Annotated in this window: 56 protein-coding genes, 1 tRNA gene and 6 pseudogenes (1 of these 63 cut by a window edge); 33 read left to right on the top strand and 30 right to left on the bottom strand. The window is 63.8% G+C overall.

The annotated features are described in order from the left end of the window. Positions 1-201, bottom strand: the 5' portion of a protein-coding gene (locus ACQ86E_RS30370) for an HU family DNA-binding protein (RefSeq protein WP_007591377.1). Its footprint begins 96 nt before the window's first position; 201 of the gene's 297 nt are visible here — the first part of the coding sequence; its start codon is at positions 199-201; its stop codon lies beyond the left edge, outside the window. Between the two features lie 315 nt (positions 202-516). Between ACQ86E_RS30370 and ACQ86E_RS30365 the strand changes: the two genes are divergently transcribed. Next, the gene (locus ACQ86E_RS30365) at positions 517-702 is read left to right on the top strand and encodes a hypothetical protein (protein ID WP_015686278.1); all 186 of its coding nucleotides are present in this window, start codon (positions 517-519) and stop codon (positions 700-702) included. 295 nt (positions 703-997) lie between these two features. Here the strand turns inward: ACQ86E_RS30365 and ACQ86E_RS30360 are convergent, their stop codons facing one another. Further along, on the bottom strand, positions 998-1192 hold the full coding sequence (locus tag ACQ86E_RS30360; RefSeq protein WP_431203095.1) for a hypothetical protein: 195 nt from the start codon (positions 1190-1192) through the stop codon (positions 998-1000). A 272-nt stretch (positions 1193-1464) separates the two neighbouring features. On the opposite strand from ACQ86E_RS30360, the gene ACQ86E_RS30355 reads away from it, so the two are divergent. The 3 genes from ACQ86E_RS30355 (at position 1465) to ACQ86E_RS30345 (ending at position 2618) form a co-directional block, all read left to right on the top strand. Continuing rightward, positions 1465-1767, top strand: coding sequence for a hypothetical protein (locus tag ACQ86E_RS30355; RefSeq protein ID WP_431203094.1), 303 nt, complete (start codon positions 1465-1467; stop codon positions 1765-1767). Between the two features lie 65 nt (positions 1768-1832). Then, positions 1833-2009 carry a hypothetical protein gene (locus ACQ86E_RS30350; protein WP_431203093.1) on the top strand — a complete coding sequence of 59 codons (177 nt, stop codon included), beginning with the start codon at positions 1833-1835 and terminating at the stop codon, positions 2007-2009. Positions 2010-2123: 114 nt separating this feature from the next. Beyond that, positions 2124-2618: a hypothetical protein gene (locus ACQ86E_RS30345; protein ID WP_431206603.1), complete on the top strand. Its 495-nt coding sequence runs from the start codon at positions 2124-2126 to the stop codon at positions 2616-2618. 46 nt (positions 2619-2664) lie between these two features. Here ACQ86E_RS30345 and ACQ86E_RS30340 read toward each other — a convergent pair whose 3' ends face one another. Continuing rightward, a complete protein-coding gene (locus tag ACQ86E_RS30340) occupies positions 2665-2943 on the bottom strand; it encodes a hypothetical protein (protein ID WP_431206654.1) in 279 nt (92 codons plus the stop codon). A 46-nt stretch (positions 2944-2989) separates the two neighbouring features. On the opposite strand from ACQ86E_RS30340, the gene ACQ86E_RS30335 reads away from it, so the two are divergent. Beyond that, positions 2990-3151: a hypothetical protein gene (locus tag ACQ86E_RS30335; RefSeq protein WP_431203092.1), complete on the top strand. Its 162-nt coding sequence runs from the start codon at positions 2990-2992 to the stop codon at positions 3149-3151. A gap of 385 nt (positions 3152-3536) precedes the next feature. Here the strand turns inward: ACQ86E_RS30335 and ACQ86E_RS30330 are convergent, their stop codons facing one another. The 7 genes from ACQ86E_RS30330 to ACQ86E_RS30300 all read right to left on the bottom strand — a co-directional run bounded on the left by ACQ86E_RS30330 (position 3537) and on the right by ACQ86E_RS30300 (position 8734). Continuing rightward, positions 3537-3815 (bottom strand): hypothetical protein, encoded by a 279-nt coding sequence (locus ACQ86E_RS30330; protein WP_431203091.1) that lies wholly within the window; start codon positions 3813-3815, stop codon positions 3537-3539. Continuing rightward, complete coding sequence (locus tag ACQ86E_RS30325; protein WP_431203090.1) at positions 3815-4015, bottom strand: hypothetical protein; 201 nt, start codon at positions 4013-4015, stop codon at positions 3815-3817. The genes ACQ86E_RS30330 and ACQ86E_RS30325 overlap by 1 nt, the downstream gene beginning before the upstream one ends. 54 nt (positions 4016-4069) lie before the next feature. Next, positions 4070-5272, bottom strand: a complete 1203-nt coding sequence (locus ACQ86E_RS30320; protein WP_431203089.1) for a multidrug effflux MFS transporter — start codon at positions 5270-5272, stop codon at positions 4070-4072. Between the two features lie 252 nt (positions 5273-5524). Then, the gene (locus ACQ86E_RS30315) at positions 5525-5800 is read right to left on the bottom strand and encodes a hypothetical protein (RefSeq protein ID WP_431203088.1); all 276 of its coding nucleotides are present in this window, start codon (positions 5798-5800) and stop codon (positions 5525-5527) included. A 156-nt stretch (positions 5801-5956) separates the two neighbouring features. Then, positions 5957-6166 carry a hypothetical protein gene (locus ACQ86E_RS30310; protein ID WP_431203087.1) on the bottom strand — a complete coding sequence of 70 codons (210 nt, stop codon included), beginning with the start codon at positions 6164-6166 and terminating at the stop codon, positions 5957-5959. 1226 nt (positions 6167-7392) lie between these two features. After that, positions 7393-7788 carry a hypothetical protein gene (locus ACQ86E_RS30305; protein ID WP_431203086.1) on the bottom strand — a complete coding sequence of 132 codons (396 nt, stop codon included), beginning with the start codon at positions 7786-7788 and terminating at the stop codon, positions 7393-7395. 232 nt (positions 7789-8020) lie between these two features. After that, on the bottom strand, positions 8021-8734 hold the full coding sequence (locus ACQ86E_RS30300) for a hypothetical protein (protein ID WP_431203085.1): 714 nt from the start codon (positions 8732-8734) through the stop codon (positions 8021-8023). Between the two features lie 404 nt (positions 8735-9138). Between ACQ86E_RS30300 and ACQ86E_RS30295 the strand changes: the two genes are divergently transcribed. Then, on the top strand, positions 9139-9840 hold the full coding sequence (locus ACQ86E_RS30295) for a hypothetical protein (protein ID WP_431203084.1): 702 nt from the start codon (positions 9139-9141) through the stop codon (positions 9838-9840). A gap of 71 nt (positions 9841-9911) precedes the next feature. On the opposite strand, the gene ACQ86E_RS30290 is transcribed toward ACQ86E_RS30295, so the two are convergent. After that, a complete protein-coding gene (locus ACQ86E_RS30290; protein WP_431203083.1) occupies positions 9912-10292 on the bottom strand; it encodes a hypothetical protein in 381 nt (126 codons plus the stop codon). Positions 10293-10412: 120 nt separating this feature from the next. Between ACQ86E_RS30290 and ACQ86E_RS30285 the strand changes: the two genes are divergently transcribed. The 3 genes from ACQ86E_RS30285 to ACQ86E_RS30275 all read left to right on the top strand — a co-directional run bounded on the left by ACQ86E_RS30285 (position 10413) and on the right by ACQ86E_RS30275 (position 12692). Further along, on the top strand, positions 10413-11072 hold the full coding sequence (locus ACQ86E_RS30285) for an oxidoreductase (RefSeq protein ID WP_431203082.1): 660 nt from the start codon (positions 10413-10415) through the stop codon (positions 11070-11072). A gap of 132 nt (positions 11073-11204) precedes the next feature. Then, a complete protein-coding gene (locus ACQ86E_RS30280; RefSeq protein WP_431203081.1) occupies positions 11205-11657 on the top strand; it encodes a VOC family protein in 453 nt (150 codons plus the stop codon). 396 nt (positions 11658-12053) lie between these two features. Beyond that, entirely contained in the window at positions 12054-12692 is a 639-nt protein-coding gene (locus tag ACQ86E_RS30275) for a glutathione S-transferase family protein (protein WP_431203080.1), read from the top strand. 120 nt (positions 12693-12812) lie between these two features. On the opposite strand, the gene ACQ86E_RS30270 is transcribed toward ACQ86E_RS30275, so the two are convergent. The 3 genes and pseudogenes from ACQ86E_RS30270 to ACQ86E_RS30260 all read right to left on the bottom strand — a co-directional run bounded on the left by ACQ86E_RS30270 (position 12813) and on the right by ACQ86E_RS30260 (position 13543). Further along, positions 12813-12980, bottom strand: a complete 168-nt coding sequence (locus tag ACQ86E_RS30270; protein WP_431203079.1) for a hypothetical protein — start codon at positions 12978-12980, stop codon at positions 12813-12815. Positions 12981-12984: 4 nt separating this feature from the next. Then, positions 12985-13234: pseudogene (locus ACQ86E_RS30265) on the bottom strand (hypothetical protein). A 54-nt stretch (positions 13235-13288) separates the two neighbouring features. Beyond that, positions 13289-13543, bottom strand: coding sequence for a PilZ domain-containing protein (locus ACQ86E_RS30260; RefSeq protein ID WP_431203078.1), 255 nt, complete (start codon positions 13541-13543; stop codon positions 13289-13291). A gap of 224 nt (positions 13544-13767) precedes the next feature. Between ACQ86E_RS30260 and ACQ86E_RS30255 the strand changes: the two genes are divergently transcribed. Next, a tRNA-Glu gene (locus ACQ86E_RS30255) sits at positions 13768-13842 on the top strand. Between the two features lie 133 nt (positions 13843-13975). Here the strand turns inward: ACQ86E_RS30255 and ACQ86E_RS30250 are convergent. Then, entirely contained in the window at positions 13976-14554 is a 579-nt protein-coding gene (locus ACQ86E_RS30250) for a hypothetical protein (RefSeq protein WP_431203077.1), read from the bottom strand. Positions 14555-14759: 205 nt separating this feature from the next. Between ACQ86E_RS30250 and ACQ86E_RS30245 the strand changes: the two genes are divergently transcribed. From ACQ86E_RS30245 to ACQ86E_RS30220, 6 genes and pseudogenes are all read left to right on the top strand, one after another. Then, positions 14760-15386 (top strand): PilZ domain-containing protein, encoded by a 627-nt coding sequence (locus tag ACQ86E_RS30245; RefSeq protein WP_431203076.1) that lies wholly within the window; start codon positions 14760-14762, stop codon positions 15384-15386. A gap of 122 nt (positions 15387-15508) precedes the next feature. Further along, a complete protein-coding gene (locus ACQ86E_RS30240; protein WP_431203075.1) occupies positions 15509-16516 on the top strand; it encodes an acyl-CoA desaturase in 1008 nt (335 codons plus the stop codon). 136 nt (positions 16517-16652) lie between these two features. Further along, positions 16653-16910 (top strand): hypothetical protein, encoded by a 258-nt coding sequence (locus ACQ86E_RS30235; RefSeq protein ID WP_431203074.1) that lies wholly within the window; start codon positions 16653-16655, stop codon positions 16908-16910. Positions 16911-17533: 623 nt separating this feature from the next. Continuing rightward, positions 17534-18574, top strand: a complete 1041-nt coding sequence (locus ACQ86E_RS30230) for a PrsW family glutamic-type intramembrane protease (RefSeq protein ID WP_431203073.1) — start codon at positions 17534-17536, stop codon at positions 18572-18574. A 77-nt stretch (positions 18575-18651) separates the two neighbouring features. Beyond that, positions 18652-19229, top strand: a pseudogene (locus tag ACQ86E_RS30225) (HdeD family acid-resistance protein). Between the two features lie 233 nt (positions 19230-19462). Continuing rightward, positions 19463-20548, top strand: coding sequence for a 3-deoxy-7-phosphoheptulonate synthase (locus tag ACQ86E_RS30220; RefSeq protein ID WP_431203072.1), 1086 nt, complete (start codon positions 19463-19465; stop codon positions 20546-20548). Between the two features lie 58 nt (positions 20549-20606). On the opposite strand, the gene ACQ86E_RS30215 is transcribed toward ACQ86E_RS30220, so the two are convergent. The 3 genes and pseudogenes from ACQ86E_RS30215 to epmA form a co-directional block, all read right to left on the bottom strand. After that, positions 20607-20870 (bottom strand): hypothetical protein, encoded by a 264-nt coding sequence (locus ACQ86E_RS30215; protein WP_431203071.1) that lies wholly within the window; start codon positions 20868-20870, stop codon positions 20607-20609. A gap of 43 nt (positions 20871-20913) precedes the next feature. Next, the gene (locus ACQ86E_RS30210; RefSeq protein WP_431203070.1) at positions 20914-22008 is read right to left on the bottom strand and encodes a lysine-2,3-aminomutase-like protein; all 1095 of its coding nucleotides are present in this window, start codon (positions 22006-22008) and stop codon (positions 20914-20916) included. Continuing rightward, a pseudogene (gene epmA, locus ACQ86E_RS30205) lies at positions 22005-23068 on the bottom strand (EF-P lysine aminoacylase EpmA). The gene ACQ86E_RS30210 and the pseudogene epmA overlap by 4 nt, the downstream one beginning before the upstream one ends. A 162-nt stretch (positions 23069-23230) precedes the next feature. Here epmA and efp point away from each other — a divergent pair. From efp to ACQ86E_RS30190, 3 genes are all read left to right on the top strand, one after another. Next, positions 23231-23797, top strand: a complete 567-nt coding sequence (efp, locus tag ACQ86E_RS30200; protein ID WP_431203069.1) for an elongation factor P — start codon at positions 23231-23233, stop codon at positions 23795-23797. A gap of 29 nt (positions 23798-23826) precedes the next feature. Continuing rightward, positions 23827-25449 carry a M23 family peptidase gene (locus ACQ86E_RS30195; protein ID WP_431206602.1) on the top strand — a complete coding sequence of 541 codons (1623 nt, stop codon included), beginning with the start codon at positions 23827-23829 and terminating at the stop codon, positions 25447-25449. Between the two features lie 82 nt (positions 25450-25531). Further along, positions 25532-26527, top strand: coding sequence for a DUF808 domain-containing protein (locus ACQ86E_RS30190; RefSeq protein WP_431206601.1), 996 nt, complete (start codon positions 25532-25534; stop codon positions 26525-26527). Positions 26528-26560: 33 nt separating this feature from the next. Here the strand turns inward: ACQ86E_RS30190 and ACQ86E_RS30185 are convergent. Together ACQ86E_RS30185 and ACQ86E_RS30180 are read right to left on the bottom strand one after the other, a co-directional pair. Further along, positions 26561-27065, bottom strand: a pseudogene (locus tag ACQ86E_RS30185) (cupin domain-containing protein). A 14-nt stretch (positions 27066-27079) separates the two neighbouring features. Beyond that, entirely contained in the window at positions 27080-27559 is a 480-nt protein-coding gene (locus ACQ86E_RS30180) for a carboxymuconolactone decarboxylase family protein (RefSeq protein WP_431203068.1), read from the bottom strand. Positions 27560-27613: 54 nt separating this feature from the next. Between ACQ86E_RS30180 and ACQ86E_RS30175 the strand changes: the two genes are divergently transcribed. Then, entirely contained in the window at positions 27614-28135 is a 522-nt protein-coding gene (locus tag ACQ86E_RS30175; RefSeq protein WP_431206600.1) for a MarR family winged helix-turn-helix transcriptional regulator, read from the top strand. A 6-nt stretch (positions 28136-28141) separates the two neighbouring features. Here the strand turns inward: ACQ86E_RS30175 and ACQ86E_RS30170 are convergent, their stop codons facing one another. From ACQ86E_RS30170 to ACQ86E_RS30160, 3 genes are all read right to left on the bottom strand, one after another. Next, positions 28142-28324 carry a hypothetical protein gene (locus ACQ86E_RS30170; protein WP_431203067.1) on the bottom strand — a complete coding sequence of 61 codons (183 nt, stop codon included), beginning with the start codon at positions 28322-28324 and terminating at the stop codon, positions 28142-28144. Between the two features lie 84 nt (positions 28325-28408). After that, positions 28409-28660 carry a hypothetical protein gene (locus tag ACQ86E_RS30165; protein ID WP_431203066.1) on the bottom strand — a complete coding sequence of 84 codons (252 nt, stop codon included), beginning with the start codon at positions 28658-28660 and terminating at the stop codon, positions 28409-28411. 57 nt (positions 28661-28717) lie between these two features. Then, a complete protein-coding gene (locus ACQ86E_RS30160) occupies positions 28718-28978 on the bottom strand; it encodes a hypothetical protein (protein ID WP_431203065.1) in 261 nt (86 codons plus the stop codon). Positions 28979-29104: 126 nt separating this feature from the next. Here ACQ86E_RS30160 and ACQ86E_RS30155 point away from each other — a divergent pair, with 126 nt between their 5' ends. Next, positions 29105-30334: a lytic murein transglycosylase gene (locus tag ACQ86E_RS30155; RefSeq protein ID WP_431203064.1), complete on the top strand. Its 1230-nt coding sequence runs from the start codon at positions 29105-29107 to the stop codon at positions 30332-30334. 17 nt (positions 30335-30351) lie between these two features. Here the strand turns inward: ACQ86E_RS30155 and ACQ86E_RS30150 are convergent, their stop codons facing one another. The 3 genes from ACQ86E_RS30150 to recJ form a co-directional block, all read right to left on the bottom strand. Beyond that, positions 30352-31149: an aldolase gene (locus ACQ86E_RS30150; protein WP_431203063.1), complete on the bottom strand. Its 798-nt coding sequence runs from the start codon at positions 31147-31149 to the stop codon at positions 30352-30354. A 107-nt stretch (positions 31150-31256) separates the two neighbouring features. Continuing rightward, the gene (locus ACQ86E_RS30145; protein WP_431203062.1) at positions 31257-32066 is read right to left on the bottom strand and encodes an SDR family NAD(P)-dependent oxidoreductase; all 810 of its coding nucleotides are present in this window, start codon (positions 32064-32066) and stop codon (positions 31257-31259) included. Positions 32067-32103: 37 nt separating this feature from the next. After that, positions 32104-33945 carry a single-stranded-DNA-specific exonuclease RecJ gene (gene recJ, locus ACQ86E_RS30140; RefSeq protein ID WP_431203061.1) on the bottom strand — a complete coding sequence of 614 codons (1842 nt, stop codon included), beginning with the start codon at positions 33943-33945 and terminating at the stop codon, positions 32104-32106. A 284-nt stretch (positions 33946-34229) separates the two neighbouring features. On the opposite strand from recJ, the gene ACQ86E_RS30135 reads away from it, so the two are divergent. Together ACQ86E_RS30135 and ACQ86E_RS30130 are read left to right on the top strand one after the other, a co-directional pair. Next, complete coding sequence (locus ACQ86E_RS30135) at positions 34230-35306, top strand: methyl-accepting chemotaxis protein (protein ID WP_431203060.1); 1077 nt, start codon at positions 34230-34232, stop codon at positions 35304-35306. Positions 35307-35653: 347 nt separating this feature from the next. Continuing rightward, entirely contained in the window at positions 35654-36397 is a 744-nt protein-coding gene (locus ACQ86E_RS30130; RefSeq protein WP_431203059.1) for an SDR family oxidoreductase, read from the top strand. Between the two features lie 89 nt (positions 36398-36486). Here the strand turns inward: ACQ86E_RS30130 and ACQ86E_RS30125 are convergent. Beyond that, positions 36487-37473 (bottom strand): annotated as a pseudogene (locus tag ACQ86E_RS30125) (helix-turn-helix domain-containing protein). Between the two features lie 504 nt (positions 37474-37977). Between ACQ86E_RS30125 and ACQ86E_RS30120 the strand changes: the two are divergent. From ACQ86E_RS30120 to ACQ86E_RS30080, 9 genes and pseudogenes are all read left to right on the top strand, one after another. Beyond that, positions 37978-38991, top strand: coding sequence for a formylglycine-generating enzyme family protein (locus ACQ86E_RS30120; RefSeq protein ID WP_431203058.1), 1014 nt, complete (start codon positions 37978-37980; stop codon positions 38989-38991). Positions 38992-39001: 10 nt separating this feature from the next. Next, entirely contained in the window at positions 39002-40684 is a 1683-nt protein-coding gene (locus ACQ86E_RS30115; RefSeq protein WP_431203057.1) for an arylsulfatase, read from the top strand. A 164-nt stretch (positions 40685-40848) separates the two neighbouring features. Next, positions 40849-41818, top strand: a pseudogene (locus ACQ86E_RS30110) (HAD family hydrolase). A 57-nt stretch (positions 41819-41875) separates the two neighbouring features. After that, a complete protein-coding gene (locus ACQ86E_RS30105) occupies positions 41876-42385 on the top strand; it encodes a hypothetical protein (protein WP_431203056.1) in 510 nt (169 codons plus the stop codon). A 26-nt stretch (positions 42386-42411) separates the two neighbouring features. Further along, a complete protein-coding gene (locus ACQ86E_RS30100) occupies positions 42412-43428 on the top strand; it encodes a SphA family protein (RefSeq protein WP_431203055.1) in 1017 nt (338 codons plus the stop codon). Positions 43429-43448: 20 nt separating this feature from the next. After that, positions 43449-44804: a cache domain-containing protein gene (locus ACQ86E_RS30095; protein WP_431203054.1), complete on the top strand. Its 1356-nt coding sequence runs from the start codon at positions 43449-43451 to the stop codon at positions 44802-44804. Further along, positions 44701-45555 (top strand): adenylate/guanylate cyclase domain-containing protein, encoded by an 855-nt coding sequence (locus ACQ86E_RS30090; RefSeq protein ID WP_431203053.1) that lies wholly within the window; start codon positions 44701-44703, stop codon positions 45553-45555. The genes ACQ86E_RS30095 and ACQ86E_RS30090 overlap by 104 nt, the downstream gene beginning before the upstream one ends. Then, positions 45552-46553 carry an ABC transporter substrate-binding protein gene (locus ACQ86E_RS30085; RefSeq protein WP_431203052.1) on the top strand — a complete coding sequence of 334 codons (1002 nt, stop codon included), beginning with the start codon at positions 45552-45554 and terminating at the stop codon, positions 46551-46553. The genes ACQ86E_RS30090 and ACQ86E_RS30085 overlap by 4 nt, the downstream gene beginning before the upstream one ends. Positions 46554-46715: 162 nt before the next feature. Next, positions 46716-47687, top strand: coding sequence for an MBL fold metallo-hydrolase (locus ACQ86E_RS30080; protein ID WP_431203051.1), 972 nt, complete (start codon positions 46716-46718; stop codon positions 47685-47687). A 54-nt stretch (positions 47688-47741) separates the two neighbouring features. Here the strand turns inward: ACQ86E_RS30080 and ACQ86E_RS30075 are convergent, their stop codons facing one another. Together ACQ86E_RS30075 and ACQ86E_RS30070 are read right to left on the bottom strand one after the other, a co-directional pair. Beyond that, on the bottom strand, positions 47742-50888 hold the full coding sequence (locus tag ACQ86E_RS30075; protein WP_431203050.1) for an efflux RND transporter permease subunit: 3147 nt from the start codon (positions 50886-50888) through the stop codon (positions 47742-47744). Positions 50889-50893: 5 nt separating this feature from the next. Continuing rightward, on the bottom strand, positions 50894-52099 hold the full coding sequence (locus ACQ86E_RS30070) for an efflux RND transporter periplasmic adaptor subunit (RefSeq protein WP_431206599.1): 1206 nt from the start codon (positions 52097-52099) through the stop codon (positions 50894-50896). Between the two features lie 281 nt (positions 52100-52380). Here ACQ86E_RS30070 and ACQ86E_RS30065 point away from each other — a divergent pair, with 281 nt between their 5' ends. Then, complete coding sequence (locus tag ACQ86E_RS30065; RefSeq protein ID WP_431203049.1) at positions 52381-53001, top strand: TetR/AcrR family transcriptional regulator; 621 nt, start codon at positions 52381-52383, stop codon at positions 52999-53001. A 6-nt stretch (positions 53002-53007) separates the two neighbouring features. On the opposite strand, the gene ACQ86E_RS30060 is transcribed toward ACQ86E_RS30065, so the two are convergent. Further along, positions 53008-53736, bottom strand: coding sequence for a haloacid dehalogenase type II (locus tag ACQ86E_RS30060; RefSeq protein WP_431203048.1), 729 nt, complete (start codon positions 53734-53736; stop codon positions 53008-53010). Positions 53737-54163: the final 427 nt, after the last annotated feature.

The raw sequence follows: 54163 nt of genomic DNA, 5'->3' as shown, positions 1-54163 counted from the left end.
GACGCCCATGCGGGCTTCGGTCGCCGGCTTGTTCACGACCGACATCTTCACGAAACCGGGAATGACGAACTCGCCGGACTCGTTGAGCTCCTTGTATCCGACCGTCGCCATGTACTCGATGACCGACTTCACGTCGTTCTTCGACAACTGCGTGCCCTCGGCAATTGCATCGATCAATTGAGTCTTGGTCATCTTGGCCATGTCTGAAGTCCTCTGGATGGGGTGCGCGCGCGCTGTGAATGACGGCCGGGCACGCGACAAAGGCGCGCAGCGCGCTTTGTGGTCGTGCCAACGGGCGGGAAGTCACGGGGCTTAGAACCCATCAAGGCCGAAAACGCAAGCCGCAGTTTGACGGGAGTTCGGCCTGTGTCCCCGACGGTAGCAGCGTCTGCCGGGGCATCCCGCGCATCGATTCGGCAATGAGTGGAGGGGTTCTGCCGGTTCGCCGCCAGACTGGATGATGCCCGCATCGCCAAAGCGGGTTCTCTTTCGCAAGCATTTGCTGCATAGTGGGGCATGGCAAAAACAAAAGTGACGTTTAGAGCGGTCCGGATCGCCGATGGCGACTGGAAAATCCTGGCGGACTATCCCGGCAGCGAGCAGCGTGAAATCACGGGATTCACCAGCAAGGCTGATGCCGACGACTGGATGAACGGGGATCGCAAGATCGCGTGGCTGCGCTCGCAGGGTTACGCCAAGTAGTCCGCAAAGCGACTTGCAGAATCATCTGCAAAGTCACGGGCGATAGCCTCTTCAAGTGAAGCACTAGCGGCCATTTCAAAAGCCCGGAGCGATCCGGGCTTTTGAAATGGCCGCTCAAGTCTTCGGCGTGGGAGATTGCTCGATCACGTCGGCAGTGCCGGGCTCGACGACTGCAATCTCGATTCCCTGACACGCGCACCGCATCCCTGCCCCGCACTGACAACCGAACTCACGCGACCATTCCTTGTCGGGATGGTTCTCGCAAACCCAGCCGAGACCGCGACAGATCCTGCAGTCAGGATTTCGCACGCCGTAGCCTTGCCGCCCGATCGCCACGGAGAAACTTCAAACCCTCGATCGTCAGGTTGGAATTGTCTTCGGACTTGCCGGCGAGAAACGCCGCAAGGCGCTCGCGGGCGGCATCGTTCTGCTCGGACGTCAGGTTCACCATCATCCCGTACGCCTGCATGATCTTTTCAATCGTTTTCATGCACACCAACGTCGGGGCGGAACCAGAGTTCCCGTGGACGGCTTAGTAGAGCATCACCCGGCGCGGCATCCTGGTCGGCTCCCTTGGCGCGGCTGCTGCAAACTCACGCAGCTCTGTGGCCCTGCTCGGCGGCCGCGATAGCCCTGTTCGACAGCAGGACCCGGTGATCCCGCCCGATCGTTAAACCTGTGGCTCCGCTCAGCTTGTTCAGACTTCAGTAACCCAACGCCTCCAAGCTTCCCGTCAGTATCGTTGCGTTGGAGTACCTCACAGTGCTGGATTTTCATGAGCTGCGCGAACTCGCGGCAGACGTTCGTGTGTTTGTCGATGTCGCCGAGGACAAGGCTGGAGCGCTGAGGTCCGTCATCACGGCTTACGATGTCGTGCTGGCGATCTTCCCCTCCGAGGAAGGCATGGGCCTCCACGTCATCAAGGGCAGCGAGATCCTGGACGGGATCGCGAAATCGCGGACACATGCGACCTACAGCCACACGGCCATCGCGGTTCCCGACCTGCAACACGCGCAAGCGCTCAAGATCCTGACGGCTCCGGTCGAGCAGCGGATCGCAGCCTAGCGACCGACGGCGAGGAACGCTCGGCTCTCACGCGCATTGACCTGTCTCCAGATGAGGAGATGACAATGAGCGTCGAAGGCAAAGCGAAGGAAGCCGCCGGTTTCGTCAAGGAAGAGCTGTACGAGCACGGCAAGTCCCCCGATAGCCAGAAGAAGGCTCAGGAGGGCCGTGACCTCCGCAACGAGGGCCGCGTCGAAGACGGCAAGGCTCCGAAGACGACGAAGCCCGGCACCGGTCACTAGACACCAGACCGACATTTCGAAAACCGTCCCTGACCATGTCAGGGGCGGTTTTTCTTGTTGTGGGGTGTCCGGCCTCGAACTGTTATATGACCGGATGTCTTGCGCGAGGGGTTGATGAAGATTGCCATTGTTATTGCCGGCTTGATCGTTGTTGCAATCGCCGCCCTCGTGGCGATCCAGCCGGGCTTCCTGAAGCCTGCGTCGCTGGCCCTCGTGAAGAAGTCCGACATCCTCGGATTTTCGCCCGGGATGACGTTCGAGGAGACGACGAAGCTCGTCACGCAACGCCGCTACCGCTGCCGCCAGCTGCGCGACTCCCATACCCTCGAATGCGCTGTCGACGGCGCCAGGGTCACGGTCGACAGCGACGACATCGACGACAGGCACCCGATCCGCCGCGTCACCGCGGAGCTGAACAATCCGGGCCCGCAAGAGACCGCCGTCAAATCGATCTCCGACCAGTTCAACGCCCAGCCGACCCGGGACGCCCGCGAGGGATGGATATGGATCGTCGGCCGCGGACTGAAGCTGAGCTACGACGGGGCTGCCTTGAGGCTCGTGGACGAGGCCGAGGAGGCTAAATTCAGCAAACAGGGTTCAAAGCGATAGCGCGGTAAGCCCCCTCACCTTGTCGCAGACAGCGCGGCAAGCCCGGTCAGGCCGTGTGGCCGGGATCGACATTCCCAGGTGTCTTCTTGTCCCGCTGCGGCGTCATCTTGGCGGGGCTTTCTTTTCCCGGCACGCCACGCGGGCCCAGCTGTTCGCGCTGGATATCGTCTTCGGAAAGTTCGGGCTCGCGGCCATTGATCGGCTCTGTCGGCATATCGTTCTCCTGAAAAGCGCGCGGCCCCACAGACCGCAGGAGCCGCACGCGCAGTTTGACGGCGGGAGGAAAGCGTTCGGGTTCAAGTTGCGACAACAGCGGCCGTTCCAAGGGAACAATTGTTCCCGAAATTCGTTAGCGCGCGAAAGGAGCCTTCATGGACAAAGTCACGCGTTGCCTGCGGTGCGGCAAAAGAACGATCCCGGTGCCCGGCCTTTACGGCAAGACCGAGCTGCAATGCATTGTCTGTGACGGGCTCGATCCCCTGAAGAAGACCAAGCCGATTTCCGAAACGACTCTTCTAAAAACGACTCTCTAAAATAGCCGCCTCACCTGAGGGACGCGCCTCCCAGCCAGCTTTCACAAGCAATCACACTTGACGGATGGGCCGCGCGTATGCACATGAGCCCGCCTTCGCACAAGGCGTTCTTTTGGAGAGGAGCCGACATGCCCTACGCACTTTTTGAAGACGACCAGAAGCTCAGCAAGGAATTCCCCACCGCGGAAGACGTCTGGACTCACGCCGATGAAGCCGGCCTGGTTGACGTTGTCGATGGGAGGACAGTCCTGGAAGACGGGTACACCATTCAGCCCTGCCAGCCTGACAATGAGACCGGAAGCACTGTCCCGCCACCCGGGGGATCCTGATTTACCAGACGCCGTCGGCCGGATCGGCTGATGCGCGCCAAGCGAATCCGCAAGCTTCAGGTCGTCGACCTGACCTGCCGCCTGAGAGCGCCGAGAACGATGAGAATGGCGAAAGCACCGAGACCATAGGTGAGCGCATTCACGACCCAGCAAATGGCAATGCCGGCGAATGTGGAGCCCCCGGTCGCCCCCCAGAACAAATACGCCGCCGAGATACCGGCCCACTCCCACGACAGAAATGCGTAGTCGGTGAACGGCTCCAGGACGAGCAGCGCCGCCGAGATGATCGCCCCGATCGCCAATGCAATGATGAGGTTTGCCTTCACCGAGAGCATCACAGACCCAACAGCCCGGCGAAAACAGGAATGAGGATAAAGGCGGCGAGCCCGAGAAGGCCGCCCACGACGAGTTTCGCCGTGCGGCTGTGGATCTGCTTATCGAGCCACGCGCATATGACGAATGCCGCCTGTCTCAGACCCTCACCAACGAGGCTTCTGATGACGTAAAACAGCAGTTCTGCGAAGATGGCGGCCATGGCGTTTAGTCGCGCTGCCTCCGGCAGGGTTCAATTGGGCTTAGTGAGACCCTGTCAGCCCCTGCGCCGGATTTGATACGCCGCCGCGGCGACGATCGAGGCGAGAACCAGCACGAGGCCAAGTCCGATCATCGCGTCCTTTGCGATCACGGCCGCGAGCGACACGCCGAGCGCCGCCGCCAGCATCTGCCAGAAGCCCAGCAGCGCCGATGCGGCCCCGGCGCGATCCCCGAACGGCGAAAGGGCTTGCGCGCTGCCGAGTGGATTGACCATGCCCATTCCCAGCAGAAAAACGCATGAGCCGGCAAGAAACGGCAGGAAGCCTCCGTTGAGCAGCGCACACAACAACACCAGAGCGCCGCCGGCACAGGCCAGCACGAGGCCGAGGTAGATCGAGCGATCAAGGCCGAGACGCGGAACAAGTCTCGTTGCGATGATGCCGGCGCTGAACACGATCATGACCGTGCCTGCGAAGAACAGCCCGAGTTGCAAGGGCGTGAAGCCGAGCCCCTCGATCAGAACGCGCGGGAGTGCCGAGAACATTGCAAACAACGCGCCGAGGATGAGGCTGACCGTCGCGGCGGGAACGACGAAACGCCTGTCCGTGGAAAGCGAGCGGTAGCCGCTGGTGATCGCGCCCAGATCGAGCGGGGCGCGCGTCGCATGGTGCGTTTCACCAAACACGAAACAATAGGCGATCGCGGCGATGACGGCGAAAATGGCCACAAAGGCAAACGCCGATCGCCAGCCGAAGACATGATCGAGCGCGCCACCGACCAGCGGCGAAAAGCCGGGGGCTGCCGCCATCGCGATCATCACGAATGTGAGCACGCGGGCGAGCTTTTCGCCGTTGAAGAGATCTCGTGCAATGGCCCGCGAGAGAACCGATGTGGCGCAGGCACCGGCGGCCTGCACGACACGGCCGGCGAGCAGCGCAGGCAGATCATTCGCCAACGCGCACCAGATGCTGCCCGCGAAGAATATCGCAGATCCCGCGATCACCGGCGCGCGCCGGCCGAAGCGATCCGACACGGGACCGACGACGAGCTGTCCGGCGGCGAACATCGCCAGGAAGACGGTGATCGCCGACGTCACCTTCGCGCTGGAGACGTTCATTGCCGTCGCGATTTCCGGAAGCGAAGGCAGCAGGATATTGGTCGCCAGCGTGCCGCTCGCAGACAGCGCCGCAAGAACGGCGACCTGAAGTCCGAGCGGCATGCTCCGCACCAGCGGCCGATTTGCAACATTGTCAGTCATGGGCCGCTTCGTGTTGATGAAATGACCATCATCATATCATCCGCGTGGCGGCTGATGCAACCCGCGTTTCGTCCGCGGCTAGCTGTCCTCCGACGTAGACAACGGCACCCGGGAGCGCTGCAGTCCCTAGGGCGTTCTGACGCTCGGACAAGCTCGCGCGATTCAATCGCTACGTCAGTCGAGCTTCGTGCGACTGTTCAGCCCTTGATCTCGAGCGTTCAATTGCGGGAATTACGGTGCCAGTACATTTGACTACCTTCCGCCCAGCTCGATCTTCGGCTTCGGCCCACGCTTGGCTGGTTTGAGGATGCGGCCGGTCTGGCGCTCGATGCGGGCCAGAAAGCGGCCGTCACCGAGCTGGCGGCCGATGCTCTCTGCCGAACGCAGCGCGTCGAACAGATCCTCGTCCGGCTCGGTTGCCAGCACATCGGCAAAATCGGGGAAGCGATCGCGAACCGGCGCCAGCGCGGTGAGGCCGTCGTCCCGCCCGCGCAAATGGGCGCGCGCGCTCCCGGCCACTCCCTTCAAGGCAGCGCGCGCACGCTTGTCGTCCGGTCTTCCTCTTCGGCGATGTACGCCATTCTCTGCCACCGCGCTGCCGCTTCGCCCCACTCCATCATCTCGCGGGCATCAAAAGCCGCCCACGATCTCTCTTGACACAAGCGGGCATATGTACGGAACAGGTCAAATCTTGCGAGCATCGCTGCAGCGCGTGGATCGCGCATTCGAGCAGAAATTTAAGAACCGTTTCAACTTTCCCAGCAAAGCCTCAATGAGGTGCTCGATCCACCGCTGCTCCTCCGCCAGCTTTGCAATAGCGGCGTCCTCGCGGTCGCGGTCGTCGAATATCTGCTGGCGGGGTGGAGGCGCGATCTTCTCAGTGAGAAGGAACATGATTGCCTGCTTTCAATGAGGAGCAAGTACCTGACCCCTGCTTTTGTTCCCATGCCTGTCTGCTTGAGCCCGGCGCCGCGCTTGCCCGCGTGTTGGCGGGCCCCGAACTGGCTCCGGCGCGACGTGACGACGATCAATAGCCCACCCGGGCGGCCACCTGCCTGGATTCCGCTAAGGGCGGTTATCGGACTCCGGAGATCTCGTTCCCCTGGGCCAGACCCTGGATCAAGCGAGCGAAGTCATGTGTTGGGACTGTGCACTAATTGTCTACTGACCTAGTTGCGCCTGCAAAACCTCGCCACGCGTGACGGGCTAAGTAGGCAGTTACAGTGACAGTGCACTTAACTACCTTCCGCTCAATCCTGCTCGCCCTGTCACCGTGACTGCACATTATCCGGAATACCGCTTGCCTTAACGCATTGTCCGGCGATTCCTGCACTCGCGACGAGGCTTGGGAAGTTCTCACTCATAGACAAGAAACTCATTGATTGAATCCGGCAGCGCTGCCGGCCTAACCTTGGATTGGTGACATGGGTGATCGGCCGATCGTCGGACTTTGCCTGTCGCTTGCCGCTGCTGCGTTCGCTTGCTCGCTGACGCCCGCCTGCGCCGATGGTGTCCTCCGGCTCTCTTATGTGGAAGTTCACGACCGAATCCTGCCCTCTGCGAACGTCACGAGCACGAGCGTCAATGTGGTGCTTCATCTTCGGTCCGACGGCGGGCTCCGAGCATCTCGAAGACCGCGCCAGCGGCTCGGCGCGGGGAGGCTCCAAGTCCACTCTCCGGCTCGGCGCTGACGCGCCGCGGAGCTGGCACGTGGCCGGTCCGCACCAACTCGTCAGCGTGCAGGAGTAGTTCACCTACAAGCGCGCCATTCAGGTCAATGTGGACGGTGACCGCTGCACGGCCAACATCGGTTATGCCCTGAACTCCGGCGCCACCGACTACCAATATCCGAGCCTGAAAACCGGCGAACGCGCCACTGCGCGCTCTGTAAAGGCAAGCAACGTGACGTGTTCGATTCAGGCTCAGTAAAACTCCCGCCGGCGCACACCTTCCAGATATGGGCGTTATTGACCAGAATGACGGCGACGGTGCAGTCCAGCACGGTCACCGTAAGTGTATCGGACTTCCCGCGCGATGTGCTCGCGTGACCGGGACGCCGTATCTTGCGCACGGCAGGACATCAGTGGGCAATCTGTTCTTGTAAGGTCGGTCCGATCCGATCAATCGTTGACGCCAAAGTCCGTCAATTTCCAGCCGGTTTCATCCTTCGCGAAAGAGTAGATGATCGAGTCGCAAAAGGCAGAGTAGCTGACCACACCCTTGGGGGATGTGTCCTTGATCGGCTTCTGCTTGGCAAGACACGCCCGGTGAGACGGTCTGAAAGCTCCCTTCCAGATCACGGGAAACTCCGCCGCTTGGCGCAGATCCTGGTAAAGGACCGGATATTTGATCATGTCCGATACGGCCTTCTGGTCGCTCTTGCTGACTGCAGCTTTGAACTCCGTCCAGAACGCTGCGAAACCGTCATCGCTTACGGCCGCCAGCGCCGATCCCGCTGATGTCAGCAAACCAGCTACAAGCAGTCCCCTGCCGACGAACGATCCGATCGAATTCATTTTAATCTCTCCAGCGGCCACTATCGGGTTCGAGGCGGGGCACCAAAAACCTCGCGACATCTGTCGCAGAAAAGAACCTGTAGGTTCATAAGTTAAGCGCCCAGAAGCGTGCCCGTCATCCTACCGTCCCTATCAGAGCCTCCCGTTCGTCGTAGATGCCATTCCAATTACGGTGACAGCACTGTCACTGTAATTGCGAAATAAGAGATTGCGTCGTAAGTTTTGATGCGGCCTAAGCCGATGTCCTCGGCCGTGTATCAGGCTTCATTTCTAAACTCAGTTTCAAGCCGTATTCCTTATTCAAGGACGCCTGCAGTCTCTTAAGAATCGACCAAGCCTCATCGCTGTCGGCTGCTGTCCTTTGCAACAACCCGTCGATGATCGTATCCAGTGCGGCCATCTTTGGGCCAAGACGCCTCATCTCGTCGGGCGTGAAGGTTGCTTTTCCAAGTATCCCTGTCATGTCCGCCGGCATTGTGGTGGTCATGGCAATCCGGTCGGCTTTGTAGGTCTGGAAAATATCCAGCAGTGAATTGTGAATGTCATCGAATGGGCCGAGGTCGTTGAAGAGATTGAAGTCAAGCTTCATGATCTCGGTTAGTTCTTTCGGTTCGAAATGGACTTTGGCGGGCAAATTGGCGAGCGGCATGACGACCGCCCAGGGCCGCATTTCGAGACCAGCCTTTTCAGCGCGGTCGAAGGCTTCTCGCAGCGACCTTTTCAGTATCTCAAGCGTCGATGCAATCCGCATCATCTTTGTGAAAACGTTCAAACCGAGCGTGAGGCGCTCTTCTCTCTTATCAACCGCCTTTTGACGACGCGCCTCAGCAAATGAATTGCGCTGAAGGATATAAGCGACGGTGGCACTAATGGCTGCACCGAAAACTATCCCGCCAGCAGCCTTCCAATCGATCGATTTCGCAAGCCCAAGCAGATAGTCTAGCATCGGTCGGCCCCAACGTAAGTCTTTTCCCTACTACCACCGATTGAGTGCGACTCGTTCAAGTATTGCCATCACACATCCCACCAACGCTTGACATCAACCGAGCTTCCCCACAGCGCGTCACTATTACCCGTAAACTGCCCTGTGGGATTCGGTAACAGTGCACTAATTGTCTACTGACCTGCTTGCTCCTGCAACGCCTCGCCACGCGTGACGGGTTGGGTCCAATTGAGTGCACTGTCACCGTGATGCGGTGATTTCCGGGTAAACCCGGATCATCTCGTCGAGGGTCGGAGCCTTAAAACTCGCTACGATTCCTGTCATACAACCTCCCGCTGATCAACGCCTTGGGCTAAACTTTGCGCCGACGACGGCCAAGTTGGCCCGCCGGTGTGTGAGGGGGCACTATGAGCAAATTACCAGTTCGTGAATCGAAGAAAGAAGTTCTATCCCCGCTGGTCCAGGGCGGCCTGACGTTGCTTCAGGGCGTCCTCCCAGCGCTCACTGCTATAGTTGGAGGGCTCTATGTTTTGTCGTCGCATTATGCTGATCAGGCCGCTGCGGAGAAGGTACAGGCCGAACAGCAGAAGACCTCGGCCAGGTCGCGCTATCTTGATGCACGCAAACCGTTCTTTGAGAAGCAACTGGCCACCTATCTCGAAGCGGCCCGCGTCGGGGGAGTGCTTGCCACTGTGAGGCCGGGCACAGCGGAATGGACGGCGGCTAAGGTGAAATTTTACGCACTTTATTGGAGTGAGCTGACAATGGTCGAGGATAGAGATGTCGCCGAAAGCATGGTGAAACTGGAGCGAACCCTTCGAAACTATGCGGCAATGAATGCAACACGGCAGGACGTTAGAATAAGAACTTATTGCCTTAGCCGAGCGCTGAACATTTCAATCGAGTCAACATGGTCCTTGGAAGTGAAGCAAACTGCAGCACCCGTCCCGCCTGATGTTCCGACACGCGATCAATGCGCTCAGCCAGTGGAAGTCAAACCATCGAATGCGCCCGTCGTCCCTGATGATGATTTAGGGCCTACGACCAGCGGCGATAAAGCTGGTGGTGGCGGAGGCAAACTACGAGGCAACTTTGCGCCACAGCAATAACCACCGGAGAAGGACTGTTGCTAAGGAGTCGACAGTTGTGAAGGAGGACAGTGCACTTAATTACGATCTTCTCAATCCTCTTCGCTCTGCGGTTTCGGCCCACGCTTGGCTGGCTTGAGGATGCGCCCGGTCTGGCGCTCGATGCGGGCCAGAAAGCGCCCGTCGCCGAGCGGGCGGCCGATGCTCTCTGCCGAACGCAGCGCGTCGAACAGATCCTCGTGCGGTTCGGTTGCCAGCAAATCGGCAAAATCGGGGAAGCGATCACGAACCGGCGCCAGCACGGTGAGGCCGTCGTCCCGCCCGCGCACATGGGCGCGCGCGCTCGACCACCGCCAGTCCACCGCCCGCTGAACCAGTCGCGCCCTTACGGGGTTGAGCGAGACGTAGCGCAGCGCCGCCTGCGACAGTGAATTAAATCTGCCCGCCGCTCTCGCAGCCAGCTTGGGCCCCACTTTCGCGTCAGCTCCAATTTTCGATTGAAAGCAGCAGGTCAACCGCCTTGGATGCGATATTCGCTCAGATAATCTGCCCTTCGGCACCAACCAAGCAACCAACCCCAAACGGTACACTGAATGAAATCCGCACTTCTCTTCGGCGCCACAGGCTTCATCGGCTCGCATTTGCTGCGCGACCTGTTGGACAGCCCCGACTATTCGCGGGTCCTTGCGGTGGTTCGCAAGCCACTCGCGCTGAACCATCCGAAGCTCACAGTGCTGATTGGCGATCTCGCCTCCCTGCCCGCGCTAAAGCCGCAACTGGTCGCGGACGAGGTTTTCATCGCGCTGGGAACGACGCGCAAGCTCACGCCCGATGAGGCTGAGTACTACAAGGTCGATCATGATTATCCGCTTCGGGCGGCCGAGATCGCCAGGGCGAACGGCGCGCGGTCGGTGTTTCTGGTCACGGCGGTCGGCGCCAACGCCGGCTCCGGCGTATTCTATATCAGGACCAAGGGTGAGGTAGAGCGGGACATCCTCGCGCTCGATTTCGAGCACACGCATATTTTCCGCCCCTCGATGATCCTCGGCGAGCGCGACGAGGACCGCCCGCGTGAACGCCTCATCATCGCGATATGGGGCGTGCTCAATCCGCTGCTGGTTGGCCCGGTCAGCCAGTATCGCGGGCTCACCGGCAAAGAGATCGCGCACGCCATCGCCAAGGCCGCGCAGCATCAAACGGAGAAGGTCCGGATCTATCATTGGAAAGAGATGGCAGCACTGCTTCGGAGGTGACACACTTGGGCCGGACGGACAGCCTTCACGCAGATGTGCCCCCGCCCCCTGCCCCACCTCCCACTTTCCTGCTATCTCCTGTCTCCGCCGTCCCGGCCCAAAGCAAAACCCCACCGTTCAAGGGAGCCCCCCATGCGTTATCTCCACACCATGCTGCGCGTGCGCAATCTCGATGCCGCGCTGAAATTCTATGTCGATGCGTTCGGGCTGAAGGAGGTGCGGCGGATCGAGAACGACAAGGGGAGGTTCACGCTCGTCTTCCTGTGCTCGTCGGACGATCTCGAGGCGCTGAAGAAGCAGCCGCAGACGCGCGGCGCGCCGCTGGTCGAGCTCACCTACAATTGGGACGAGGAGACCTATGGCGAGGACCGCTTCTTCGGCCATCTCGCCTATGAGGTCGACGACATCTACGCCACCTGCGACAGGCTGATGAAGGCCGGCGTCACCATCAACCGCCCGCCGCGCGACGGCAACATGGCCTTCGTCCGCTCGCCCGATTTGCACTCGATCGAGCTGCTGCAGGAGGGTGAGCCGAAGCCGCCGGCCGAGCCGTGGGCGTCGATGCCCAATACCGGGCACTGGTAAGGCCTTTTCGCAGGAACCAGCCCCCGCCGCGTGCGTTCACTCCTCGACAATGCAATTTGAGGAGGACGACATGGGACGTGGACTGTTGTTGTGGATGCTGGGCGTGCCGATTCCGGTGATCCTGCTGCTGTGGCTATTCTTCGGCCGCTGATCAACGCCCAGGCCTTTCATTGAAGGGCCCCGCTGCAATGAAAGCTCCGCCTTTCGGCGGAGCTTTTTGCATGAGGGCGCGCCGCAATCGCGGCTCGCCGCCGCAATGGAATTCGGCTATCACCCGCGCGCGACGCGGCGTAGCCCTGATGGAGCGCAAGCGTAATCCGGGACCGCGGCTGCCGAAGCGCCCCGGATTGCGTTGCGCTCCATCCGGGCTACAGCCAAAACACGCGGGAGGACTTTATGCCGGACGCCAAACTCACGATCTGGGGCCGCGCCAATTCGGTCAACGTGCAGAAGGTGCTGTGGTGCCTGGCCGAGCTCAGCCTTCCCTTCGAGCGCATCGACGCCGGCATGCAATACGGCAAGACCCGCGAGGCCGACTATCTCGCGATGAATCCCAATGCGCGGATCCCGACGCTGGTCGAGGGCGATTTCGTGCTGTGGGAGTCCAATTCGATCATGCGCTATCTCTGCCTCGCGCACGGGCGCGGCACGCCGCTCTATCCGGAGGCGCCGAAGCTGCGCGCCAGCGTCGACCGCTGGCTCGACTGGACGCTGTCGGCGGTGCAGCCGGTCGACCGCCCGGTGTTCTGGGGCATCGTGCGCACGGCCCCCGCCGAGCGCGACATGGTCCAGGTACAGAAGGATGCCGATGCGGCCGCCGAGGTCTGGGCGATCGCCGACCGCCTGCTCGCCGCGCGCCGCTTCATCGAGGGCGAGCAGTTCACGCTCGCCGACATCGCCATCGGCTCCTATGCGCGGCGCTGGCTCGGCGTCGAGGGGATCACCCGGCCGGCGCAGCCGCACCTGACACGCTGGCTCGCCGAGCTCGGCAAGCGTGCCGGATTTGCGCAGTTCGTCGCCCCGCCGATGTCGTGACGAGCTGGCGCGGCACAAGCTGCGGTAGGAGCGCGATGAATCGGCGTGCCGGCGCACGCGGATCACGGCGCGTCAGCACTTGACGGCTACTGTGCATGGGGTTGTTTTCGCGCTTTTGTTTCAGCCCCAGCCGCGCTCGACCAGCAGCACGCAGATGATCAGCACCAGCGTGACGGCGGCGGTGGCAAGCCGGGCGGTCCAGCTCAAGCCCCGGCTGACCCACCACAGCATCGCGCAGGACATCAGCACGGGGACGACGAGATCGAGCCGCAACAGATCCGTCGGCATGCGCCTACCGCCTGACCGTGGTCTCGACGCCGATCGAGCCGCCGATCTTGACGCAGGTGCCGGTGCCCTCGACCATGACGAAGCGCGGCCCGTAGGAGGCGCAGGCGCCCGCCTTCGCCGTGCCGCCTGTGCCCTTCTTTAGCGGCAGCGTCTTGCCGGCCTGCGCCGGCTCGGTGGCCGGCAGCCGCAAGGTCCTCGGCAGCCGCTGCGGACGTGGCCAGCAACGAGATGAGGATGAGGAGCGGCGCGCGCATGCCGCCGTTCTAGCCCGGACCGGCACCCCGCGCCATCGGGTCCGGATGCCGCGATCAGATGAACTTGATGCCGGCCGATTTGCCGCGGCGCCAGATCACCTGGCAGCTCCGCCCGGTCCGCGCATCGCGCGCGAACGCCATCCGGATGATGCCCGGGAGCTGGCTGGCGTCGTCGTCCATCGTGATCTTCGCGCCCGAGGCCGAGATGTCCTGGACCAGGCAATGCCGCGCCGCGAACCCGCCGTCGAGCGTGATCCAGGCGTGCTGCGACAGCAATTTGCGGGCTGCGCGCTTCTTGGGCGGTGGCATCGGCTTGAAATCTCCCGCTCCAGCGCTACTCCGGGGAACCTAAGAAACCGTTGAAATCGCCTCCCGAATGATCCCGGCACAGCTATCCACCGGGGCACAAAAGACCGGCCCCGAACGGCTTGCCGACCGGGCCAAAGGCCACTATACGTTCGCCCGCTGCAGCCCCCGGGCACGACTCGGGCGGCCGGCGGTCGTGCCGCGAAAAGCGGCAGGGCCTTGCGTTTGCTCCCTTCGTCTATCGGTTAGGACGCCACCCTTTCACGGTGGAGAGAGCGGTTCGATTCCGCTAGGGAGCGCCAGCATCCGGGCCATCGGATGGCGCGGCGAAACCTTCCGCCCAGCATGAACCTCCCGGCCCCTCGCCTCCGACAAAGGTCAGATCGGACACGGCAGAGGCCCATGGCGCAGCAACAATCCACCCCGGAAGGCCAGTCAGGCCCCGCCTCGCCGGCGCCGCCGCCGCCGCCGTGGATACGTCGCGCTGCTCAATATGCCCCGGAACGCCGCGCCAGAATGCTCGAGCACATTGCGCGCGCCAGATCGGCTCCGCAGCGACAGGCCGCGACGGCGACAGGACCATCCCGCATGCGCGGGAAAAACGTTCTCGGCGATGCCTTCGGCTACACGGTGCTGTTCGGCATCATCGCCCTGCTCGTCCAGTCCCGCGTTCCGCTCTACATCGGCGCCTTCCTCTTCTTCACTGACGGCGCGCGCATCGAAGCTGCGCTGGGGACGATAGGTATCCGGCTCGAGCTCCGATGCGATCGGACCGGACGTCATCAAGGGCTTCGTCTCCCTGTTCGCCTGGTTCGCGCTGCTGGCCTCGTTGAGACCCTCGGTCCCGACTTGGCTCGCGTCCTGGATTCCGCCGGACACATCATGGTCCGCCATTGCCGGCATCGCCGTCGTGTTCGCCGTCGCCGAAGCGTGTGCGGCGCTCGCAATGCGGACGGCACTGCCGTGGTTCGGAGTGCAGATCAGGGCGGACAGCCTGACCTCCGCCGCGATCAAGCTCCTCCTTGCCATTGGCCTGCTCGGCTTGCTGGTCCTGGTCGGATCTCTGTAACCGGCGCGCAATGCCGCGAACTCCGGAATACTACCGACCCACTCATTTACCAAAAGTTTACCCCTGCTATTTGATCGGCGTATCGTTTGCTTAGACGTTGCGCGGCTACCGTGTTTCTACGGAAATCATCCGAAACACGATTGGCGTCCAATGTCCGTCGCAGAATTCCTCAGGCAGCGTGCAGTGGACGTCACCGTGAGCGGCAGCTACTCGCTGCCGCGCTGGTACGATTGCGAGGGCAAGCTGCGCACCTTCGCCTGCCGCACCAAGCGCGTCTCGCCGTTCCGCATGATCGTGGACGTGCCCGTCGTCGGCAAGATCGGCGAGCGCGTGACCTCCTATTTCCAGGACTTCGGCGAATTCCAGTGCACCATCAGCGCGACGCTGAAGGCGGGCTTCCTGATGGAACTCGACATGACCCGGGCAAGGCGGGCCTGGATGTCGGAAAAGCTGACCTGGCTCGAGAAAAAACAGAAGGACGACAGCGTCAAGGAGCTGCGGCGCGATGCACGCTTCGTTCCGCAGGTCTCGCACACCGTCCTGACGCTCGCCGACGGCAGCATCCATCCCTGCTTCATCATCGACGTCTCCACCGCCGGGGTCGCGATCTCCTGCGAGTACGATCCGCCGGTCGGAACCCCGCTCGCGGTCGGCGCCTGCGTCGGGCGCGTCATCCGCAAATTCGACAGCGGCTTTGCGGTCAAATTCGCCGAAAAGCAGCCGCGGGACGACGTCGTCCGCCTGATCGTGCGCGCACCCCTGGCGCAGTCGGCCTGAGCCGGCGCGGCCGGATTTTAACTCTTCTTTAACTAAATACTGGAGGTGGCGGCCCCTGCGCGATAAGGTGTGCACCAGCACGTCCGCAATCATTGCGGGCCCCGAGTACTGGAAGTCCCGGAATGTCCATCGCTGAGTTCGCCCCGGCCGAGATCGCCCAAAGCACCAACACCGCCACCAAGCCGCAGCTTCCGCCCGGCGTCGTCACCGAGGGACCGCTCGTCGATGCCAAGCTGCGCGAGAGCTATCTGTTGCTCGGCATTCTCTATGTCGGCGCGGTCGCGGGCATCGTCTGGGCGGTCACGCAAGGCGTCGGCAAGGTGGAGCTGTTCACGTTCGCCTGGATGTTCGCGCTGACCACGTTCGGCATCGGTGCCGGCATGCACCGCCTGTTCGTCCATCGCAGCTTCCGCACCGGCCCGATCATGCGCGTGTTCTTCTGCGCCATCGCCCAGATGGCGATCCAGGGCTCGATCGCGAAATGGGTCGCCAACCACCGCCGCCACCACCTCTATGCCGATGACGTCGGCGACCCCCACAGCCCGCAATTCGACGGCTTCGGCAATCGCTATGTCAGCGCGCTCAAGGGCTTTTTGCACGCCCAGGGCAGCTGGGTGTTCGACCAGGCCACCACCGACAACGAATACTACGCCAAGGACATCCTCGCCGATCCGATCGCGATGTTCTTCGTGCGCACGCGCTGGGTCTGGTACGGGATGTCGGCTGTCTTCATTCCAGGCGTGGTGGGTTACATCTTCGGCGGCGTGCACGGCATGATCGGCTGCGTGCTGTTCTCCGGCCTGCTGCGTGCTTATCTCTTGATCCTCACCAGCCAGCTCACCGGCTCGGTCTGCCACGCCTACGGCTACCGCCGCTTCGAGGTCGATGACGCCTCGACCAACGAGTTCGTGACCACGATCCTCACCTTCGGCGAGGGCCTTCACAACAACCATCACCGCTTCCCGCGGGACGCCTATATCTCGCACGCCTGGTGGGAGATCGATCTCAACGGCCTGATCATTCTGGGCATGGAGAAGATCGGTCTCGTCCACGACGTCTTCCACGCCTCGCACCGCCAACTGGAGTTGGCGTCGGAAGCGGAAGCGCAGGGGGCCACCACGGCGCGCTAAGGCGACAGGCGGCGGCCGTCGTCCGGCCGTCTTGCCTCCGCGTCGCTGCCCTATCGCGGCCCCATTGCGGGATCAGCTTTTGGTGGTCTGTGCCTAGAGCCGGACCTCATTGGCAGACTTGCGATCGGGGAACCGAATGGCAGTCGACAAGGTCACCGTCGATAAGATCACCTGGGACAGGGTCGGCCGGGTCACAGAGCCCGGGCGCTACATGTACACGTTCGGCTGGTTGACCATCACCGCCGGCGATCTCGATATCTGGAAGCAATACCCGCAAGCCGCGTTCACGCTGCTTGCGCAGCAAGCCGAGCCGGATGAGTCCATCGGCGAGGAATTCCACCTCGGCGCCTTCGATATCGCGCCCGACATGCCGCCGCCGTTCACCACGCACTGACGAGCAGGAAACGCGGCCACGCGCGCCTTGCCGCGCGAACGATTCGCCCTGCGCAAGCCGCGCCTTGCGGGACGTGCGGCTGCGTACAGCGCAGACCCTAGGGGAACAAGTGGCATAGGCGTTGCTTAATCAGCGGCATGATCCAGATCCCAGCCGTCGACCAGGCCTTCCTGTTGCTGCTCATCGTGTTCTGCCTAGGCACGTGCCTCGTGCGCGTCTTCTGGCAGCTCGAGCAGGTGCGGGCTCGCCGGGTCACGTCACCGTCGCGCGGGCGCACAACGAAGCGTGACTAGACCCATCGTCCCATCCGCGCGTTATCCGGACGGGGCCAATCCGGCCTCTGGACTCGGCGCCGGGCGGTGTGCATCCTGAATCGAAGAAATCTTCGCATTTCCTTGATCTGACTAACAAATCGCAATCCTATGACAGCGGCATGTCCGTTGTCGTCGATGACGAAGTGGCTCTGTCATGCAATTGATTGTGCTCACATTCTGCACGTTCAATGGCGATCCTGATGAATGCCGGCTGCCGCGCTTGTTCAGCGAAGCGACAGCCGGCACATGACACATGGTCGCATCGCAAGGCGTAGCTAACAGACTCAAGGGAACCTATTTTCGGCGCCGATGTACCTGATTGAAGCGTTGCCAACCGTCATCGGAACTGCGGCCATCGCCCCGGCGCTGCTGATGCTGTGGCTCGTCATTGCCGCCGAGGAGCGCCCGGGACCGCCGGCCCAGGTCTGGACCGCGTTCCTGCTCGGCGCGGCCAGCATCTCGCTGCTGGGCCTTGCCCGTGCGCCTTTCGCCAAAATGGTCGCGGCCCCCGACGATCCCTGGGTGGCCCTGGCCATGCATTCGATCTTCGGCGTCGCGCTGCCGGAGGAAGCCGTGAAGGTGGTCGCCATCGTGCTGGTCGCCTCGACCAAGCGGCGGACCTTTGCCAATCCGATGGACACCGTGGTCTATGGCGCCGCGGTCGGCCTCGGCTTCGCCGCTTATGAAAACCTTGCCTACCTCGTGCAGCATGCCGAGATGTGGCGCTCGCTGGCCGCCTTGCGCAGCGTGCTGACGGTGCCGTTCCACGGCGCGCTCGGCATCATCGCCGGCGCTTACCTCACGATCGCGCGCGCCGGCACCGCGCTGGGGGCGAACCGCCACAACCGCGATTGGGCCCGCCTCTCCAGCCGCCTCCTGATGCTGGGCGGTCCGCTGGCGCTGCATTCCGCTTTCGACTTCCCGCTGCTCGCCCTGCAGCGCATGCCGGATCTCGATCCCAGCTTGCGGATGTGGCTGGGTGCCGCGAGCCTCCTGATCGGCTTCGGCGCAATCGCCTTCGCCATCCGCCTGGTCCGCCGCGTCGCGCGCCATCACGCGCCCCGGACCGATATCGCACGCGAACGGCTCAGCCAGTTGCGCCGGATGTGGGCACTGCTGCTCGCCGGCGGCGGCGTCGGCTTTCTCGGGCTCGCGTTCGTGCTGACGTCGATCCACCACTGGCTGATCAACCCCGAGCGCAATCTGACGCTGGCCCTGATCCCGATCGGGTTCGTCTCGATCCTGCTCGGCCTCGCGCTTCTGATTGTCACGACCGCGATCTATGTTCTTGGCCGTAACCGCATCCGCACCACTGGCGAAGGTTTTTCGTCAGCGCACGGCGGCGGGTGATCCGCGGGGATGGCAAGCGTAGTGCGCACGTACTACATTGAGTCCCCACCTTGTGATTTCCGATCTGGAGCCTGCCGATGACATCGCCTGAGGATCTTTCCCGGCTCCAATCCGCAATGAGCCAGACGGTAAAATCGCATTGGAAGGCCTTCCTGTTCGAAGGCATCCTGCTCGTCGTTCTCGGCGTCGCCGCGCTGATCCTGCCGCCTCTCGCCAGCCTCGCCATCGCGATCTTCCTCGGCTGGATGTTCCTGATCAGCGGCATCGGCGGCCTCATCGTGACCTACTGGGCGCGGAGCACGCCGGGCTTCTGGTGGTCGCTGATCTCGGCTGCGCTGGCCGTGCTTGCCGGCGGGCTGCTGCTGGCCCGGCCGATGCAGGCCGTGCTGACGCTGACCATCGTGCTCGGCGCCTACTTCCTCGCCGAGGGCATCGCCACCATCATGTACGCGCTGGAGCACCGCCGCGAGCTGAGCGGCCGCTGGTCGTGGCTGCTGATCTCGGCCTCGTCGACATCGCGATCTCGTTCATGGTGATCACGGGGCTGCCGAGCTCGGCTGAATGGGCGATCGGTGTCCTCGTCGGTATCAATTTGCTGTTCGGCGGCTCCACCCTGATCGGCATGGCGCTGGCGGCACGCAACAGCAACACCTGAGACGCCTTGCCACGCCCGCGCCGATTGGGGGGTGACAACCCGCCGGTGGCGCGCTATATGCCGTCACATGATCACCGTCGCCACCAGCTTCTATTGGTACTTTAGCTACGACAGCTCGCTGGCGGCAGGAGGATCGCGCTCAATCTGAAACATTGCAGCAAACGTCCGAACAAGCCGCCAGACCTGGCGGCTTTTTTATTGGCCGGCAGGTTCGAAACAAACAGGAGCCCGCCGTGCTGAGCACGACCGACGATCTTCGTATCCGCGAACTGAAAGAGCTGAGCACGCCGGAAGAGGTGATGCGGGAAGTCCCGCGCACACTCACGGCCACCCGCGTGGTCATGGCGTCGCGCAACGCCACCCACGCCATTCTCAACGGCCAGGACGACCGCCTGCTGGTCGTGGTCGGCCCCTGCTCGGTGCACGATCCCAAGGCTGCGCTCGAGCATGCCGAGCGCCTCGCTGCCTTGCGCGAGGACCTCGCCGATCAGCTCGAGATCGTGATGCGGGTCTATTTCGAGAAGCCGCGGACCACCGTCGGCTGGAAGGGCCTGATCAACGACCCTGACCTGGACGGCAGCTTCGATATCAACAAGGGCCTGCGGCTGGCGCGCAACGTGCTGTCGGCGATCAACAATCTCGGCCTGCCCGCCGGGACGGAATTCCTGGACATGACGACGCCGCAATACATCGCCGACCTCGTGTCCTGGGCCGCGATCGGCGCGCGCACGACCGAGAGCCAGATCCATCGCGAGCTCGCCTCGGGGCTGTCCTGCCCGGTCGGCTTCAAGAACGGCACCGACGGCAATGTGCGCATCGCGGCCGACGCTGTGAAGTCGGCCTCGCACCCGCATCATTTCATGGCGGTCACCAAGCTCGGTCGCTCGGCGATCGCCTCGACCGCGGGCAACGAGGACTGCCACATCATCCTGCGCGGCGGCAGCACGCCGAACTACGATGCGGCCAGCGTCGCGGCGGCCTGCAACGATCTGGCGAAATCCGGCGTCGCGCCGCTGGTCATGGTGGATGCGAGCCACGCCAATTCCAGCAAGAAGCCGGAGAACCAGCCGCTGGTCGTGGCGGACATCGCCGGGCAGATCTCCGGCGGCGAGAACCGCATCATGGGCGTGATGATCGAGAGCAATCTCGTCGCCGGCCGTCAGGACGTGGTGCCGGGCAAGCCGCTCACCTACGGCCAGAGCATCACCGACGGATGCATCGACTGGACGACCACGGCCACCGTGCTCGCGCAGCTCGCTGACGCGGTCGAGATCCGGCGCAACACCAAGCGCGCGGGCCTGCACGAGCGTACGGCGTAAAGTCAAAGCAAACGCGGGCGGGGCGAGCTGTCGCGCCCTGCCCGCCATCCGTCATGGACTAGCAGCCGCGGCAGATGCTCTTGATCTTCTTGTCGAGCGCCTGGTTCTCCTTGCTGAGCGGATCGTTCGGGTCGCTCAAATTCTTCTCGTTCGGCACGTCGCCGGCGCGCGGCTGACGATGACCGACGGGTGCCTGCGGCAGAGAGCCCGCCGACTGTCCGGCCGTGGCACCGCCCGACGTCGATCCCTTGCTGCCGGTCTGCGCGACCGCCGCGCCACCGAGCAAGACCACGAGCGATGCTGCCACGATGATCTTCTTCATGTCTCTCCTCCAATCCTCAAACCAGCGTCACCGCTTTTACCGCTCAGGCCTCGGGCGGATAGAGATGAACGTCGCCGCAATAATCCAGGATACGATAGCGCGTTTCCTGATCTGCATCACGTGCATCGGCTGCGGTATTTTGCTCCGCCAACACATAATTCGGCCCGACCGGCGATTTGCCGGCACCGCCGGGAATGTCGATGACATAATCAGGCTGGCAAAGTCCTGACACCCGTCCGCGCAACTGCCGCATCAACGCCTGCCCCTCGGCGAGCGTGGTGCGCAGATGCGACGTTCCCGGCGCCAGATCGCCGTGATGCAGGTAATAGGGCTTGATCCGGGATCTGACGAAAGCTCGCATCAAATCCGACAAAGCGGTCGGGTTGTCATTGATACCGCGCAAAAGCACGGACTGGCTCACCATGGGAATCCCTGCATCGACCAGTCGCGCGCAGGCGGCCCGCGCCGGGCCGGCCAGCTCGCGTGGATGGTTGGCATGCAGCGCGACCCAGGTGGTCGCCCCCTCGACCTTCAATGCTGCGACCATTTCATCGCTGATCCGCGCAGGCTCGGCCACGGGCACGCGGGTGTGGAGGCGGATGATCCGGACGTGATCGATCGCGGCGAGATCGGCCATGATTTCGCTCATCCGCCGCGGCGAGAGCATCAGGGGATCGCCGCCGGTCAGGATCACCTCCCAGATCTCGCTGTGCGCGCGAATGTAGTCGATCGCGGCGCGATAGGCGCTGTCCGAGAGCGCATTCTCCTTGCCGGGCCCGACCATCTCGCGCCGAAAGCAGAAACGGCAATAGACCGCGCAGACGTGAACGAGCTTGAACAGCACGCGGTCGGGATAGCGATGCACGATACCAGGAACCGGCGAGTGCGGGTGATCACCGATCGGATCAGCGTTCTCGCCCGGCCGCATCTCCAGCTCAGCAGCGCTCGGAACGAATTGCCTTGCGATCGGATCGTCGGGATCCGACCTGTCGATCAGCTCGACCAGCGCCGGCGTGATCGCAACCGCATAGCGCGCGGCGACGCTCTCCAGCGCGGGCAGCGCCGCGGCGGTTGCCAGGCCTTCGGCGACCAGTTCGGCCGGCTCGCGCAATGTACGTGCAAGATTGGTCTTCGTCATTCTTCACTTAACGTTTCATCTGCAGGCGGTGTCCACACCACCTGATCAATCCGCGACGCGCCGCTCGCCAGCATCACCAGCCGGTCGAAGCCGAGCGCCACGCCGCTCGCCTCCGGCATGGCGGCGACCGCGGCCAGAAAATCCTCGTCCAGCGGATAGGCCTCGCCGTAGCGGCGCTGCTTCTCCGCCATCGACTCCGTGAAGCGTTTGCGTTGCTCCGTGGCGTCGGTCAGCTCGCCAAAGCCGTTGGCGAGCTCGACGCCGCAGGCATAGACCTCGAACCGCTCGGCAACCCGTACGTCACCGCCCGTCACCCGCGCCAGCGCCGCCTCTGGAGATGGGTATTCGAACAGAATGGTCAAACGGCCCTGCCCCAGCTTCGGCTCGACATGCTCGACCAGGACCTTGCTGAAAATGTCCGACCAGGTGTCGTCCCCGGCCACTCGGACCTTGCCGCCGGCCGCCTCGGCAAGCGCGGCACGGTTACCTTCACTGCCCGAGATTGTCGACAGCAGGTCGATGTCGGCGAACCGCTCGAAAGCGCCGGCGACCGTCAGAAGCTCCGGCTCGGCGAAGGGATCGGCCGTCCGGCCCCGGAACGCAAAGGTCCCGATCCCGGTCGCCTCCGCAGCCCGGGCGATGACCACGACGGTATCCGCCATGATGGCATCATAGGGAGCGCCGGCCCGATACCACTCCAGCATGGTGAATTCGGGCAGATGCAAGTCACCCCGCTCGCGGTCCCGGAACACGCGGGCGAACTCGAAAATCCGCTCTTCGCCCGCCGCCAGCAGCTTCTTGCAGGCGAATTCCGGGGAGGTCCTCAAGTAGCGGCGGCGCGGCTGCCGTCGGGGCGCAAAATCTCGGTGCGGGGGGCGTGGAGATGGGTTTCGTTGCCGGGGGAGACCTGGAGAACGGAGGTTTCGACCTCGATGAACCCCTGCTCGGCGAAAAAGCCTCGTAGGGTCGTGGTAATGGCGCCCCTTGCCTGGAGGAACGGCCGCCGGTCCAAGTGCCGCGAGCGCGACCAGAACGGCGAGATCGGCTTGTCCCCAGCCATCAACCGACCGCCCGGCAGGCCAGCAAAATGCTGGCATTCAACGATAAAATGCGTATGTTGCGGCCCGAAACGGGTGCCCCGGTCCGATTTGAGGCCCCAGGTCCCCCATCAATTTGACCATGTCCTGGCCGGAGCCGGGCCAAGCAAGCAGGAAATATAGCTTTGAGAGTCATCGCCAGTTCTATTCGCAAGGGCAACGTGATCGAGCAAGACGGCAAGCTTTATGTCGTTGTCAGCGCCGAGAACATCCATCCCGGCAAGGGGACCCCGGTCAGCCAGATCGAAATGCGCCGAATCTCGGACGGGGTAAAGATCTCCGAGCGCTACAAGACCACCGACCAGGTCGAAAAGGCCACCATCGAAGAGCGCAACTTCACCTTCCTCTATGAAGATGGCGACGGCTACCACTTCATGAACCCCGAGACCTACGATCAGGTCCAAGTCTCCAAGGACGTCGTCGGCGACGCCGCCCCCTATCTTCAACCGGAAATGACCGTCAAGCTGTCGACCCACGACGTCAACGTGGTCTCGCTCGCGCTGCCGCAGCGCGTGACGCTGGAAGTGGTCGAGACCGAGCCGGTGACCAAGGGCCAGACCGCATCCTCCTCCTACAAGCCCGCGATTCTCTCCAACGGCGTGCGCACCACCGTGCCGCCGCACATCGCGGTCGGCACCCGCATTGTGGTGATGACCGAGGACGGCTCCTACTCCGAGCGCGCCAAGGACTAAGGCCAAGGGCCAAGCGAGGGATCAGAACAATTGCCGCCGGGGGCGAGACAGTGGTTGGGAAGAGTTTCCGCTTCGTCTCGCTGCTTTTGGCGTCGTTGTCGCTCCTCACAGCCTCACCGCTCGCCGCGGACGAAATCCGCAGCCCCTCGCTCACGGCCCTGCGCGTCGACTGGCGCGCAGCGCTCGACCAACTCCGTACCGAGATCAACAGCCGCCCCCTGATCGCGGGCGACTTCATCTTCGCGCCCCGCCGTTCGGTGCCGCGTTACGATCCGCGCGCGACGCCGGCGCTGGTGCAGATCAACGCGGTCTCCTCGCAATTCTTCACCGGCATCGCCCGCAGCTCCGTTCCCGTGCTGCTGCCGTTCGACGCCGCAGCCTATCTCGAGGCGCAGCGTAACGGCACGCCGGCGACGCTGGCGCTGCCGCGCTATCAGGCCGATTTCAACTTCGTCGACATGTTCGACGCCGGCCCCGCCGGCTACACCGCGAGCTTTTCGTTCGAGCCTGGCGCGGGTGACGGCATGCCGAGCCGGGTCTTCACAAGGCCGGTCGAGGTGCAGATCACCGGCTCGGCCCTGATCTATGACATCGCCGATCCCGCCGGCGGGAAAGGCGAGCCCGTCAAGCCGCTCGCGGCAACCTTTCCGGACCTGCGCAGATTCATCCGGGAAGGTTATGTGCGCTACGCCTTCACGCGCTTTGGCGTGGCCTATGTGGTGTCGGTCCAGTGCCTCGACAGCGTCGCCAAGCCGCGACGGCTTGCCTGCAAGGAAGCCTACCCGGTTGCCGAGCGCTTCCTGAAAGCGCTGAGGATCGCGGGCGGCCAACGCACGCGGCCGCTGATGGACGTTGCCTCCAGCATCATCGATCGTCCCGCGGCGCGTTCGGCGGACTTCAGCTACCGGCCGAGCGGCGACATCATCCCGAACACCGGCTATCGCAACAAGGCCGGCCATCCCGACGTGATGGCCTATGCCCAGATCCGTTTTCCACTCGAGAAAGCGCCTGCGTTCGTCCGCTCGCAATCCTACGGCAAGCGTGACAAAAGCGAAGGTCCGACCGCCTATCCCTGGCGCGACAATTTCTGCGAGTCCCGCAGCTTCGAGGTCTGGCAATGCGGAGGCGGTTACGGGCACCAGGGCGAGGATATCCGCGCCGCTGATTGCCCACCGCCCGGCGAGGGCCGCGAGCCCTGCGATCCCAAGCAGCGCGCCGTCGTTGCCGTGCGCGACGCCATCGTGATCCGCGGCGCCAAGGACCAGGCGGCGACGCTCGAAATCAACAGCCGGACCGAGCACATCCGCTTCCGCTACATGCACATGAACCCGCAGGCGATGAACGCGGACGGCGTGCTCAACGGACGTTTCGTTACCGAAGGCGAGAAGATCGGCGTCGTCTCGAACTATCTCGATCATCCGGCCGGCACGTCGATGCATCTGCATTTCGACGTGCAGGTGTTCACCCGCGACGGCTGGATCTGGGTCAGCCCCTACGTCACCCTGGTCTCGGCCTATGAACGCCTGATCCGCGCCCGCGGGCGCGAGGTCAGCCCGGAGATCGCAGTCACGACGCAGCCGGTGGCACATGCGCTGCCTGAGGACGTGATCAAGCCGGACCTGCGCGAAGGATCGAGCGGCGAGGAGAATTGACGACCTGCTCGTTCCGGTGTCGAGCCGCGCAAGAGCGCGCTACCGCGCGAAGCTTCGGCTAGAACCAGAAAGGATAGGCTTGATGAGTGTCGGACTGATCGGTCTTCTCGACGACATCGCAGCGATTGCGAAGGTGGCCGCGGCCTCGCTCGATGATGTTGCGGGCCAGGCTGCCAAAGCGGGCGCGAAGGCGGCGGGCGTCGTCATCGACGACACAGCCGTCACGCCGAACTACGTCATCGGTTTTGCCTCACGGCGCGAATTGCCAATCGTTGGAAAGATTGCGATCGGATCTCTGCGAAACAAACTGCTGATTCTGCTTCCCATTGCCCTTCTGCTTGGTCATTTCCTGCCCGCCGCCGTCACGCCGCTGCTCATGCTGGGCGGCGCTTTTCTCTGCTATGAGGGTACAGAGAAGGTGTTCGAAGCGATGGTGCCGCATCAGGCGCACGATGGCGAAGGCGAACCTCAGCCGATTGCTCTGAATGCCCGGTCGGTCGAGGACGAAAAGGTCGCGAGCGCCATCAAGACCGATTTCATCCTCTCCGCGGAGATCATGGCGATCACGCTGGCGGCCATTCCGGCAGGCAGCATCTGGACGCAGGCGCTGGTGCTGGCGCTGGTGGGTTTCGGCATCACTGTCGGGGTATACGGCGTTGTCGCCTTGATCGTGAAGGCGGACGATGTGGGCCTGGCCTTCGCACGCTATGACGGCGCTTCCGTCATTGGCCGCGCGATCCGCTTGATGGGACGCGCGCTCGTTCGCGGTATGCCCGGCTTCCTGACAGTCCTGAGCACAGTCGGCACCGCCGCAATGATCTGGGTCGGCGGCGGTATCATTCTGCACGGCTTCGAAAAATACGGCCCGCCCGTGATCGGCCACACGGTCCATGCCGCAACCGAGGCAGCCGCGCACATCCTTCCGTCCGTTGCAGGCATCATCGAATGGACCGTCGAGGCGCTCATGTCAGGCGTGCTCGGACTGCTTGTCGGCGCACTTGCGATTCCGGTCGTGCAATACGGCCTCTCCCCTGCATGGGAGCGATTGAGGCGATCCGTCGGACGAGCGGACCGCTGAGCCTGCTGGACGCTTGACGGTTACGGAAGCGAACTACTCCAGATAGGTCGTCAGTTGCGCGCCTTCGTCCGCCACGAACACCGCAATCAATTCCGCCGGCTCCGTGGCGCTGGCGTTTGCCGAGACAAGATGCGTCGCGCCGGGCGGCTCGAAGAAGGACTGTCCGACGCCGAACGTCTCGACCGGACCGCCACCGAGCTGGGAGCGAGATCTCGCCCTTGGTGATAGTGGCAGTCACCGAGCCCGCGTGGCGGTGCGGCCGCGAAAATCCTCCGGGTCCATAGAACACGCGGACGATGGTGACGCGCTTGCCCGGCACGTTGGGCAGCGCGTAGGAGCCGATCGGTTCCACCTTGTCGAGCGGCGAGCTATCCCCTGCCGTTGTACACAGCGGCGCCAGCGCGCCGGAGACCGCGTCCATCGTCACTGGCAACGCTTTGCCGATCGCAAGCGCGCAGGCGAGCCCGCCGATGACGGCCAGCGCCATCACACGCGAGGACCCCGGGCCTTGCGTGGTGGCCAAACTCATTGCTGTCATAACAACCTCCCCAATCAGGACGCCGCAGCATTCGCCGCCACCGGCCGCTTCGCCGGCGTCCACCGATACGCCGCACCAAAGCGATTCCAGACGTTGATCGAGGCCACCGCCGAAGTCAGGTACATCAGCTCGGTCTCGGAGAATTCGCGGCTGGCCTCCGTGTAGACCTCGTCGTTGACACCGTCGGGCAGGAAAGTCAGAGCCTCGGCCCAGGCCAGCGCCGCCCGTTCGCGCGCGGAAAAGATCGGCGCCTCGCGCCAGACCGCGACAAGATTGAGCTTGTCCACGGGCACGCCGATGCGCTCGGAAAACAGGATGTGATGCTGAACACAGAAGGCGCAGCCGTTGATCTGCGAGGCGCGCAGCTTGACCAGCTCGAGCAGCTGTTTGTCGAGACCCGCCTTGGCCGCAACCTGACCCAGCGCCAGCACCAGCTCATACGCATCGGGTGCGATCCGCTTGAAATCCTCGTATTCGCTGCGCGCGTGTGACATTGCCGTTCACCCCGTGTTATTGTAAGACGGCTTATATCTTATAAGAGCACTTATATCTTGCGCAAGACGCCCGACATCACGAGATCGAAATCCCGGCGCAAAGTCACCGGGCCTGCCGCCGTACGCGTCCCTGCCCCGGGCGAAGGCAAGCGCGGCGAAGAAGGCTATCTCGGCTATCTCCTGCGCCAGGCTCATGCCGCGGTTCGGCTGACGATGGAACGCACGCTTGCCGATCTCGGCGTGACCTCGCCGCAGTTTGCAGTGCTGACGATGCTGAATGCCTATCCGGGACTATCCGGCGCAGACGTCGCCCGCCTCACCTTCCTGACACCGCAGACGGTCGGCGTCATCATCCGCAACCTCGAACGTGACGGCGCCATTGGGATGACGCCCCATCCGGTCCATGGCCGCATCCAGCAATGGACGCTGACACCGCGCGGAACGACGTTGCTGAAGGCGTGCCGGGAACGTGTGATCGCATTGGAGAAGCGTCTCGCCGGCGGCCTCGATGCCAGGGCCGAAGCCAGCATTCGCCGCTGGCTAGCCGGCATCGCGGCTGATTTGCAGGAGGACTAGGGAGGCCTAGTCGCTTCCTCCGTCCCCGCCGCCGTCACACCCGCCGGCATCCGAGAAGTCGCCGCCAGCGGCGCCGTCACCATGAATGCCGCGGCCAAAGTTCTCGGCGATGATCATCAGGATCACGACGAGAAGCCCGGCGCCGAACGGCCAGGGATTGGCACGAATGATGTCGAACAGCTCTCGCATGCGCCCATCATGAGCAGATGGAAGCGAACCGACCGTAAAATCACAGGTTTAAAAATGGGAATATCCGGTTAGGCATGAGCGGTCCTAGCCGCCCTTCAATGCTTTCTTAACCTCGCCATCGGGCCAGGTCGCGCCGGCGGCGATCACCCGCACGCGGCCATGGTCGGTGGCATTTACCAGCACATGCGAACACACCCGCTCGTCGCTGGGCTCCAGGTGCAGGTCGGTTTCAGGCTTCCAGCTCAGCGTCGTCGCGAGATCGCCGGGAAAGATCTGCCATTGCGATCCGTCGTCCAGCTCGACGACGTGGCTTTCCGCATGCGCACGTATCTTCATTCCACCCCGAATTCTCGACGAAGGCGGGCCCCGGCGGTTTGCCGGGGCCCTGCTCCGTCAGTCGTTGTCGTGATGAATCACGGTCTTGCTGCGATTGCCGTATTCATCTTCCTTCTTGATCACGGTGGTGCGGCTCGATGGCTCGCGCTCCCTGATGACCGTGGTGCGGTCACGATCGCGGTCCCGCTCACGATACTCGTGGGACTGGCCGACGGTCACGCCGGCGCCAACCGGGCCGACATGAACGCCGACTTCATCAGCGAATGCAGGGGCCGCGATGGCGGTGACCATGGCGGCGGCAAACAGATAAGTCCTCATTTTGTCCTCCTCGTTGTCATGGGGAGGGAATGCAGCAGTGCGACACTTTGTTCCGGAGGGAGCGGCCTATTCGCGGTGTTCCAGGAACCGACTCACACGCGCCATGTTTCCCGCTAGACTGCGCCCATGAAACAGGCTGATTCCTCGGTCCATCCCACCCGCCGCGCCCTGCTGCAATCCACGCTCAGCGCGGCCGCTCTACTCGCCTTGCCGGCGCAGGCCATCGCCGCGCCTCCGGGCTTCGACGAATGGCGCGAGAGTTTTCGTGCACGCGCGATGGCCAAGGGCATTTCGGCTGCGACCTGGCAGCGCGCGATGGCGCGGGTCGAGCCGGACATGAGCGTATTCAAGCAGATGCGCAATCAGCCTGAATTTCACGAACAGGTCTGGCAGTACATCAACCGCCGCGTCTCCGACTGGCGCATCATCAATGGCAAGATCGCGCTGAAGAACAACGAGGCGCTGCTCGCACGCATCGAGCGCGATTTCGGTGTCGAGCGCGGCACACTGCTGGCGCTGTGGGGCGTCGAGTCGGCCTATGGCGATCCGCTGGTGCAGCAGAACCACATGACGCCGGTGTTTCCCTCGCTTGCCGCGCTCGCCTGGAACGAGCCGCGCCGCAAGGCCTATTGGGAGACCGAGCTGATCAATGCGCTGCGCATCGTCGACAAGGGCTGGAGCACGCCGCAGGAAATGCAGGGGTCATGGGCCGGCGCGATGGGGCATTCGCAATGGATGCCCGAGGTCTGGCTCAATGTCGGCATCGATTATGACGGCGACGGCAAGGTGTCGCCGTTCGGCAAGCCCGACGATGCGCTGGGCTCGACGGCAAAGTATCTCGTCAATCGCGGCAAGTGGCGCCGCGGCGAGCATTGGGGCTACGAGGTGCGCGCGTCCGGCGATGCGAGCGGCAGCCGAACCTATGCGGCGTGGCAGGTGGCCGGCGTCACCCGCGCCGATGGCCAGCCGTTTCCGCAGCCGAATGCATCGGCGCAGATGTGGACGCCTGTTAAGGGCGGCCCGACCTTCCTGCTGGGGCCGAATTTCTACTCGGTAAAGAGCTACAATCCCTCGATGAACTATGCTCTGGCGATCTGCCATCTCGGCGACCGCTGCCTCGGCGGTCCGCCCTTCATCCAGCCTTTCCCCGGCTCCGAACGCGCGCTGACGCTCGCCGAGGTGCAGGAGATGCAGACGCGACTGACCAAGGCCGGCTTCGACACCGGCGGCACCGACGGCCGCGTCGGCAACGACACCATGAAGGCGATCAAGGATTTTCAGCAGCGCGCGGGGATCACGCCCGCCGATGGTTATGGCGGGCTGAAGGTGCTGGCGAAGTTGCGGCAGGGGCCCTAGAAGGCTCGTAGGACGCCTCAGTGCCTATACTGCGGCTCTTCGGCGTCGAGCTGGCGCCGGACGGCTGCGAGATGCAATCGCGCGGATTCGGAATCGCCTTCGCGCATCTGCTTGTAGGTCTCGGCGGCAATGGCGGGATCGACCGGCAGAACCTTGCGTCCCGTCGACATCGCCAGCACCTGCACTTCGGCGGCGCGTTCGAGATAATAGAGATCGTCCCAGGCCTCCGCGATGGTCGGGCCCAGCACCATCACGCCGTGATGCTTCATGAAGACGATGTCGGCATTGCCGACGGCGGAGGCGATGCGCGCCCCCTCGCGGCTATCGAGCGCAAGGCCGTTGTAATCGCGGTCGACCGCGGTGCGGCCGTAAAACTTCAATGCAGTTTGGCCGGCCCAGATCAGCGGATCGCCCTCCGTCATCGACAGCGCGGTCGCGTAGGGCATGTGGGTGTGGAACGCGACCTTGGCGCGCGGCAGGCGCTTGTGCATCTCGGCGTGGATGTAGAAGGCGGTCGCCTCCGGCACGCCCTCGCCGTCGAGTACATTGCCGTGGAAATCGCAGATCAACAGCTTTGACGCGGTCAGCTCACGGAAGGCATAGCCGTAGGGATTGACGAGAAAGAGGTCGTCATGGCCGGGCACGACGGCCGAGAAATGGTTGCAGATGCCCTCCTCAAATCCGTTACGAGCGGCCATGCGGAAGCAGGCGGCGAGGTCCTCGCGCGCGGTGCGGATCGCGTCAGTGGCAAGATCCGGCCGGTTCGAGCGGACGGGCTCAGGCGCGGAAGAAGTGGAGTGAAGGCTGTGCGCCATGGCGAAGGACACCTTTGTCGGTCGGGAGCTGTCCGCCTTGTACAGGGCCGACGCCTGTGCGTCAGCCCCTGCGCGCGCCACCCTGCCCTTCGCAGCCCGCGCGGCGGCTATTGCCGCCGCGGCACGCCGCCGGCGTTCATGCCGCCGTCGATCACGAGCTCGCTGCCGGTGACGTAACGAGAAGCGTCCGAGGCCAGATACAGCACGCCGGAGGCAATCTCCGCGGCCTGGCCGGCGCGGGCGAGCGGTGCGACCAGCCGGGCGCGCTCCTCCGGGTCGATCGGCGCGTTCTGGCCGGCGCCCGTCGCCCCCGTGGGGATCTTGCCCCAGATCGGCGTATCGATGATGCCGGGGTGGACGGAGTTGACGCGAATGCCGTCACCGGCCGCCGCGCATTCCATTGCGATCGATTTGGCGAACAGGCGTACGCCGCCCTTGGTGGCCGAATAGGCCGACAGGCCCGGCGAGCCGCGCAGGCCGGCCAGCGAAGACATCATGACGATCGAGCCGCCACCGGTCTTGCGCATCAAGGGCAGGCAATGTTTCACCGAGAGAAACACGCCGTCGAGGTTGATCGCGTTCTGCTTGCGCCAGTCAGCGAGCGTCATGTCGACGATCGACGGCACGGCAATGCCGATGCCGGCGTTTGAGACCATGATGTCGAGCCGGCCATAACGTTTGGCGATTTCGGCCACGATCTCGATCCAGCGTTCCTCGCTGGTGACGTCCTGCTCGAGGAAGATCGCCTTGCCTCCGGCTTTTGTAACGCGCTTGGCGAGTTCGGGGCCCCTCAACTCGTCGATGTCCGAGATGACGACAGTCGCGCCCTCGCGCGCGAACAGCTCGACAATCGCCTCGCCAATGCCGGAAGCACCGCCTGTGACCAGCGCGACCTTGCCCTCAACCTGCCCTGCCATGTTCACTCCCTTTCTTTCTTGTTGTTTGGGACCGTTGTTATCTAATCACGGATGGCCCCTGATCCGGTAGCGCGACGTCGATGACGCGAAACTGCACCCGCTCGGCGCCCTGGTAGCGGTCGACTGACAACGACCCCGCGACATGCAATTGCTGGCCGCGATTGGCAACGAGCGCGTTGCCGAGCTTCTGTCCCACCGAGCGGAACGCGATGCCGTTGACGATGGCGCCATCGCCCGACTTGAAGCGCAGCCTCAAATGCGCCTGGCCGACCTCGTCGGCATAGACGAGCTGGTGCGCCGGCAGCGCCAGCACGGCTTCCGGATTGCCGCTGCCGAACGGGCCGGCGCGGTTGAGCGTGGCCGCAAGCTCGGTCGTCACCGCGCGCGCGGAAACTGCGCCGTCGATGTAGAGCTCGTTGACGTGGCGGACCTCGGCGACGTCCTGCGCCAGCGCGTTTTCGAGATAGGCACGAAACTCGGCGAGCTTTTCCTTGCGCAGCGTCACGCCCGCGGCCATTGCGTGGCCGCCACCCTTGAGCAAAATGCCGTCGGCGACCGCCTGCCGCACCGCCTTGCCGATGTCGACGCCGGCGATCGAGCGACCCGAGCCTGTGCCGATACCGCCGGGCTCCAGCGCGATCGCAAAGGCGGGCCGCGAAAACTTCTCCTTCAGCCGGGAGGCGACGAGACCGACCACGCCGGGATGCCAGCCTTCCGAGGCCGTGACGATGACGCCAATTTTATCCTCCAGCCCGATCGAGGCCAGCGCCTCCGCTTCAGCCTGCGCCTCCGCCGCCTGCTCGATGACGCGGCGCTCGCTGTTCAGGCGGTCCAGTTCGGCCGCGATCCGCGCCGCCTCGACGCTGTCGGCTTCGAGCAAGAGCCGCACGCCGAGATCGGCGCGGCCGATGCGGCCTCCGGCATTGATGCGCGGCCCCAGCATGAAGCCGAGATGCCACGCCTCCGGCGGGCCGTTGAGCCGGGCCACGTCCATCAGCGCGGTATGGCCGACATGGTCGCGGCGCCGCATCGCAATCAGCCCTTTCGCGACGAAAGCGCGGTTGAGGCCGATCAGCGGCGCCACGTCGGCGACCGTGCCGAGCGCGACGTGATGCAGCATGCCGAGCAGATCGGGCTCGGGCATCTCGGCGTTCCAGAACCCGCGCTGGCGCAATTCGCGATTGACCGCGACCAGCGTCACCAGCACGAGACCGACGGCCGCGAGATGGCCGAGACCGGAGAGATCGTCGAGCCGGTTCGGATTGACCAGCGCGTCGACCTCCGGAATCTCCGTACCGGCCTGGTGATGGTCGATCACGACGACCGACATGCCGAGGCGCTTCGCCTCGGCCAGCGGCTCGATGCTGGTGGTGCCGCAATCGACGGTGACGAGCAGCGTGGCGCCCTTTGCCGCCAGCCCGCGAACGGCTTCGACGTTGGGGCCGTAGCCCTCGAAGATGCGGTCGGGGATGTGGATCAGCGGGTCGAGCCCGCAATGGCGCAGATGCCAGGTGAGCAGGGCCGCCGACGTCGCGCCGTCGACGTCGTAGTCGCCGAAGATCGCGACCTTCTCGCCCTTCACCGCGGCATCCGCAATCCGCTTGGATGCGGCCTCCATTTCCGTCACCGTGAACGGGTCGGGAAGGAGCTTGCGGATGGTCGGATCGAGGAAATCGGGAACCTCGTCGATGTCGACACCGCGGCCCGCCAGCACCCGCGCCAGCAGTTCCGGCAATTGATGGCGCTGCACGATGGCCAGCGCCTTGGCTGCCCCGCGCGCGTCCAGCCGGTCCCGCCAGAGCTTGTCGGTAAGCGATCGCGCCACACCCAGGAAGGCCTGGGGCGCTTCGACGGGCAAGGCGGTGGCGGGCGGCGTCATGACGAGAGACGATCTGTTGAGACTCGGGGTCGGCGATCACGCAAGGCGCCCGGTCAATGGCTTCAGGGGATTGGCCGGGAAAGCCTGGGGATTTGCAACGGCCGAGCCGCACAAAGCGGTGGATGGCCGCCCGGCGGGCCGCTGTGACTACCATTTAGGCATTCCGCCGAACAGCAAATTAAGCAGGCGTTAGGTTGAATCCTCGAAAAAGACTCGTATTCGATCTGTACTTGATTGTTCCGGGTTCATTGCAGATCAGGCCTCATTGCCAAGGGAAGTCCCCGATGTCTGCAGCGCTGGGTCTCAAAGCCAAGCCGACCGCCGCCGAACCCGCCGACGATGATTCCGACATCTCCGCGCTGATCAATCGCCTGACCGCCGAGGTCAACCAGATCGCGGTCGACAAGACCAAGGCGATCCAGCAGATCACCAACCAGATGAAGATGCTGGCGCTGAACGCGCTGATCGAAAGCTCACGCGCCGGCGCGCAAGGCGCGGGCTTCGCGGTGGTCGCGCAGGAGGTGCGCGGCGTCGGCCAGCAGGTCGAGACCATCGCGCGCGAACTCGAAACCCAGTTGACCAAGCGAACCGGCGATCTCGTCTCATCGATCGACCGCATGAGCCAGCGTTCGCGCGGCGAGCGCATGGTCGACCTGTCGCTCAATGCGGTCGAGCTGATCGACCGCAATCTCTATGAGCGCACCTGCGACGTGCGCTGGTGGGCGACCGATTCCGCGGTGGTCGATTGTGCGGCCTCGCCGGCTCCCGCAGCCGTCACCTTTGCCTCGCAGCGCCTCGGCGTCATCCTCGGCGCCTACACCGTCTATCTCGACCTCTGGCTCTGCGACCTCGACGGCAACGTCATCGCCAACGGCCGCGCCGACCGCTTCCGCGTCGTCGGCCAGAACGTCGCCCACACCAAATGGTTTCGCGAGGCTAAGACCTTGCGTTCCGGGGACGACTATGTCGCCGGCGACGTCGAGAACCAGCAATTGCTCGGCAACGCGCAGGTCGCTACCTATTGCGCCAGCGTGCGCGCCGGCGGCCAGGCCAACGGCGCACCGATCGGCGTGCTCGCCATCCATTTCGACTGGGAGCCGCAGGCCCGCGCGATCGTGCAAGGCGTTCGCGTCGGCGACAGCGACAAGGCCCGCGTACTGCTGGTCGACTCGAACTATCGCGTGATCGCGGCCTCCGACGGCCAGGGCATTCTCAGCGAGCGCATCTCGCTGTCGCTCAACGGCCAGCGCTCCGGCTTCTACCAGGACCGCTCCGGCACGCTGGTCGCATTCCATGCCACGCCCGGCTACGAGACCTACCGCGGGCTCGGCTGGTATGGCGTGATCGTCTGCGGGGCCTGAGGCGAGAGCCGCCCCATAAAATCCGGGCGGAGAGCCGTCCGATCAAACAAGCGCGAAAACAACCCCATGCACAGTAGACGGCAGGTTGTTTTCATTGGCGTTTTTTGCCCCGCCCGATCATTTGACTCGTCGGGCAAGTCGCTCGGCTTTCGCAGCTGACCGCTCGATATGGGGAATGATCCCTGACCGATTGCTGTCACATCACGATACAACGTCTTGAGCATTTTTCGGCAACGGAGGCCCGTTCCCGGCAAGAGCCTGCCGCATTGCTCCGGTAGAATAGGGCCGCATCAGGCGAGCGCGGGGTGCGGCGCCCCGACGTTCGCAACATGCCGCGGAGATAGACCATGAAGATCGTCGTGATCGGCGGGACAGGATTGATCGGGTCCAAGCTTGTGACGAAGCTCAAGAGCCACGGCCACGAAGCGGTGCCCGCCTCGCCGAAATCGGGCGTGAATGCCGTGACCGGAGAAGGTCTCGCAGCCGAGCTGGCGGGCGCGGATGTCGTCGTCGACGTCGCCAACGCACCGTCCTGGGAGCCCGCCGCCGTGCTCGATTTCTTCCAGCGATCGAGTACAAATCTCGTCGCGGCCGAGGCCGCGGCGGCCGTGAAGCATCACGTCGCGCTGTCGATCGTGGGGACCGAACGGTCGCCGGACAATTCCTACTTTCGCGCCAAGCTCGCGCAGGAGACCATCATAAAATCCTCCGAGGTCCCCTACTCGATCGTGCGCGCCACCCAGTTCTTCGAATTCCTCGGCGCCATCGCCGAGACGGGCGTCATTGGAGGCAAGATCGTCGTTCCTTCCGCACTGTTTCAGCCGATCGCGGCCGACGACGTCGCCGATCGACTTGCCGAGGTCGCCATGGGCCAGCCGCTCAACGGCACGATCGATATCGCAGGGCCCGAGAAGGCGCCCTTCAACGAATTCATCGCACGCCGTCTGAAGGCGTCCGGCGACGCCCGTCCGGTGGTGGCAGACCCGAAGGCGCCGTATTACGGCGCTCCCATCGACGACACCTCGCTGAACCCGCTCGGCGAGGCCCGGCTCGGCAAGACACCGCTCGCCACATGGCTCGCGAACCTCTGAGGAGATCCTACGCGCAGGTTACTGATCGCGGCGGCGGACTCTGCAGCATCTGTGGTGATGGCCCACGCGGCCGAGACGCTGCACCATTGTCAGGCTGTTGCGATGTCGTCCCTGGTCGTCTGCCATGTTGCAAGTCCCAGGGTTTGGGACGGACGCTCACCGAACATCGCCAGATAGTACTGCGAGAACCGCCCGAGTTCGTAGAAGCCGTGCTGCATGGCGACGGCCGCCACGGTGGTCGAGCCCGGAGCGCTCTCCTGCAGAATGGAATGAACCGCGCAGAGCCGCTTGTGTCGCAGGAAGCCGACCGGGCCGAGGCCGAACACCTCCTGAAATGCACGATGCAGCGTGCGCCGCGATATGCCCAGCGCCGCGCAGATTTCCGAAACATGCACCGGACGGGCGCCGACCTCGTCGAGATACTCCTCGACCCTGCGGATCAGCCGCCTCGCGGAAGGCAGCCAGCCATTGTCGTCGGGCGGCAGGGACGACATGACGTTGGCAGCCATGCATTCGACGATCGATCGCTTCCAGAAGTCGGCCGTCGACGGGGTCAATCCGTATTTGTTGTCACGCAGATGCGACAAGATCCGGACCAGGCGGCGCGAGGAGATCGCGCCGTTGTCGGGGTCCGCACGGAAATGGCCGCGGCTGCGCCATGTATCGGGATCGCTGAGACGCGCCTCGCCGCCAAACAGGGACGTGACGTCGTTGAGGTCGAAGCGCATCGCGGCGTAAGCGGACGCGCCGTGAAAGACGCCATCATGATCGAGCAGCGGCGGAATCACGAGCACGTCGTTGAGCTGCATGTCGAACGACCAGTGGGCGACGCGCTCTTCGGCCGCCAGCAACATTCCGACGATCAACTTGTCGTCGCGGGAGCTGCGCTGCGTGCGCATGCCGACGTTGAATGCGCCGATGCTGAGCGAGAAATCGCCGATACCGACATGTGACAATTTCCCCGCAGCCGTCCGCGCCCAAGCTGCATCACGTCGACATGCGAGCCGTGAACTGCCTGATGAAGGCCTTCGAAGCCGTCGAGCTTGCGCGAGATCGACCAGAAGAAACTGCCCCATGGACTTACCTTGTTACTCAAGCGCGACAATTCTGCGGCAGCCAAAGGCACAATGCCACTACAACGCGAGGTGGGTGCGATCGGGTGACTTCGCGTTTTGAAGCAAATCATCGCCGAATTTGATGCAAGATATCCGGCTGAAAAGGCTTGGCGTTTGCGGGATTGGAGACATGGGTCGTTAAGTCTCACCAGCTGCTCGCAAGTGCTGGCACAAACTGCACATCACAACCGTCCAATCTTCGGATACCTTTTTCAACCTCAGCGATATCAGGCGGAAGCGCTCTGCGGATGGCAGAGCGTGCGCGGCAGGTGTTTGCCGCGTGCTCATACACCTGCGCGCCAAAGGGAAGAGATGCTGACGCAATGCGTGTCTTCATCTGTCTCCCAAGCGCCAAAAAGAGGGGCCAGGCAATGCGTCCAACGTATCAGGAACTGTGCCGCGCTCGGCGTCCAATGACGTCTGCGCCGTAGCGTCAGGTGGAATTCGCGTATCGGAGTTTCCATCATGCTGCGGGCTGACCTCGATCACTGCGAGTGGGTGCCGGATGATGTGAGGACCGGCGAGATGGTCTTCATTCCCGGCGGGACCTTCCGCATGGGATCCGATCATCATTACCCCGAGGAGGCGCCGAGCCATCGGGTCTCCGTCGACGGCTTCTGGATCGACCGTACACCGGTCACCAACCGGCAGTTCAAGCAATTCGTGAATGCGACCGGCCATGTCACCGAGGCGCAGGTCGTTCCCGATCCCAAGGACTATCCCGGCGCGCTGAAGGAAATGCTCTACGCGGGGTCGCTGGTGTTCGCGCCGTTGCCTCGGATCACCGATCCCACCGACTGGAGCCAGTGGTGGTCGTTCATGCGCGGCGCCAACTGGCGGCATCCCTACGGTCCCGGCAGCAACATCAAGGACCTCGACGACCATCCCGTCGTGCACGTCTCCCATAGCGACGCGCTCGCCTATGCAAGCTGGGCCGGCAAGGACCTGCCGACCGAAGCCGAATGGGAATTCGCCGCGCGTGGCGGCCTCGACGGCGAGGAGTTCGCCTGGGGCGATGCACTGATGCCGGGCGGCAAGCACATGGCCAACATCTGGCAGGGCAAATTTCCCGTCCAGAATCTCGGCGAGGATGGGTTCGAGCGTACCTCGCCGGTGATGGCCTTCCCGCCAAACGGCTACGGCCTCTACGACATGATCGGCAATGTCTGGGAGTGGACCTCCGACTGGTGGTCGGCAAAGCACGCCGCCGAGGCCGCGAAGCCGTGCTGCATCCCGACCAATCCGCGCGGCGGTCGCGAGGAGGCAAGCTACGACCCTGCCCTGCCCGACATCCGGATTCCCCGCAAGGTGCTCAAAGGCGGCTCGCATCTCTGCGCGCCGAACTATTGCCGCCGCTACCGACCCGCTGCGCGCCACGCCGAGCCGGTCGATACCTCGACCAGCCATGTCGGCTTCCGCTGCGTGACGCGAATGCCGCTCGCAATCGAACGAGAACAAGAAGGACGTGCTGCAACCTAGGGAGCGTCGAATGAGTGGCGAGCGTGAGAACAAGAACAACCAGTCGTCGGCAGACAAGTCGATTGATCGCAGAAATCTCCTACTGGGTACGTCATCCATCGTCGCTGCGGCGACCTTTACTTCACAGGCACTGGCGCAAGCACAGAAGGCTGCGCCAGCCCCCGCAGCAAGTTCGACGCCCTCAGGCCGCAAGCCCAACATCCTGGTCATCTTCGGCGATGACATCGGGCAGACCAACATCAGCGCCTATTCGTTCGGCGTGGTGGGGTACAAGACGCCGAACATCGACCGTATCGCCCGCGAAGGCATGATGTTCACGGACTATTATGCCGAGAACAGCTGCACCGCGGGGCGATCGACGTTCATCACCGGTCAAGCATGCTTGCGGACCGGCCTTTCCAAGGTCGGTGCGCCCGGCGCTCCGGTCGGGCTTCAGAAGGTCGACATCACCATTGCCGAAGCGCTCAAGCCGCTGGGTTATGCGACGGGACAGTTCGGCAAGAACCACCTCGGCGATCTCGACGAATATCTACCGACCAATCACGGCTTCGATGAGTTCTTCGGCAATCTGTATCATCTCAATGCCGAAGAAGAGCCGGAGCAGCCTTTCTGGCCGAAGGACGATCAAGCGTTTCTCAAGGCCTATCATCCACGCGGCGTCATCCGTAGCGTTGCCGGCGGCAAGATCGAGGACACGGGGCCGCTGAACAGGAAGCGGATGGAGACGATCGACGACGAGACCACGGCCGCTGCGATCGAATTCATGAAACGGCAGGTGCAGGCCAACAAGCCCTTCTTCACCTGGATGAACGCGACGCGTATGCATGCGTTCACACATGTCCGCGAGTCGATGCGCGGACAGAGCGGCATGGTGGGCAATGAATACGCGGACGGCATGCTGGAGCATGACGGAGATGTCGGCAAGCTCCTGACAGCGCTCGACGAGCTCGGCATCGCCGACAACACCATTGTCGTCTACACCACCGATAACGGCCCCAATCAATGGTCGTGGCCGGATGCCGCCACGACACCGTTTCGCAGCGAGAAGGACACCAATTGGGAAGGTGCCTTCCGTGTCCCCGCGATGGTGCGTTGGCCGGGCAAGATCAAGGCAGGTGAAGTTTCAAACCAGATCTTCTCCGGTCTCGATTGGTTCCCGACGCTTCTCGCCGCCGCCGGCGATGCCGATATCAAGGAACGATTGCTCAAGGGCTGGCAGCCAGCCGGCAATCCGACCACTTTCAGGAACCATCTCGACGGCTACAACCAACTGGACTACCTGACCGGAAAATCGTCCAAGAGCGCACGCTCCGAGTTCTACTACTTCAACGACGATGGCGATCTGGTGGCCATGCGCTACGACGATTGGAAGATCGTCTTCGCCGAGCAACGGCGGCCGGGCGGAATGGTGGTGTGGGCGAATCCCTTCACGACGTTGAGGGTGCCGAAGATATTCAATCTCCGGATGGATCCGTATGAGCGCGCGGATATCGTCTCCGACCAATATTACGATTTCCTCGCCAGGAACGACTACATGATGGTGAAGGGGCAATTGAAGGCTGCGGCCTTTCTGCAGACGTTCGCCGCGTATCCGCCGAGTCAGCGCCCAGCAAGCTTCAACGTCGAGGGCGTTCGCAAGGAGGTGAACAAGGCGATCGACAAGTCCTTCAGGGATCGCGGCATCGAGAAGTAGCTCCGACATCGCCGCCGGCCGCCATCATGCCGGCCGGCGTTCCGCCTGACGAGCTGCCGGCCCCCACACCCGGCAAGCAGAGTTTCGGGATGCGAAAGGAAATGTATCAGCTCCTCCACCGTTGTGCGCTGACCTTGCTCATTGCGGGATCGCTTTGCGGTGCAATGAGCCGAACCACCCGTGGCCAGTCAGATCCGCTGCCATCCTGGAACGATGGCGCGGCGAAGACGGCGATCACCGGGTTCGTCGCGGGAGTGACCAAAGACGGCGGCGCGGACTTCGTTCCGCCGGCGGAGCGCATCGCCGTGTTCGACAATGACGGCACGCTGTGGTGCGAGCAGCCGGCTTATTTCCAGTTCGCCTTCGGCCTGGACAGCGTCAAGGCGATGGCGGCTACACACCCTGAATGGAAGCAGCAACAGCCGTTCAAGGCGTTCCTCGCCGGCGACAAGCAAGCCCTTGCCGCACAAGGACAGCAGGCCCTGCTGACGCTCGTCGCCGCCGCCCATAGCGGCATGACGACGAGACGCCTACGCAGCCTCGGTCGCCGACTGGCTGGCCCGCGCGCAGCACCCACGTTTCAATCGCCCCTACAACGAGCTCGTCTACCAGCCGATGGTGGAACTGCTCGCCTACCTGCGCTCGAACGGCTTCAAGACTTTCATCGTCTCCGGCGGCGGCGTCGAGTTCATGCGGGTGTGGGCCGACAAAGCTTACGGCATTCCGCCCGAACAGGTGGTCGGCTCATCCGGCATGACGCAATTCAAGATCGACATCGACGGCAAACCCATCCTGATGAAGCTGCCCAAGGTCGAGTTCATCGACGACGGCCCCGGCAAGCCGTCGGGCATCAATCGCTTCATCGGCCGCCGCCCGGTCCTCGCCTTCGGCAATTCGGATGGCGACCACCAGATGCTGCAATGGACGGCGGCCGGCTCTGGCCCGCGCTTTCTCGGCATCGTCCATCACACCGATGCTGCCCGCGAATACGCCTACGACCGCCAGTCCAAGATCGGAAAGCTCGACAAGGCCTGGGACGAGGCAGTTCAGCGCGGCTGGACCGTGGTGGATATGGCGAAAGACTGGAAGACGGTATTCGCGTTCGAAAGCGGCAAGGCAGGAGCTTCGCAATGACAAGCACATCGCGGCACGGGACGTCATCAGCCAAAACACAACAAGGGAGGAATGAAGATGTCTGAACGCATGAGCGCATTTCGGTTGACGGGCTGCCTGCTGGCACTGGCAACCGCGGTTTCTCTTCCGGTCGGTATGGTGTCCGCGGCGCCGCTCCAACCGAGGGCAATCCAGCAAAACGCGATTGGATCGTCCGATCTCATCGAGATCCGGGCCGCCGGTCGCCGTGGCGGCGCCGCTGTGGGGCCGCGCGGGGGTGCCGTGGTCCATCGCGGCGGCGCCGTCGTCGGACCGCGGGGCGCGGCCTATCGCGGCGGCACCGCAGTGGTCGGACCGCGCGGCAACGTTGCGGTTCGCCGCACCACGGCCGTGGCCGGGCGCGGCGCATGGGCGCGGCCCGGCCATTATTACTGGCCGAGAGGCGGCGCAATCGCCGCCGGTGCGGCGATCGGATTTGTCGCCGCCGCAACGGCCGCCAGTTGGGCGGGCGCGGCACCCGCCCCCGGCATGTGCTGGTACTACACCGATCCATCCAGGACGCAGGGCTTCTGGGACTACTGCCCGTAACGATGCGATGAACATGGAGACGCGATATGACGGGACACATTCGCCAAGGCGGACTCGCGATTGCGCTGGCGGTGACGGGCCTTGCCGCCCAGCCTGCCCTTGCCGATTCCGGCGGTGTCAGCTTCTGGCTTCCGGGCATCTTCGGCAGCCTTGCCGCCGTGCCGGTGACGCCCGGATGGGCCTATTCGACGATCTACCTTCATCTGCAGGAGAAGGCCGGCGGCGGCCAGAACTTCGTCACCAGCGGCGGCATACCTGGGGCCGTGACCGCCGGCCTCAACGCACATGCCGATGCGCTGGTCATGGGGATCACCTACACCTCGCCGATGCCGGTGCTTGGGGGCCAGGCCGCCTTCACTTTGCTCACCGCGCCCGGGAATATCGGCGTCGGCATCGACGCAACGCTGACCGGTCCCCGCGGCAACGCGATCTCCGGGACAGCCACCGACAACCGGACCACGCTGACCGACGTGTTCTACCAGGGCACGCTGAAATGGAATCAGGGCGTCCACAACGAACTGGTCTACATCACCGGCAACATCCCCAGCGGCACCTATGACTCCACCCGGCTCGCAAATCTGAGTTTCGGCTTCCCCGCGATCGACGCCGGCGCCGGCTACACCTATCTCGATCCTAAGACGGGGCATGAATTCTCGATCGTCGGCGGGCTCACCTACAGTTTCATGAACGGCGCTCTTCAGTACCAGAACGGCATCGACTTTCATGTCGACTGGGCCGCCTCGCAGTTCGTGAGCAAGAACGTCCATATCGGCATCGCCGGCTATTTCTTCCAGCAGCTCACCGACGACAGCGGTCCCGGCGCCAAGCTCGGGGGATTCAGGGGGCAGTCGGTCGGCATCGGTCCGCAGATCGGGTTCATGATCCCGATGTCCGATGGCTATCAGGGCTACCTCAATGTCCGCGGCTACAAGGATCTGGAGGTCGAGAATCGGCCGAAGAGCTGGTCGACCTGGGTCACCTTCTCGGTGTCGCCGGCGGCGTCGGCGCCCGCCGCAGCCAAACCCATCGTTCGCAAGTACTGAGAAGGCCTCAAGCAACTCCGATGACCGGAGACCGGACCAGCAAGCGCGAATTCCGTATCGGCTTCCAGACATCGATCATCACGGTGTTCGTTGGCGCGGTCCTGCTCGTGGGCCTGACGCTGGTCTATCTCAGTTTCGAGCGCGTGACTGTCATCACCAAGGCGGCGGCCTCCAGCTTCATCGAGAAGGTCGCCCAGCTCGGCGCCGATCATGTCGACGAGCAGTTCAAGAATGTCCGCGACAATCTCGACATCCTGTCCGCCCTGCCGCCGATCCAGGAAGCCGACATCGCCGACAATTCGCGGCTCTACAGCCTGATGGCGGCGATGCTGCGCAACAACCCGCAGCTGTTCAATCTCTATGTGGGCTACGAGGACGGCTCGTTCATCGAGATGGACGTGATCGACCGCGCCAAGCCGGCCTTCCGGGCTAGTCTGAATGTGGATCAGGATGCGGCTTTCCGGCTGGTCCTGATCTCACGCACGGCCGGTGCTGCGCCGGTCACGCAGTATCTCTCCGAGAACCTGATCCAGGTCGCGGAGGTCCCCGGCCCTACCGGCTACGATCCGCGACAGCGGCCCTGGTATGTCGAGGCGTTCAGGAACGACAAGACGCTGCTGACGGGTCCCTACATCTTCTACGCCACGGGCGAGCCGGGCTACACCCTGCGGATCCCGCTGAAGGAAGGACGCCGCGGCGTCGTCGCAGGCGACGTTCTGCTGAACCGGTTCGAGGCCATGCTTGCGCAACAGAAATTGGGGCCATCGGGGCTCGCCTTCCTTTTCGATGATGCCGAGCGCATCGTCGGCCACCCTGAGATGAACCGGCTGATGGCGGAGGTCCCGGAACGGCAGGACGACCTGCCACAACTCGGCGCGCTCAAATTGCCCGAGCTGGCGCCGATCATCCGGTCCTGGCGGGACGACGGTCCGGCCCAGCAATTCTTCGCCGACGCAGCGGGGCGGACCTACGTGGCAGCGGTCCACCGGCTCGATACGACCGGCTCGGCCAACGTCCGCCTGGCGATGATCGCACCGCTCGATGAATTCTATGCCCAGATCATCAACGAACGCCGCACCCTGTTCGCGCTCGCGCTCGGCTTCGTCGGCGCCACGCTTCCGTTCGCATTCTGGCTGGGATCCCTGATGGCGCGCCCTCTGCGCAAGCTGGTCGAAGAGACCGACGCGATCCAGCGGTTCGAGATCGCGGAGCGGCCGCGAGATCCACTCTGCGATCTCCGAGATCGAGGAGCTCGGCCGCTCGGTGTTCACCATGCGCAGCGTCGTGCGCAGCTTCGCAAGCTTCATTCCCCGCCAGATCGTGCGGCAGCTGATCGAAACCGGCGCTTCGCTTGGCCTCGGCGGCTCCAGGCGTGAAGTCACCGTGCTGTTCACCGACGTCGCCGACTTCACCGCCAAGACCGAGCGCGCCGACCCCTCGCAGGTGATGATTTTCACCTCACGCTACTTTGCCGCACTTTCGGACGAGATCATGCGGCACCAGGGCACGATCGACAAATACATCGGCGACGCCGTGATGGCATTCTGGAATGCGCCTGCGGATGATCCTGATCATACCGTCAATGCCTGCCGCGCCATCCTAGCATGTCTTGCGGCAAATGATGCACTCAACACCGAATTTCGCCGCGAGGGCTGGCCGCCCTACGACACCCGGTTCGGCCTGCACGTCGGCGACGCAGTGGTGGGAAATATCGGCTCCAGCGACCGCATGAACTACACGGCGCTCGGCGCCACCATCAATCTGGCGTCGCGGCTCGAAGGCCTGAACAAGAACTACGGCACGCGCGTGCTGGTCAGCGCAGCCGTCCGTGCGCGCGCCGGCCATGCGTTCCTGTTTCGCAGCGTCGACAGCATCCGGCCGAAAGGATTCGCCGACGCGATCGAGGTCAGCGAGTTGCGCGGTGAGCTCGCCCATGCGCACGAGGCCGACATTGCGATGTGCCGGCGCTGGGACGAGATATTCGCCTCGATCGTGCGGGACGGCGCGTCCGAGACGACCCTGGTCCGGCTCTCCGGCTTCCTGCACGACTATCCCGGCGACAGCATTGCGCAGTTTCATGCGCAGAGGTTTCGCACCGCGTCCCAGAATGCGGGCGCGGCGGCATGAGTCCCCTCCCCGCCAGCCGCCGCCAATTGTTGCGATGCGGCGCGGCGCTGGCTGCAGCCTCGTTGCTCGGCGCGCCCGCAATCGCGCAGGCCCGCACCAAAGTCCGGCTCGGCTATCTGCACGTGGTCGCGGTGGACGGGCACATCTGGACCGGCCTCGATCGCGGCTCGTTCGACCGCGAAGGGATTGATTTCGTGCTGCATGAGTTCAATACCGGGCCCGAGATCTTCGAGGCGATGGCAAGGGGCGAGCTCGATGTGCTCTCGGCAGGCGCCGTCATATCCAGCTATCTGGCACTCGGCCGCGGCCGCGGCTTTCTCGTCAACGACATCGAAATCGCGACGGCCCAATTGTGGACCCGGCCGGCGCTCGGAGTGAACCGGGTCGCCGATCTCAAGGGAAAGCGGATCGCGACGACCATGAAGACCACGGCGCACATTTTCCTCGACCGGGCGCTGCGGGCCAACAACATCAATCCGTCCGAGGTCGAGATCGTCAATTCGAGCATGCCGGACGCCGTCAAGGCGTTCATCACCGGCGACGTTGCGGCCGTCGCGCTCTGGGTGCCGTTCAACATCGCCGTCCGCGAAGCGCTGCCGGACGCCGTGAAGCTGGTGGACGCCTCCGCGTTCTATCCGCAATCCGCCGTGCTTGGCGGCTGGGCTGCGCGGACGGACTATCATGCCGGCAACAGGGACGTGTTGAAACGAATCGTGCGCGCCTGGGCGGATGCGAACGACTACATGCTCCGCAACCCGGCGGCTGTGGAGGCGCTGCAGGCTCACTACAATACGTCACGGCCCGCCGACATCGCCGAGGCCTTCAAGGCGCAGAAGCTGTATTCCTCGCGCGAGTGGAAACGGCTCTATGCCGACGGAACGGTCGTGAAATGGCTGCAGCAGGTCAGTGACTTTTTCATGACGGATGCCGGCGTCACCGGCGCGGAGCGCGCGTCGGATTATTTCGATACACAGCTCTATCTTTCGGCGGTTGGCTAAAGCCATTCCGCAGCTCGGAACGCGGCGTCGACTTGAACGATCGTCCGCAAACCAATTCCACTTGCGAGCCTGCCCGAACCGGCGCAGCATCCGTTGCCGGCCTCAGGCCGAACATCACGCGCGAAAAATCGTGCGGATCAAAACAGAAACTGGAGGAAACCAATGACACCCAACGTCTCCCGCCGGTCCCTGCTCTCCTTCGGCGCCGGCCTTGGCGCCAGCGCATTGCTCGGCGGCAGTGCGCTCGCACGCGCGCCCAAGCTCGGCACCCAGACGCCCTACTGGCACCGCTTCACGCTCGGCGATGCCGAAGTGACCGTCGTCTCCGACGGACCGCTGCCGCTCGGCGATCCCTCCGGGACCTTCACCGGCGTTCCCAAGGAGGAGGTGAAGAAGATGCTGGCCGACAATTTCCTGTCGCCGGACAATGTCGTGCTCGAGCAGAACTCGCCGATCGTGAACACCGGCGACAAGCTCATCCTGTTCGATACCGGCATGGGTAGCTCGAAAATGTTCGGCGCCACCACCGGGCGGCAACAGAAGAGCATGATGGAGGCCGGCATCAAGCCTGCCGACATCGATGCCGTGGTCTGCTCGCATGCCCATATCGACCACATCGGCGGCATCGTGGATGCCGACAACAAGCCGTTGTTTCCGAACGCGCAGATCTACATCTCCCAGACCGATTTCGACTTCTGGACCGATGAAGGCAAGCTGGGGAGCCCGGCGAAGGACTTCGTCGTGCACGCCCGCAAGAACCTGCTGCCGGTCCGCGACCGCATCGTGTTCTTCAAGGACGGCCAGGAATTCCTGCCCGGCATTCAGGCGATCTCCGCGCCCGGCCATACCGTCGGTCACTCCATTTTCATGGTCTCCTCGGCCGGCAAGTCCTTCGCGTTCCTCGGCGACCTCTCGCACCATTCGGTGCTGCTGCTGGAGCGGCCACGGATGGAGTTCTCCTACGACACCGACCCGAAGCAGGCGGCCGAGTCGCGCGTCAAGCTCCTCACCATGCTTGCGGCCAACAGGATCCCCGTGATGTCCTATCACTTCGCCTGGCCGGGCTACGGCCACGTCGCCAAGGCCGGCGACGGCTTCCGCTACTATGCCGAGCCGATGCAGATGAATTTGTAGCTCGTCGGACCGGATCCGGGTGGCGCATGCGCCGCCCGGCTTCGGCGATGCTCGCTACTCCGCGGGTTCCGCGACCGCGCGAGGCTGCGAGGCGACCGTGTCCGCCCGAGCGCCGGGGAATATCCGGCGGACCAGGACGAACAGCGCCGGCACGAAGAAGATGCCGAGACTGGTCGCCGCGATCATGCCGCCGGCGACTCCGATGCCGACCGCATTCTGGCTGGCGGAGCCCGCGCCGGTCGCCACCGCCAGCGGCAGAACGCCGAGGATGAAGGCGAGCGACGTCATCAGGATCGGGCGAAGGCGCTGACGCGCCGCGTGCAGGGTCGCATCGACGAGGCTGCGGCCGGCGGCGATCTGCTCCAACGCGAACTCGACGATCAGAATCGCGTTCTTCGAGGCGAGGCCGATCGTCGTGAGCAGGCCGACCTGGAAATAGACGTCGTTGGCCTGATTGAAGAGCGTCGCGCCAACCAGCGCGCCGAGCACGCCGATCAGCACCGTCAGCATCACCGCGAACGGCACCGACCAGCTCTCGTAGAGCGCGGCGAGGCTGAGGAAAACGATCAGCAGCGAGATCGAATAGAGATACAGCGTCTGGCTGCCGGTCAGCCGCTCCTGGAACGACAACCCGGTCCATTCGTGGCCGTAGCCCTTGGGCAGCTTCGCCATCTGCTCTTCCACCGCCTGCATGGCCACGCCCGAGCTGATGCCCTGCGCCGCCTGCCCCTGAAGCTCGACGGCGGCAACGCCGTTGTAGCGCTCGAGCCGCGGTGAACCGAAGCTCCAGCGATTGGTGGCCAGCGCGGAGAACGGCACCATGGAGCCCGAGGCGTTGCGCACATACCAGCGGCCGATGTCACTGGTATCCATGCGGAACGGCGCATCGCTCTGGACATAGACCTGCTTGACGCGCCCGCGGTCGATGAAGTCGTTGACATAGGCCCCGCCCCAGGCCGCCGACAGCGTGGTGTTGAGATCGCTGAGGTTCACGCCGAGCGCCGTGGCCTTGGCCTGGTCGACGTCGAGGTTGAATTGCGGCGTGTCGTCCTGGCCGTTCGGCCGCGCCTGCGCCACGCGCTTGTCGGCCGCGAGTTGGCCGAGCAACTGGTTGCGCGCCTGGATCAGCGCCTCATGCCCCTGCCCGCCGGTGTCCTGGAGATAGACGTCGAAACCGCCGGCATTGCCGAAGCCGGGAATCGAGGGCGGCAGAACCGCAAACACCATCGCGTCGCGGATTTTTGCGAACGCTCCCATGGCGCGGCCGACCACGGCCTGCGCCGAAGCCGCCGCGTCCTTGCGTTCGTCGAACGGCTTCAGGTTGACGAAGGCAAGGCCAACGTTCTGGCCCTGGCCTGAAAAGCTGTAGCCGCTGACCGCGAAAACGCCCTGCACGGCGTCCTTCTCGTGGTCGAGATACTGTCGCTCGACCTGCTTGATGACATCGAGCGTGCGGGTGGCGGTTGCGCCGACCGGAAGCTGGATCAGGGTGATAACCGTCCCCTGATCCTCTTCGGGCAGGAACGAGCTCGGCAGCCGCTGGAACAGGAACACCATGCTGGCGACAATGGCCGCGAAGGCGATGATCACTGCCGTGATCCGTTTGATCGCGGCGCCCGCGGTGCGCTGATAGCCATCGGCCATGCGGTCGAAGCCGCGGTTGAACAGCCCGAAGAAGCCGCGCTGCGCACCGTGATCCCCAGGCGGCTTCAGGATCGTGGCGCACAAGGCCGGCGTCAGCACCAGCGCCACCAGCACCGACAGCAGCATCGCCGTGACGATGGTGAGCGCGAACTGCCGGTAGATGATCCCGACCGAACCGTTGAAGAACGCCATCGGGATGAACACGGCCGAGAGAACGACGCCGATGCCGACCAGCGCGCCGGTGATCTCGCGCATCGATTTCTCGGTCGCCTCGCGCGGGCCGAGTTTCTCCTCGGCCATGACGCGCTCGACATTCTCGACCACGACGATGGCATCGTCGACCAGGAGGCCGATCGCCAGCACCATCGCAAACATCGTCAGCGTGTTGATCGAATAGCCGGCGAGCGAGAGCACGCCGAACGTCCCCAGCAGCACCACCGGCACCGCGATGGTCGGGATGATGGTCGCCCGCCAGCTCTGCAGGAACACGAACATCACGACGAAGACGAGCGCGATCGCCTCGAACAGCGTGTGCACGACCTTCTCGATCGACAGCTTCACGAACGGCGTGGTGTCGTAGGGGTAGATGACGCGAAGCCCCTCCGGCATGGTCGCCGTGAGCTGGGCGATGCGCGCCTTCACCGCTTCGGAGGTCGCGACCGCGTTGGCCCCGGTGGCAAGGCTGATGCCCATACCTGCGGCGGGCTTGCCGTTGTAACGCGCGACGGAATCGTAGGACTTCGAGCCGAGTTCGACACGCGCGACGTCGCCGATGCGGACCGTCTGTCCGGTCGATGCGGTGCGGAGGATGATGTCCTTGAACTGCTCGACAGTCTGAAGACGGCTCTGCGACGTGATGGTGGCATTGAGCTGCTGGCCGCCGACGGCCGGCAGGCCGCCGAGCTGACCGGCCGTGACCTGGGTGTTCTGGGCCTGGATCGCCGTGGTGACGTCGCCCGGCATCAGATTGTATTTGGCCAGCTTGTCGGGATCGAGCCAGATCCGCATCGCGTATTCAGCGCCGAACAGTTGCACCTGGCCGACGCCCGCAATGCGGCTGATGGGGTCGTTGATCGAGGACGCGACATAGTCGGCGATATCGCTGGCGCTGAGCCTGCCGTCCTCGGAGACGAAGCCGAGCACCATCAGAAAGCTCGACGACGACTTCACGACCTTGATGCCCTGCAACTGCACCACCTGCGGCAGCAAGGGGGTGGCGAGCTGGAGCTTGTTCTGCACCTGCACCTGGGCGATGTCGGCGTCGGCATCGTTGGTGAAGGTCAACGAAATCGATACCGCGCCGGTCGAGGTGCTCGACGACGACATGTATTGCAGATTGTCCAGGCCGGTCATGTTCTGCTCGATGACCTTGGTCACCGAGTTCTCTGCGGTCTGGGCATTGGCGCCGGGATATGTCGCGGTGATCGTGACCACGGTCGGCGCGATCTGCGGATATTGCGCGATCGGCAGGCGCATGATCGCCAGCACGCCGCCCAGCATGATCAGGATGGCGATAACCCAGGCGAAGATCGGCCGCTTGATGAAGAAATGCGACATGGCTGTTATTGCTCCGCTGCGGGAGTCGCGGGCCGCGCATCGGCCTGCCGCGTCGGGTTCACCGTGAGGCCGGTCGCCGGATCGACCGCGACCTCGACGGTCTTCACGGCCGCGCCGGGACGCACCTTCTGCGTGCCATCGACGACCAGGCGATCGCCGGATTTGGCGCCTGACTGCACCAGCCAGTTGCCATCGACCTCCTCGCCGAGCTCCAGCGTTCGCTGCTCGATCTTGCCGTCCTTGTCGACGAACATCGCGACCGCCTGCCCGAGTGGATTGCGCGAGACAGCCCGCTGCGGCACCAGGATCGCGGCCGGATCGACGCCGGCAACCACGCGTGCGCGCACATACATGCCGGGCAGCAGCGCCCGCTCGGGATTGTCGAAGATCGCGCGCGAGGAGACCGAGCCGGTGTTCTCGTTGACGCTGGCATCGGTGAAACCGTACTTGCCCTTGTGGCCATAGGTCTTGCCGCTCTCCATCAGCAATTCGACCTGGACGCCCTCGGCCGGACGCTTCAGCTTTCCGCTCGCGATCTGGCTGCGCAGCCGCTCCATTTCCGAGGTCGACTGGTCGAGATCGACGTAGACAGGGTCGAGCTGCTGGATCGTTGTCATCGCGGTCGCCTGGCTCGCCGTGACCAGCGCGCCGGGCGTGATGGTCGACTTGCCGATCCGGCCCGAGATCGATGCGGTGACCTTGGTGCGGTCCAGCGAGATCGCGGCGGTGTCGCGGTTGGCCTGCGCCGCATGCAGGTCGGCCTCGCCCTGCTTGTAGGCGGCGACGGCATCGTCGACGTCCTGCTGGCTCGCCGCGTTGGTCTGGAGAAGCTGAGTCTTGCGCTGGGCCTTCAGCTTCACGCTGACGAGAGTTGCCTCCGCCTTCTGCACCGCCGCGTCGGTGCTCGCCAATGCCGCCTTGTACTGGACGGGATCGATCTCATAGAGCTGAGCGCCCTCCTTGACCTCGGTCCCTTCGACGAAATCGCGCTTGAGCAGGATGCCCGTGACCTGGGGACGCACCTCCGAGACCTGATAGGCAACGACGCGGCCCGGCAGGACCGTCGAGATCTTCGCCTCCTGCGGCTTCAACGTGACGACGCCGACTTCAGGCGCCATCTGTTGCGCGGCCGGCGCCTGGCTCTGCTCGCCGCAGGCCGCGAGCGACAGCAAGGCGAACAACGGAACAATGCGGACGACCGGGGCAAGCATCATGACAATCCATGGACGATTTGGCCAGCGCCGCCGAGGCGGCGATCTGGCAGGAAACATTCGGAAACTCTTCAGTTTCCTTTTGGAAACTTGGTAGTTTCCTTCCTTGAAGTCAAGTGATAGGCTGGAGGCAGAATTCCGGATCAAGCGGTCGTGATGCAGCGGATGTTTAACGGCAGGTTTACATGACGAGCCAATCCAGCAGTCGCAGGCGTACCGGCGGCAGCCCGCGTTCGGAGCGGGAGAGACGGGACCTCGACCTCCCTGCCCCGGATGCGCGCATGATGCAGTTGCTGGCGGCAGCGAAGGCCACCTTCACCAGCAAGGGTTTTGCCGCGACCACGATGGATGACATCGCCGGCGCAGCCGGGATGTCGAAGAAGACGCTCTACAAATTGTTCGAGAGCAAGACCGAGCTATTCCGGGCGATGCTGCTGCGCAGCCTGCCCGAGGCCCATTTCGCAAACCCGCCACTGACAGGTACGCCGCCGACGCAGCTTCGGACAGCGCTCCGGAGAATCGCGGACGTGGCGCTCGCGCCCAGCGAGATCGCGCTGCACCGGCTGATCATCGGTGAACGCCAGGCCTCACCGGACCTCGGCCGCATGTTCGCGGAGGTCATCATGGAGAGCGGCACCGACGACGTTGCAGGCCTGCTCGAAACTGTCAGGCTGGAACCGCGCCTCAAAGGCATGCCGCTCCGCGCCGTCGCCGAAATGCTGCTGGGAATGGTGTTCAGCCACGATCATTTCAGGCTGCTGGCCGACGACGGATTCCGCCTCAACCGCCGCCTGCTGGACAAGCGGATCGATCTTGCGATTGCGATGTTCTGTGCGCCTGAAGAGCCGGCCGGGAAGCCGCGGGCTCAGCGTGACCTCATACCGGATCGATCCCGGAGCTGAGCCGATTCAGCAGCCGAGCTTGTCGGCGATCCCGCCAAAATCCCTGGCGACGATGTCCCAATTGCCGGTGGCCTCGAAGTCCACCTTCTGCAACGGACCGTACTCGGTCGGCCGGGCCACGAAGGCGGTCTTCAGCCCGTTCTTCTGCGCCGCCGCGAGATCGCCATTGTGGGCGGCGACCATCATCACCTCTTCCGGCTTGAGGCACAGAAGACGCGCGGCGCCGAGATAGGTCTCGGGATCGGGCTTGTAGTGCTCGAACAGCTCGGCCGACATGATGAGGTCCCAGGGAAGGCCCGCGAATTTCGCCATGTTGGTGAGCAGCGCGACGTTGCCGTTCGACAGCGGCGCGATCACGAATTTCGTCTTGAGGCGCGTCAATCCGGCGACGCTGTCGGGCCACGGATGCAGACGGTGCCAGCCCTTGGTGAGGTGGTCGAGATCGGCGTCGGTCAGGCCCTTGATCTCGAACTGCGCGACCAGCTTTTCCAGCGAGCGACGATGCAGATCGTCGAGCATGACATAGCCGCGCTCGGGATGCTTGCGCACGTCGTCCATCGAGGCCATGTACATGCCGCGCCAGCCATCGACCAGGGCGGTCCAGTCCGCACTGATGCCGCGGCCCTTCGCCCACCACATGAAATCGGCAATCAGGCTGGTACGCCAGTCCACGACGGTACCGAACACGTCGAAGACGAGGGCTTTGACGGCGGTGAGATCGGATGTCGTGGTCATGCTTGGCTCCGCTGATTTTCCTGCGCCCGGTTGGCTCCGGTCGAGATCGAGAGCTTTAAAGCATGATCCCTTTTATGCAACAATAGCGCTAATCCGTGACGCCAAGCACGTCGAGGACGAGCGTGGTGAACGGTCTCAACCAGTCGGGGTGCAGCGCATCTGCCATGACCGTCGCCGTTGCATATATTTTGCTTGAGGATGCCCGCCTCCCCAATGAGGGGGCTTTGATCGAGACGCTGCGCGTTCGTCATCCCGGTCTGCGGTGGGACCGGTTCCCAGACGCAGCAAGCAACGACATCGACGGTCCAATGTTCATCCGCGTCGGTGATCACCTCATGACCATCCTCTTGATGCCCGCGCCCATGCCATACGATCAGCAGCTTTGGCAGCGCGCCTCATGGGTATGGCCCGAGTCCTTCGACGCCGC

Origin of the sequence: Bradyrhizobium betae, from assembly GCF_050632175.1 — a bacterium.
In the GTDB taxonomy this organism is placed as follows: Bacteria; Pseudomonadota; Alphaproteobacteria; order Rhizobiales; family Xanthobacteraceae; genus Bradyrhizobium; species Bradyrhizobium betae_B.
Note: the sequence above shows the minus strand (reverse complement) of the source record. Positions and strands in the feature narration are given on the sequence as shown.

Coding starts and splice junctions, on each gene's coding strand:
- ACQ86E_RS30365 (WP_015686278.1), top strand. CDS start 517: ATGGCAAAAACAAAAGTGACGTTTAGAGCGGTCCGGATCGCCGATGGC.
- ACQ86E_RS30360 (WP_431203095.1), bottom strand. CDS start 1,192: ATGAAAACGATTGAAAAGATCATGCAGGCGTACGGGATGATGGTGAAC.
- ACQ86E_RS30350 (WP_431203093.1), top strand. CDS start 1,833: ATGAGCGTCGAAGGCAAAGCGAAGGAAGCCGCCGGTTTCGTCAAGGAA.
- ACQ86E_RS30345 (WP_431206603.1), top strand. CDS start 2,124: ATGAAGATTGCCATTGTTATTGCCGGCTTGATCGTTGTTGCAATCGCC.
- ACQ86E_RS30335 (WP_431203092.1), top strand. CDS start 2,990: ATGGACAAAGTCACGCGTTGCCTGCGGTGCGGCAAAAGAACGATCCCG.
- ACQ86E_RS30330 (WP_431203091.1), bottom strand. CDS start 3,815: ATGCTCTCGGTGAAGGCAAACCTCATCATTGCATTGGCGATCGGGGCG.
- ACQ86E_RS30325 (WP_431203090.1), bottom strand. CDS start 4,015: ATGGCCGCCATCTTCGCAGAACTGCTGTTTTACGTCATCAGAAGCCTC.
- ACQ86E_RS30320 (WP_431203089.1), bottom strand. CDS start 5,272: ATGACTGACAATGTTGCAAATCGGCCGCTGGTGCGGAGCATGCCGCTC.
- ACQ86E_RS30310 (WP_431203087.1), bottom strand. CDS start 6,166: ATGTTCCTTCTCACTGAGAAGATCGCGCCTCCACCCCGCCAGCAGATA.
- ACQ86E_RS30305 (WP_431203086.1), bottom strand. CDS start 7,788: ATGAATTCGATCGGATCGTTCGTCGGCAGGGGACTGCTTGTAGCTGGT.
- ACQ86E_RS30300 (WP_431203085.1), bottom strand. CDS start 8,734: ATGCTAGACTATCTGCTTGGGCTTGCGAAATCGATCGATTGGAAGGCT.
- ACQ86E_RS30295 (WP_431203084.1), top strand. CDS start 9,139: ATGAGCAAATTACCAGTTCGTGAATCGAAGAAAGAAGTTCTATCCCCG.
- ACQ86E_RS30285 (WP_431203082.1), top strand. CDS start 10,413: ATGAAATCCGCACTTCTCTTCGGCGCCACAGGCTTCATCGGCTCGCAT.
- ACQ86E_RS30280 (WP_431203081.1), top strand. CDS start 11,205: ATGCGTTATCTCCACACCATGCTGCGCGTGCGCAATCTCGATGCCGCG.
- ACQ86E_RS30275 (WP_431203080.1), top strand. CDS start 12,054: ATGCCGGACGCCAAACTCACGATCTGGGGCCGCGCCAATTCGGTCAAC.
- ACQ86E_RS30270 (WP_431203079.1), bottom strand. CDS start 12,980: ATGCCGACGGATCTGTTGCGGCTCGATCTCGTCGTCCCCGTGCTGATG.
- ACQ86E_RS30260 (WP_431203078.1), bottom strand. CDS start 13,543: ATGCCACCGCCCAAGAAGCGCGCAGCCCGCAAATTGCTGTCGCAGCAC.
- ACQ86E_RS30245 (WP_431203076.1), top strand. CDS start 14,760: ATGTCCGTCGCAGAATTCCTCAGGCAGCGTGCAGTGGACGTCACCGTG.
- ACQ86E_RS30240 (WP_431203075.1), top strand. CDS start 15,509: ATGTCCATCGCTGAGTTCGCCCCGGCCGAGATCGCCCAAAGCACCAAC.
- ACQ86E_RS30235 (WP_431203074.1), top strand. CDS start 16,653: ATGGCAGTCGACAAGGTCACCGTCGATAAGATCACCTGGGACAGGGTC.
- ACQ86E_RS30230 (WP_431203073.1), top strand. CDS start 17,534: ATGTACCTGATTGAAGCGTTGCCAACCGTCATCGGAACTGCGGCCATC.
- ACQ86E_RS30215 (WP_431203071.1), bottom strand. CDS start 20,870: ATGAAGAAGATCATCGTGGCAGCATCGCTCGTGGTCTTGCTCGGTGGC.
- ACQ86E_RS30210 (WP_431203070.1), bottom strand. CDS start 22,008: ATGACGAAGACCAATCTTGCACGTACATTGCGCGAGCCGGCCGAACTG.
- ACQ86E_RS30190 (WP_431206601.1), top strand. CDS start 25,532: ATGAGTGTCGGACTGATCGGTCTTCTCGACGACATCGCAGCGATTGCG.
- ACQ86E_RS30180 (WP_431203068.1), bottom strand. CDS start 27,559: ATGTCACACGCGCGCAGCGAATACGAGGATTTCAAGCGGATCGCACCC.
- ACQ86E_RS30170 (WP_431203067.1), bottom strand. CDS start 28,324: ATGCGAGAGCTGTTCGACATCATTCGTGCCAATCCCTGGCCGTTCGGC.
- ACQ86E_RS30165 (WP_431203066.1), bottom strand. CDS start 28,660: ATGAAGATACGTGCGCATGCGGAAAGCCACGTCGTCGAGCTGGACGAC.
- ACQ86E_RS30160 (WP_431203065.1), bottom strand. CDS start 28,978: ATGAGGACTTATCTGTTTGCCGCCGCCATGGTCACCGCCATCGCGGCC.
- ACQ86E_RS30155 (WP_431203064.1), top strand. CDS start 29,105: ATGAAACAGGCTGATTCCTCGGTCCATCCCACCCGCCGCGCCCTGCTG.
- ACQ86E_RS30150 (WP_431203063.1), bottom strand. CDS start 31,149: ATGGCGCACAGCCTTCACTCCACTTCTTCCGCGCCTGAGCCCGTCCGC.
- ACQ86E_RS30145 (WP_431203062.1), bottom strand. CDS start 32,066: ATGGCAGGGCAGGTTGAGGGCAAGGTCGCGCTGGTCACAGGCGGTGCT.
- recJ (WP_431203061.1), bottom strand. CDS start 33,945: ATGACGCCGCCCGCCACCGCCTTGCCCGTCGAAGCGCCCCAGGCCTTC.
- ACQ86E_RS30135 (WP_431203060.1), top strand. CDS start 34,230: ATGTCTGCAGCGCTGGGTCTCAAAGCCAAGCCGACCGCCGCCGAACCC.
- ACQ86E_RS30130 (WP_431203059.1), top strand. CDS start 35,654: ATGAAGATCGTCGTGATCGGCGGGACAGGATTGATCGGGTCCAAGCTT.
- ACQ86E_RS30120 (WP_431203058.1), top strand. CDS start 37,978: ATGCTGCGGGCTGACCTCGATCACTGCGAGTGGGTGCCGGATGATGTG.
- ACQ86E_RS30115 (WP_431203057.1), top strand. CDS start 39,002: ATGAGTGGCGAGCGTGAGAACAAGAACAACCAGTCGTCGGCAGACAAG.
- ACQ86E_RS30105 (WP_431203056.1), top strand. CDS start 41,876: ATGTCTGAACGCATGAGCGCATTTCGGTTGACGGGCTGCCTGCTGGCA.
- ACQ86E_RS30100 (WP_431203055.1), top strand. CDS start 42,412: ATGACGGGACACATTCGCCAAGGCGGACTCGCGATTGCGCTGGCGGTG.
- ACQ86E_RS30095 (WP_431203054.1), top strand. CDS start 43,449: ATGACCGGAGACCGGACCAGCAAGCGCGAATTCCGTATCGGCTTCCAG.
- ACQ86E_RS30090 (WP_431203053.1), top strand. CDS start 44,701: ATGCGCAGCGTCGTGCGCAGCTTCGCAAGCTTCATTCCCCGCCAGATC.
- ACQ86E_RS30085 (WP_431203052.1), top strand. CDS start 45,552: ATGAGTCCCCTCCCCGCCAGCCGCCGCCAATTGTTGCGATGCGGCGCG.
- ACQ86E_RS30080 (WP_431203051.1), top strand. CDS start 46,716: ATGACACCCAACGTCTCCCGCCGGTCCCTGCTCTCCTTCGGCGCCGGC.
- ACQ86E_RS30075 (WP_431203050.1), bottom strand. CDS start 50,888: ATGTCGCATTTCTTCATCAAGCGGCCGATCTTCGCCTGGGTTATCGCC.
- ACQ86E_RS30070 (WP_431206599.1), bottom strand. CDS start 52,099: ATGCTTGCCCCGGTCGTCCGCATTGTTCCGTTGTTCGCCTTGCTGTCG.
- ACQ86E_RS30065 (WP_431203049.1), top strand. CDS start 52,381: ATGATGCAGTTGCTGGCGGCAGCGAAGGCCACCTTCACCAGCAAGGGT.
- ACQ86E_RS30060 (WP_431203048.1), bottom strand. CDS start 53,736: ATGACCACGACATCCGATCTCACCGCCGTCAAAGCCCTCGTCTTCGAC.